Raw genomic sequence first — 43,576 nt, 5'->3', positions numbered from 1 at the left:
ATCTTCCTGAGTTTTAATGCCTTTGGCGGCTTCGAGTGCAAAGGCTTCAAGGTCTTTCTTGTTCATAACTGCTTATCCTGATGGTTAGGGGATGATAAGCAGTTACACAGTTTTATCTACAGTCTCGCAAAAGCCGGTTCTTTATGTCTGCACACGTTCGCTTAAGCTGCAATTAGATTACCAGCCCTCTCTTGAATTGCTTCAGCAATAGTCTGTAAACAGCTATCAGAAATATTCGACAACTTGACAGCCTCACAAAGGGTTTCTGGAGTCAACTCTACAGACAAAATGCCGAACAATTCATCAGCAAACGAATCAGAAATACTATCTACTTCCGAACAATCAACCAAAATACAATTGCCAGCTTCTAGCATAGATACCCACTCACGACGAATGCTTGCGCCGTATGGCCTGCTAGACAAACAACTTTTCGCGAATTTATAGGTTTTGCATTTCATATCTATGCCCTCAGCTTATCCATAATGCTTTGAATATTTTCAGGTACTACTTCGACTCTATCTTCTGTTAGTTGGTTCACCGGAAGAGTGCAGGATATTGCTACCCCTTTCCATGTATCTGACAAGTTAATATAGCTTTCAGCGCCGCTATTATCTACAAGAAGCAAACAATTACCAGTAGCCAATTGTAAACTTCCACCAAAGTCTTTCACCAATTTGACGAAGTGATGGAGACCTAACCCTTGGTGGTGATTATCTTTGTTAGTTGTTTCAACACCGTCCCCGAAAGGGCTGTGTGTTGCATCAGCTGGCAAGCGCTGAACCCACTCACCGTCGACCTTTTTCGATGAATTTCCTTTTTGTATGCACCAAGCAATCGCCTCCTGATGTGTCGTAACTCCCTGGATTTTTTGCCTTTGAAGCTCCTCTAAAAGCCCAATACCTGCATCTACAACAGCAAAATTAACCTTAGCGGGATAATAGCTGTTTGCCTTATAGAATTGTGCCATTGAGAACCCTGACGCACTTCCATGCGAACTAACGTTGTCATGAAGCTCTCCTATAGCTTTGAGTAACGCTCTTTTACCAAGTGTTTCGTCAGGAAGTTTGCGTTTAATAACCGAAGCTAACATCTCATTCGCTGATTCCACATCACCATCACTAGAGTCAACACCATCTCCTCGAATGTGGGCTATGGCAGAGTAATTTTGCCCTTCATTGCAACGAATATATGGATATGTATCTTCTCCGCCCAATGCCTCAGGAAACTTAACGGCTTGAGCATACGAAAGAAGGCTTTTTGGAATATCAAAATAATCAAAAGGATAGTTCTGGCTATGACCGTAGGCTACAAATACACACCAATAACCAGGAAAGATGAAAGCATCGGGGACTGTCACGCACCGCGCCTCCCTGACAAAACATTCTTTTATGTCATTTACTGCACATTGAACATCTTTGCCCACATCATCTCCTTATAATCACATACATATCAGCGATCGCGAATACTAGCCCAGGGTGCCTAAATTTATCAATGTAATAAAAAACCCGCGCTGTTTGCACAGAGCGGGTTTTCTTTGTCTGTACTCCAGAGAGCCAGACATTCGTGATAAACGTGGGTAACTTAGTGCTTGCCCAGTTTCTCGCGAATTTGCTGGATAGTACGCAGTTGTGCTGCGGCCTCGGCCAGCTGAGTAAGCGCACGGGAGTAATCAAAGTCTGCACCCTGATTTTCCATCGCTTTGAGTGCGTGTTCTTTCGCTTGCAACGCCGCTGCTTCGTCGATGTCGCCAGCGCGAACCGCAGTGTCAGCCAGAACAGAAACACAATTGGGCTGTACTTCCAGATAACCGCCAGAGACGTAAACAACCTCTTCTTCGCCGCCTTGTTTCACAATGCGGACCGGACCAGGTTTCAGCGGAGTCAGCAGTGCTGTGTGGCCAGGTTCAATACCCAGGTCACCCAGTTCACCGTGAGCTACTACGCGTTCTACCAGGCCAGAGAACAGGTTCTCTTCGGCGCTGACGATATCGCAGTGGACGGTAATCGCCATAGTCGTATCCTCAGTTAGAGAGGCGACCTGCTGTGGTTACAGCAGGCCGCCAGCCCAATTACATGTTTTTCGCTTTCTCAATAGCTTCGTCGATGGTACCTACCATGTAGAACGCTTGTTCTGGCAGTTCATCGAATTCACCATTCAGGATGCCCTGGAAGCCACGGATGGTTTCTTTCAGGGACACGTATTTACCAGGCGCTCCGGTGAAGATCTCGGCCACGTGGAATGGCTGAGACAGGAAACGCTCGATCTTACGTGCACGGGCAACCAGCTGCTTATCTTCGTCGGACAGTTCGTCCATACCCAGAATCGCGATGATGTCTTTCAGCTCTTTGTAGCGCTGCAGTACACCCTGAACGCCACGAGCGCAGTCGTAGTGTTCGTTACCGATAACCAGTGGATCCAGCTGACGAGAAGTAGACGCCAGTGGGTCGATCGCTGGGTAAATACCTTTAGAAGCGATGTCACGAGACAGAGATACGGTTGAGTCCAAGTGGGCGAAGGTCGTCGCCGGGCTTGGGTCAGTCATGTCATCCGCTGGTACGTATACCGCCTGGATCGAGGTGATCGAGCCAGTCTTAGTAGAAGTAATACGTTCCTGCAGAACACCCATCTCTTCTGCCAGCGTTGGCTGGTAACCTACCGCTGAAGGCATACGGCCTAACAGTGCAGATACCTCGGTTCCCGCCAGGGTGTAACGGTAGATGTTGTCCACGAACAACAGTACGTCTTTACCTTCGTCACGGAACTTCTCAGCCATGGTCAGGCCAGTCAGAGCAACACGCAGACGGTTACCTGGAGGCTCATTCATCTGACCGTAAACCATTGCTACTTTAGAGTTTGGCTTGTTTTCCAGGTCTACAACACCGGATTCAGCCATCTCGTAGTAGAAGTCGTTACCTTCACGAGTACGCTCACCAACACCTGCGAATACAGACAGACCGGAGTGTGCCTTCGCAATGTTGTTAATCAGCTCCATCATGTTTACGGTTTTACCAACACCGGCACCACCGAACAGACCAACTTTACCACCCTTAGCGAATGGGCAAACCAGGTCAATTACCTTGATACCGGTTTCCAGCAGGTCAGTGGAGTTTGATTGCTCGTCGAACGTCGGCGCTGCACGGTGGATAGAAGCAACTTCTTTCTCACCGATAGGGCCACATTCGTCGATAGGACGGCCAAGCACGTCCATAATACGACCCAGAGTCTCTGTACCAACGGGTACACAGATAGGACCGTTAGTGTTTGTTACAGGAAGGTCACGTTTCAGACCTTCTGTTGAGCCCATTGCAATAGTACGAACTACGCCGTCACCCAGCTGCTGCTGAACTTCCAGAGTAGTTTCAGTACCATCAACGGTCAGGGCGTCGTAGACCTTAGGTACACTGTCGCGTGGGAATTCCACGTCGATAACGGCACCGATGATCTGTACGATAGATCCGCTCATTTTCGGTTCCTCTTAATCTTAAACCTTGAATCCCGGGCTTATACAGCCGCGGCACCGCTTACGATTTCTGAAATTTCCTGGGTAATTGCTGCCTGACGCGCCTTGTTGTAAAGCATGTTCAGGTCGTCAATCATGCTGCCCGCGTTATCGGTGGCGTTTTTCATCGCCAGCATACGTGCAGCCTGCTCACAGGCATTATTTTCAATTACACCCTGGTACACCTGGGACTCTACGTAGCGAATTAACAGGCCTTCAATAATTTCTTCCGGCGCAGGCTCGTAGATGTAGCCCCACTGATGTTTCAGTGAATCGTCTTGTTTCGCCTCAAGCGGCAGTAACTGCACTGCGTTTGGCGATTGCGTCATGGTGTTCACAAAACGGTTATAAACGATGAACAAACGATCGATCTTTCCTTCGTCGTATGCGTCCAGCATTACCTTAACCGATCCGATCAGGCTGGCTAACTCAGGAGCATCACCCAGATGGGCTTGTGCTGCTACTACGTTGCCGCCAAAACTGTTGAAAAACAGGCCGGCTTTAGCGCCGATGGCACAGAAATCAACTTCCACGCCTTTGTTTTTCCAGTCCTGTGCTTCTTTAGCGACGGTCTTGAACAGGTTGTTGTTCAGGCCACCACATAAGCCACGGTCGGAAGACACCACGATATAACCAACACGCTTGATTTCGCGGTCTTGCATATAACGGTGACGGTATTCAGGTGCCGCATTAGCCAGGTTACCAATCACATCACGGATTTTATCCGCGTATGGACGGCTCGCCTGCATGCGCATCTGAGCGCGACGCATTTTACTTACCGCAACTTTTTCCATTGCTGAAGTAATTTTCTGCGTGCTTTGAACACTCGATATCTGCTCTTTAATCTCTTTTCCGACTGCCATAAGACTGTCCTACGTTTTTTAGTGAATCCAGCTGACGCTGGTCTCTCTAACGAAAGACCGCGTCAGCACCGGACTTACCAGGTCTGAGTGCTTTTGAATTTCTCAATCAGCTCTTTCAGACCGGCAGCGATTTCATCGTTGAAGTCACCTTTAACATTGATCTTCGCCATCAGCTCAGAATATTCGCTGTTTGCGTAGCTCAACAGGGCAGCTTCGAACGCCTGAATCTTGTTCACTTCAACGTCTTCCAGGTAGCCTTCAGTGGCAGCATAGATAGACAGACCCATTTCAGCAGTCTTCATCGGTGCGTACTGACCTTGCTTCATCAGCTCGGTTACTGCACGGCCGTGTTCCAGCTGCTTACGGGTTGCTTCATCAAGGTCAGAAGCGAACTGAGCGAATGCTGCCAGTTCACGGTACTGAGCCAGAGCCAGACGAATACCACCGCCCAGTTTCTTGATGATCTTAGTCTGAGCTGCACCACCTACACGAGATACCGAAATACCGGCGTTCATTGCAGGACGGATACCGGAGTTGAACAGGTTGGTCTCCAGGAAGATCTGACCGTCAGTAATCGAGATCACGTTGGTAGGTACGAATGCAGATACGTCACCACCTTGAGTCTCAATGATTGGCAGAGCAGTCAGGGAACCGGTTTTACCTTCAACACCACTTACGCTCTTCACGTAGTCAGCGTTCACGCGACAAGCACGCTCCAGCAGACGGGAGTGCAGGTAGAACACGTCACCAGGATACGCTTCACGGCCAGGAGGACGCTTCAGCAACAGGGAAATCTGACGATATGCCCAGGCTTGCTTAGTCAGATCGTCATAAACGATCAGCGCATCTTCACCACGATCCAGGAAGTATTCACCCATCGCACAGCCAGCGTATGGTGCCAGGAACTGCATAGCAGCAGGATCGGCAGCGCCAGCAGCAACGATGATGGTGTGATCCATCGCGCCGTGTTCTTCTAATTTACGTACTACGTTAGCGATAGTTGACTGCTTCTGGCCAACAGCAACGTAGATACACTTAACACCCGTACCTTTCTGGTTGATGATCGCATCGATGGCCATCGCAGACTTACCAGTCTGACGGTCACCAATGATCAGCTCACGCTGACCACGGCCGATTGGCACCATGGAGTCAACGGCTTTGTAACCAGTTTCCAGCGGCTGGTCTACGCCTTGACGTGCAATTACGCCAGGTGCAACACGCTCAACCGGAGCAGTGGTAGTGGTTTCGATCGGACCTTTACCGTCGATTGGGTTACCCAGCGTGTCGACAACGCGACCCAGCAGAGCTTCGCCAGTCGGTACTTCTAAGATACGACCAGTACACTTAGCGGTCTGACCTTCGGCCAGAGTTTTGTATTCACCCAGAACAACAGCACCTACGGAGTCACGCTCCAGGTTCATTGCCAGGCCATATACACCGCCTTCAAATTCAATCATTTCACCGTACATGGCGTCAGCCAGACCGTGAATACGAACGATACCGTCAGATACAGATACGACGGTGCCCTCGTTCTGGGCTTGTGAAGTCACATCGAGATTTTCGATGCGTTTTTTGATGACTTCACTGATCTCAGATGGATTCAGTTGCTGCATGCATCGTCCCTCAAACTAGGAGTTCATCGCTTCGGCTAACTTGGACAGCTTTCCAGTTAGCGAGCCGTCAATTACCAGGTCACCGGCACGGATGATCGCACCACCGATGAGAGACTCATCGATTTCGCTGCTCATACGTACATCGCACTTGAGCTTGGCTTTTAAAGACTCAGCCAGCTTGTTTTGTTGTGCGTCGGTCATTTCAAACGCGGTCGTTACTACAACATCGACCGTGTTCTGCAGTTGTGCCTTCAGCTCTTCAAACAGAACTGATACTTCTGGCAGCAAGCTTAAACGCTTGTTTTCGGCCAGAACGGCTACCAGGTTTTTGGCTGCGTCATTCAGCTTGTCGCCACATACGTCTAACAGCGCTGCCGCTTGCTGCTCAGCAGTCAGAGACGGATGCACCAGAATTTTTGCCAGATCAGCGTCAGCCGCAAAGGCCGCCAACACGCTCAGGTCGTCAGACCAGGCTTCCAGTGCATTTTTCTCTTGTGCTTCAGCAAACGCAGCTTTTGCGTATGGCCGAGCGAGAGTTGTTAATTCAGCCATGCCAAACCTCGCTTACAGTTCGTTAGCCAGTTGATTCAGCAGCTCTTCATGAGCGCTTGCGTCAACAGACTTAGCAAGGATTTTGGCTGCACCGGCTACTGCCAGCTCAGATACCTGAGCGCGCAGTGCTTCTTTCGCGCGGTTTGCTTCCTGCTCCACTTCAGCGCGGGCAGCAGCAACCAGACGCTCACCTTCGGTGCGAGCCTGTTCTTTGGCTTCGTCAACGATTTGGTTAGCACGCTTGTTAGCCTGTTCGATGATTTCAGCAGCTTTTTCTTTGCTGTCACGCAGCTGGTCGGCAGCTTTTGCTTGTGCCAGTTCCAGATCACGTGCAGCGCGGTTAGCTGCATCTAAACCATCAGCGATTTTCTTTTCACGTTCCGCCATAGCGCTGGTCAGTGGTGGCCAGACAAACTTCATGCAGAACCAGACAAAAATCGCGAAGGCAATCAATTGACCGACAATGGTCAGATTTAAAGTCACGGCGATTTACCTCGTTAAAATTCGTTGTTTAAAAACAAAGCGCGACCCGAAGATCGCACTCGTCTTATGCTGCCGTTGGGGCTACAACGAAGATCAGGTACATCGCGATACCAACACCGATCATAGGCACGGCATCTAACAGACCAGCCATCAGGAAGGTTTTGGTTTGCAGCTGTGGACCCAGCTCTGGCTGACGTGCAGTACCTTCCAGCAGCTTACCGCCCAGCAGAGCGAAGCCGATACCAGTACCCAGTGCACCCAGGCCAATCATGATTGCAGCAGCAATGTATACGAGTTCCATATGAGACTCCTAAAGGTTTAGTTAAGTAAGTTAATTTAAAGGGTTAAAATCGTCTGTTAATTTCGCTGTTAGTGGTCTTCGTGAGCCTGACTCAGATATACAATCGTCAGAACCATGAAGATGAACGCCTGCAGCGGAATCACCAGAATATGGAAGATTGCCCACGGCACGTTCAGAACCCACTGAAGGTAGAACGGCAGTAACGCAATCAGAATAAACACAACCTCACCAGCGTACATGTTACCGAACAAACGCAGTGCCAGAGACAGTGGCTTGGTCAGCAGACCCAGCACTTCCAGGAACAGGTTAAACGGAATAGCAATCGGGTGATTGAACGGTGTCAGAGACAGCTCTTTGGCGAAGCCACCCACACCTTTAACTTTGATGCTGTAGAAGATAATCAGCAGGAATACGCCTAACGACAGGCCCAGAGTACCGTTTGGATCGGCAGTCGGAACAATCTTGAAGAACGGCAGGCCCGCTGCGTGGGCAATACCCGGGATAATATCAACCGGAATCCACTTCAGCGAGTTCATCAGGAATACCCAAACGAAGATAGTCAGGGCTAACGGTGCAACCAGCGGGTTACGACCGTGGAAGGTTTCTTTAACGGTGTTATCAACAAACTCAACCACCGTTTCCACCACGTTCTGCAGCTTGCCCGGCACACCGGAAGTCGCTGATTTAGCCGCCTTACGGAACAGCCATGCGAACAACAGACCCATCAGCAGAGACCAGCCGATAGAGTCGACGTGGAACGCCATAAAACCCATGTCCTGAGCTTCTTGGGAATTTCGAGCCAAAGTCCAAGTATCTCCATTCAGCTCTTCTAACTGAGGAGAACCGTCTTCGTTAAATACCTGAACACCATCCTTATAAACTTTTCTGTAGTACGGTTCACTACCATCAATAGTCAACTTCCCATAAGTTAAGTTGGTTAAGTGATGAGCAATATACTCTTGTGAGTTACCAGCCATTGTTCACTCTCAATTCTAAAGGTTCATAAATTGGCGATTCTTGCTGAGGCTAAGTGCCCCAGCTGCACTGTCATAAAAGCTATAAACAATGCAGGAACATTCAGTGGCTCTACCCGCACAAAAATCACTGCAAAACACAGTGCGGTGAGCAAAAATTTCCAGGCTTCTCCCTGGTAGATCGACTGCACAACTTTGTCAGCCGAACGTGCGCCTGAATAGCGGAATGCTCGCCAGAGAAAATAGGCATTGGGAACTGCACACGTCAGTCCACCCAACAACGCCGATCCGGCGGCTACATCGCTGTGTAACCAGGCAATCAAAGCTGCTGCTGCAGTCAGTGCCAGCTGAACCAGCATGACCCGATAGACCGCCCGGCGAGGAAAAATCGATGACACAAACACCTCGCACTGATCTAAATACTGCAACAGCCTGTTTTAAGGCGCCGTGATTATATTGGCTCGACCTTTGAGCATCAACCGAAACCATGTGTAAAGGCTCGTTAATTGGTAGTATTTCGGGAATGTGTGTCATTCACAGCGTGAATGCGGCCCAAAAGTCACAGATATAATGATTTCACAGCAGCTTTGTGCCGCCAGAGCATACACAGTTTTCTGTCAGTAGCCACTTACCATTGATTCTCAACCGCATAAACTGGCGTTTTCAGGCAGGAATTCACCATGAAGCACGGATTGGTCAGCTTATTTGTTCTTTTGTTAAGCGCTTGCGGTGGCGACTCAGGCAATGCACATTCTCCCGGCCTGCCAGACACTCCTGATACACCAGAAAATCCCGTCACCCGAGTACCGGTTGTGGCAGCAACGATATGTTTATGAACTATATGGCACTGGCGCGTGATGAAAGCCTGCTGATGTTCAGCCGGGGGCAAAAAGAGGCGGTGTGGAAGGTTTTAGAGCAGGGCGGGGAGCGGCATTCTTTAATGCAGAGTCGATAATTAACTCAAATGTCATTAGAATCCGCACCGATAAGGACATCTGAGGAATAATAATGAAACGACTCACCCTACTGTTCACCACTGCTTTGCTCGGCGCCTGCAGCGATCAGTCATCCGGCCTTTTGCAGGAAGTGGTGCCGATTGGTACCACCAGCAACAATACACCGTCTTTTTACCTGAAAAGCCGTGCTTCCGGAACACTCAGCTTTAACGGCGACTGCAGCAGTGATAAGCAATACGTTCCGAGCGGCGTCAATAAGGTTCAGCTGCGGCGGTTAAAGCAGGGGGTTTACAGCAATTGTTCGGTGCAGCTGATATTAAACGACGGTAGCAGCAGTGAGGTGTTATACCTCTCAACCTTTGAAATCGACACCGCGTTACGTACTGTCATTGATATAGAAAGCACGGCCTTCGGCGAGATAACAACAGCTCAGGCGACGATATCACGCGATGAATGGGGCTACCTTACAGAAGCGACAATCACACCAGAAGACACTGATGCAATTTCATATTTTGAATTGTTGGCCAACTCAGACGGCAGCCTTACCGGAATTGCTTTTCCCAGCAGTTTTCAGCGCACTCTGAATGCTCAGGGACAGGTGCTTTCGGAAACCGGACCGGACAGCGCCAGCCGTTATCAATACGACAGCAGCGGCCGGCTCAGTGAAGAAACCCAACTGAATCCCGACACCCTGGCTGTGATCAGCACCACCCACTACTTACGGACAGAACAGCCCGACGGCGCTTATGTTGAAATCATTGAGCAGCGTGATGATAACGGCCAGCTGACGCAGTCGAGCAAAACCATCAGCCACCCGGACTATTCTGAACGATTCACCGATCAGAATGGTGATGGCGACTTCGAAGATCATTATCGTACCGAAATACGCTCAGATTCCGCTTCACTGACCCGAACTCGTTTCCACAATGGTGAACTGACGTCCCGCGAGCAGTGCCAGCGGGGTCATCAGCGCCAGGAGTGTACTGAAACAGAGCAGGGCAGCCTGACGCCAGATTCAGAAATCATCACCGAATATCATGATAACGGCGTAATAGCGAGCTGGAGTCACAAAAGTTTTAATCCGGCTGCTCTAATAGACGTCCGGACGACTTATAACTCCGAAGGGCTCGAAAAAACGCACCGTGGTAACAACAACCTGTATTCATCGTTCGTCAGCTTTCAGTACGACGACAAAAAAAACCGCTCCTCCGCTACCAAGCGTATAGAGGGTGAGCTTTCAATAAACGAGACCTATACCTTTCACCACGAATATTAACGCCCGGCATGATCTCTGCTGATGGGGCTCCCCCCAAGAAACGGAGCCTGTCGTATTTTCATCTCTCCAACGATTAAAATAAAAAGGAGCCATCAGGCTCCTTTTTATTTGGTCTGTCAGTAACCCCTGCTACTGAATATGACGCAATATTCCGTCCAGTTCATCCAGATTGGTGTAGTTGATCACCAGCTGACCTTTGCCTTTCGCACTGTGTTTGATCGCCACCTTGGCACCCAGCCGGTCACCTAACAACCGCTCAAGACGCTGAATATCCGGGTTGGCTTTGGCCTGTTCCGGACTTTTATCGCCGCCACTTTGCAGGTTACGCACCAGCGCTTCGGTTTGGCGGACGGTTAATGCCCGGGCGACAACCTGAGCAGCCGCTTCGGATTGCTGGCCACCCTGTAAGCCAAGCAGAGCACGGGCATGGCCCATCTCGATATCGCCGTGTTCCAGCAGACGTTTTACGTCGTCGTTCAGGTTCATCAGGCGCAACAGATTGGCGACGGTAGCGCGGTTTTTACCAACGGCTTCCGCAACTTCCATCTGGGTCAGTTCAAACTCGTGTTGTAAACGATGTAATGCCATCGCTTCTTCCATCGGGTTGAGGTTTTCGCGCTGGATGTTCTCGATCAGCGCCATGGCGATGGCCGCTTCATCCGGCACATCACGGATTAACGCCGGCAGCGATTCCATTTGCGCCAGCTGGCAGGCCCGCCAGCGCCGTTCACCGGCAATAATTTCGTAACGCGGCGCGGCAGCACTGCCAGCCGCAATCGGGCGCACCACTATCGGCTGCATCAGCCCCTGGGCCTTAATGGAGGCTGCCAGTTCTTCTAACGCTTCCGGCTGAATATCTTTACGCGGCTGATACTGGCCCGGCTGAATCCATTCCAGCGGCAGATGGCGCAGTTCCCCATCACGGATCGGCTGATCGGCAGCAGGCTGAGGCTGTTCGCCAGCCGGCTGAGTTTCCAGCGCGACTTCCGCTTCCGGTTCAACAGCAACCGCTGCCGCCTTGGAACCGGCAATCAGGGCATCCAGCCCACGTCCTAATCCGCGTTTTTTCTTCGACATGTTGGTTTCTTAATCAATCTGTTCAGGTTATTTGTTGCGACGGTTCATTTCGCCCGCCAGCGCCAGATACGCGACCGCTCCGCGCGACGACTTATCGTAGATCAGCGCAGGCAAACCGTGGCTTGGCGCTTCCGCCAGACGTACATTGCGTGGGATCACTGTGCCGTACACCTTATCGCCAAAATATTCTTTTAACTGCTCAGAAACATCCTGAGTCAGGCTATTACGCGGATCATACATAGTGCGCAACAGGCCTTCGATTTCCAGTTTCGGATTGAGGCTCTCTTTCAGCGACTCAATCGTCTGCATCAGCGCACTCAGACCTTCCAGCGCATAATATTCACACTGCATCGGAATCAGTACACCCTGGGCAGCGACCAGTGCATTTAACGTCAGCATATTCAGCGACGGCGGGCAGTCGATCAGGATATAGTCGTAATCCGGCCGCACCTCACCCAGTGCATCACGCAGGCGGCTTTCCTTGCGCGACAACTCCATCAGCTCGACTTCGGCAGCAACCAGGTCACCGTTACCCGGTAATACGTCATACCCAGCGGGTTGCGCTTTTTGTATCGCGCTGGCGGTGCGGCTGTCTCCGGTCAACACGTCGTACAGAGACAACTCCAGGTCGTGTTTATCAATCCCGGATCCCATGGTGGCATTGCCCTGCGGGTCGAGGTCCACCAGCAGCACCCGGCGTTTGGTAGCGACCAGAGATGCCGCCAGGTTCACCGCCGTTGTGGTTTTACCAACACCACCTTTCTGATTGGCAATCGCCAGAATTTTACTCACAGGGATATTCCTTCAATGCAGCGCACGTTATTTCGGTAATATTTTTAACAGATGGCGCTCACCATCAATATCCGGCACGTTCAGCCTGACGCTGTCGGCGACCACAAAATCCGCTGCAATGGCTGCGATTTCGTCGTCCGGGTATTGACCTTTCATGGCCATAAAACAGCCACCTTCAGCACGCAGGTGCTGGCACCAGTGTGTCATATCGGCCAGCGAGGCAAAGGCGCGGCTGACAATCATATCGAAAGGTTCCGGCGGATGATATGCCTCCACCCGATCGTTCACTATGGTCACATTGTCCAGCCCCAGAGCGGTTTTCGCCATAAACAGAAACCGTGTTTTTTTGCCGTTGCTGTCGAGCAGCATAAATTGTTTATCCGGATTCATAATCGCCAGCACAATGCCCGGCAGGCCCGGGCCAGTGCCGATATCGGCAATACGGCTGGCTTGCTGGACATACGGGTTAATCACCAGGCTGTCGAGCAGATGCAGCGGCACCATCTGTTGTGGCTCGCGGATTGCCGTCAGGTTGTAAGCTTTATTCCATTTGATAAACAGCGCCAGGTAATCACTGAGCTTGTTCAGTTGTTCATCACTCAGCGTTATCTGCATCGCCTGGGCTCCGGCGGCGATCTGGCGGGTCAGTTGTTGCTGAACCTCTGGTGAAGTCGGCACTGTCATCGCTATTCTCACAATGGCTAAAACGGGATGGAAAAGCCGCGCATAATAGCACATTTCCCCGCCCGCCATTTATCTGGCGAATAGTGAAGTTAACCTAGGTCGCATTGGTGGCTGGCAGAACAAGCCTTTACTATGAAACCCTGTTAACTAAAGGGTCAGTATTATGCATTCCGCCCGTCAGCCGTCGTCCTGTTGGTGGCCCATTATTGCTGCCGCCGTCACCCTGGTGGTGGTGCATGGTTTTGGCCGCTTTGTATATACCCCGTTGCTGCCGCTGCTGGTTGATGATGGCCTGATCACACTGAGCCAGTCGGCTTCCCTGGCCACCTGGAACTACACTGGCTATCTGGCCGGTGCCATGCTGGCACTGGTGTTGTTTCAGAAAAATCTCGGCCGAGCGGGACTGTTAATCGCGGTGATAACCAATGCACTGCTGACCCTGGCTCAGGTGTGGGTGGAACAATATCCGTTATTGGCGGCGCTGCGCCTGCTGAACGGGATCACCAATGGCGTGGTATTTGTGCTGGCGCCGGCACAGGTACTGGAATGGCTGGTAAAAGAAAATAAAGCACAACACAGTGGCCTGATGTACCTCGGCGTTGGTGTCGGGTTATTGGTCAGCAATGCGTTGGTGGATCTGACCGGCTTCCTCAGCGGCGCAGAGCGCTGGTTACCCGCCGCACTGGCTGCCATTCCACTGGCGATCTGGAGTGGCTGGTACCTGTACCAGTTGCCACAGGGCATACATGTCAACAATAACGACGACCACTCCCCCTTGTGGGATCGCGCCAGTACCCCCTTATTTCTGTCGTACGCCGGCGCCGGGCTGGGGTATATCCTGCCGATGACCTTTTTACCCGCTGTCGCCCGTGACTGGCAGGTTGATATGCAGCCCAGCGCCTGGCTGATTGTGGCACTGGCGTCATTACCTTCCACCTGGTTATGGAATACGCTCGGCGCCCGGCTGGGCGATAAACAGGCACTGGTCTGGAACTATGCGTTACAGGCCGCAGGGGTGGCGGCGCTACTGATCTGGCCGGGTCAGGCGTTAGGTCTGTGGTTATGTGCTTTATTGGTCGGCGGCACCTTTATTGGCACCGTCTTCCTGACCCAGCGACTGGCACGTTCATTACACCCTCACCAGGGGCCACGCCTCAGTGCTGCACTGATTGCACTATACGGTTTCACTCAGCTACTCGGCCCCTGGCTGGCCAAGCTGGGCATTGAAAACGGTGCAGCATTATCTGCCACCTTTATCTGGGGTTTTGCTGCGCTGGTCTGGGGCCTGTTGCTGATGTTGCCGGTACCTAAACAGCGTTGACCGCTGAATATTCGACAAAACATAAGCGCGGATGATTTAAAACGCCGGGGCCATTTGAGCGACACAGCATTGCAGCAAGCTCGAAAAGAATCAGAGTTTAAATCCCGGCTCATGGTGCAGAACACCCTGGATCTGCGCCGCACTCTCAAGCGCCTGTTCCAGCGTCTGGCTTTGCGCCTCACGGAATAGACGTTTGGTTTCACGTAAACAGCGGCCATCGTTGGTTGCCATCTGACGCGCCAGGCCCAAAGCATTCCCCAGCAGCTGATCGTGTTCGACAACGCGCGAGACCAATCCCATCGCTAAGGCTTCATCGGCAGAAAATGCACGGCCGGTTAATGCCATTTCCATCGCTTTTTGCATACCAACTCGGCGTGGTAATAACCAGGCGCCGCCATCACCCGGGATAATCCCTAGCTTGATAAAACTCTCGGAGAAGGTCGCTTTGTTGCTGGCGATGGCGATATCACACATACACACCATATCGTTACCAGCACCCACCGCCGGGCCGTTTACCGCAGCAATGACCGGAACCTGCAAACGGGCAAAGGCCAGCGGAATACGCTGAATAAACTGCTGATAGTTTTTCTGCAGTTGCTCAACATCGCCTGCAAACATACCGGTGCGGTTTTTCATCGCTTTGATATTGCCACCACCGGAGAAGATATCTCCCTCTCCAGTACTCTTTCCTGTTAAAACCGCAACTTTTACGCTGCCATCGACATTAAGCTGATCAACCATGGCATCAAAGGCGTCGATCACATCGGCATCGGAAATCGCGTTTTTAATCTCCGGACGGTTCAGGGTAATCAGAGCGATGCTGTTATTGCCGGCATCATCCTGAACTCGTTCAATCACTAAAGGATCAGTCTGGTTGTTAGTCTGGTTATCAATCACGGCCTAACTCCTCAATATCTTTAAAGTGTGGTAATTCCGGTACCGCAATCACCTTGGCCGGAACATGGCGTGGGATGCAGTTAGCGCGAATCTGCTGACGGATTTTCTGACGCAATTCATCAGTTATCCCATTGTTGTGCAAACCAGATGCCAGCGCTTCTTTGGATAACACTACAAACAGCACAATCCGAACATCGTCCTGCCATTGCTGGCCGATGATTCCAGAAACCTACCGGCATCGACGGGAAGGTCTGGGCACATACCAGGTACCAGTAAGTTCTCGGCAAAGTTCAGTTTTGCACCTTCAAACCAGCGCGCACCGGGCATTTTATCGCCATTGGTTAATACGCTGTCATAAGGCGTCTGGGCTTCTATCTGAGCGTGCCGGCGTGTATTACCTGTAGGAGGGGACCTTGTCCCCGAGCCGTTTGCCACAATTAAATTCGCGGACAGGGTCCGCTCCTTCAATCTGCTTCTGTGCCGGCGTGTACTACCTGTAGGAGGGGACCTTGTCCCCGAGTCATTTGCCACAATTAAAATCGCGGACAGGGTCCGCTCCTACAATCTGCTTCTGTGTCGGCGTGTATTACCTGTAGGAGGGGACCTTGTCCCCGAGCCGTTTGCCACAATTAAAATCGCGGACAGGGTCCGCTCCTACAATCTGCTTCTGTGCCGGCGTGTATCACCTGTAGGAGGGGACCTTGTCCCCGAGCCATTTGCCACAATTAAAATCGCGGACAGGGTCCGCTCCTACAATCTGCCTCTGTGCCTGCGTGTATCATCTGTAGAAGGGGACCTTGCCCCCGAGCCGTTTGCCACAATTAAATTCGCGGACAGGGTCCGCTCCTACAATCTGCTTCTGTGCCTGCGTGTATCACCTGTAGGAGGGGACCTTGTCCCCGAATCATTTGCCACAATTAAAATCGCGGACAGGGTCCGCTCCTACAATCTGCCTCTGTGCCTGCGTGTATTACCTGTAAGAGGGGACCTTGTCCCCGAGCCATTTGCCACAATTAAATTCGCGGACAGGGTCCGCTCCTACAACCTACTTCTGTGCCGGCGTGTATTACCTGTAGGAGGGGACCTTGTCCCCGAGCCGTTTGCCACAATTAAAATCGCGGACAGGGTCCGCTCCTACAATCTGCTTCTGTGCCTGCGTGTATCATCTGTAGAAGGGGACCTTGTCCCCGAGCCGTTTGCCACAATTAAAATCGCGGACAGGGTCCGCTCCTACAATCTGCTTCTGTGTCGGCGTATATCACCTGTAGGAGGGGACCTTGTCCCCGAGCCATTTGCCACAATTAAATTCGCGGACAGGGTCCGCTCCTACAATCTGCTTCTGTGCCGGCGTGTACTACCTGTAGGAGGGGACCTTGTCCCCGAGCCGTTTGCCACAATTAAAATCGCGGACAGGGTCCGCTCCTACAATCTGCTTCTGTGCCGGCGTGTATCACCTGTAGGAGGGGACCTTGTCCCCGAGCCATTTGCCACAATTAAAATCGCGGACAGGGTCTTGCTCGGCATCCAGCTCATGACGATCAATAAAGTCGGTGGATAAATCGGCGTTGATAAAATCTGGCTCTGCCATCAGGCGTGCCAGGAAGTCGCGGTTGTTTTTAACACCGTCGATTTCTAATTCGCTCAGCGCCTGCTGCATACGAATAATGGCAGCGTTACGATCGGCACCCCAGACAATCAGCTTGGCGATCACCGGGTCGTAATAGGGCGATACGGTATCGCCTTCGATCACGCCGCTATCGACACGAACCGAAGCCGTGTTCTTAAGTTTGGTTTAAGCCAACATCCGTATGCTGAGGTTATTCACTCAGAGGAGATGTCCTATGACTGCGATCGAAACCTCAACCCATCACCAGAACGACAACAACCCCGGCACCGCAACAGCAGAAAAGCGGGTCAGAGTCTGGGATCCGTTAGTACGGATTTTTCACTGGTCGTTAGTCGTTGCCTTCAGCACGGCTTACATCAGCTCGGAGTTTTCTGACGAGTTACATGTGATCGCCGGCTATACCGTCACCGGTCTGATTGTGTTCCGCCTGGTGTGGGGCCTTATCGGCACACCTTACGCACGTTTCAGTCAGTTTGTGCGCTCACCCAAAGCGGTGTGGCATTATCTGGTGGCGTTACCGGCAGGCAAAGCGCGGCGTTATCTGGGCCACAACCCGGCCGGCGGCGCGATGATTATTGCCTTGTTAATTGCGTTGAGCGGCACCGTGATATTGGGTATGGCGACCTTAGCCGCCGACCATCAGGCCGGACCTCTGGCCGGTAGCTGGATCGCCACCATTGACGAACACACGCTGGAAGAGGTGCACGAGTTCTTCGCCAACAGCACGCTGCTGCTGGTGTTGTTACATCTGGCCGGCGTACTGTTCAGCAGCCTGGCACACAAAGAAAATCTGGTACGGTCAATGTTTACCGGCCACAAACCATCACGCGATGATGATCTGTAACGAAACTCTTTAACAGCAACCTTATTATTTTTGTTACACCGGAGAACACCATGAAAACATTTCTGCTGACAACCCTCACCCTGGGATTATCAGGCCTGGCAGGCTTCAGCCTGGCCGATGACGATTACAGCCGCGAACAGGCCCGCCAGATGGTGGAGCAGGGCACCATCAAACCGCTGGATGAACTGCTGCAGATCAGGCCTATCGACGGCAAGTTGCTGGATACTGAACTGGAACGTGAAGATGGCGTACTGGTGTACGAGCTGAAATGGCTCGACGCTGATGGCCACCGCCACGAAACCTATATCGACGCCAACAGCGGCGAATGGCTGGAAGATGAAATTGACGATTAAAGGTTAAACGCCGTGAAACTGTTGCTGATTGAAGATGACCCACAACTGCAAAACGCCTTGTTGCCGCTGCTGCGCAAGGCCGGTTATGCGGTGGAATCTGCCACGAATGGCATCGACGGTGAATTCCTCGGTGACGAGCTACAGCCGGATCTGATTATTCTCGACCTCGGTCTGCCGGGCCGCCCCGGGCTTGAAGTGTTAGCCAACTGGCGTACGCGTGGTAATGACACTCCGGTGCTGGTGCTGACCGCCCGTGATGCCTGGCATGAACGGGTCGACGGCTTAAAGGCCGGCGCCGATGATTACCTTGGCAAGCCGTTTCACAGCGCTGAATTATTGGCCCGGCTGGAAGCCATCAGCCGCCGCCACACCGGCCAGCTCAGCAACCAGTTAAGCTGGGGGGGAGTCAGCCTGGATTGCGAACGCCAGCAAGCCCGCGATCAGCAGGGCCAGCTGATTGAACTGACCGCCATTGAGTTCCGGCTGTTACGTTATCTGTTACAACATCCGTCAGAGGTGCATTCCAAAACCCGCCTCAGCGATCATGTGTACGAAGAAGCGCAACAGCGCGACAGCAACGTGATGGAAGTGTATATCAACCGTCTGCGCCAGTACTTCGGTAAGGACTTTATCCACACCCGCCGTGGCCAGGGTTATCAGCTGGCACCGCAGCCATGAAATCATTACGCCATTATTTACAGCGCCGCTGGCTGGCCTCACTGCTGCTGATTATGTTGCCGTTACTGGTGCTGGCAGACCTGGGAGTGCGTCAGCTCACGGCTCACTCGGTATTAAGCCGTTTACAACACGACACCGAAGGTTTAATCGCTGCGCTGCAGTTCCGGGCCAACGGCGACTGGCAGATTGATGAAGCGCAGCTCAGTGGTGTGTTCCGGCGGGTGTACTCCGGCCATTATTTTGCCGTTTACGATCAGCACGGCAAGGTCGTCCGCAGCCGCTCATTATGGGATCGGGATGCCGCGCAGATTCCGCCATTGCAGCAGGGCTCCCGCCACTGGACAGCCAGCTACCAGGGCGGCGAACAACAAGCGGAGTTATGGCTCAATCTGGCGATCACAACCGAAGTCAACGAGCAGCCTTTTATGATCTGGGTGGCCGAAGATGTCGCACCACTACGCCAGTTGCTGAACCAGTATCGTATGCTGGCGATTACGTTGGTCGCCGCTGCATTGTTGTTATTGATGCTGATTCAGCGACTGCAGCTGCGCCGCGCTTTTGCTCAGCTACAGCCGTTACAGCAGGCGTTGCAACAGCTGCGCAACGGCGAACGACAGCAACTGAACCAGGCCAATCAGGCAGCGTATCCGGATGAGGTACAACCGCTGGCAGATGAAATCGACCGGTTATTACAACAGCTGCAACAACGCGTCAGCCGTTCGCGCAACGCGTTAGGCAATCTGGCCCATGAAATGAAACGGCCGGTGCAGCAACTGCGTCTGCTGGCTGAACAACTGGACCCACAGCAGCAGCAACAACTGCAGCAAACCCTGCAACAGCTGCAACAACTGACCGAACGGGAATTAAAGCGCGCACGTATTGTTGGTATGTCGTCTCCCGGGCGTCAGCTGCAGCTGAGCCAGGAACTGCCGCCGTTACTCCAGGTGCTCGGCCAGCTGTATCCCAACAGCCGGATTGATGCCCGGTTTGACCAGTCAGCGGTGCTGCCACACGACCGTGACGACCTGCTGGAGCTGCTCGGCAATCTGCTGGATAACGCCTGCAAATACGCCCCCGGCCAGATAACACTCAGCATCCACCAGGACAAGTCCCAACCGTGGTTAAATTCACAACCGTGGTTAATTGAAGTCTGTGATCAAGGGCCGGGCATTGCGGCTGAACAGCAGCAACGGCTGTTACAACGAGGCACCCGGCTGGATGAATCCGGCGCCACCGGCAGTGGCCTGGGGCTGGCTATCGTGGCCGATATCGTCGCCAGTTATCACGGCCAGCTGACTTTCCACCACAACCCGGAAGCAGGCTTCTGTGTCACTGTCTGTTTACCAGCGAATATCAACGCGCCACGACTCAGTTCAGATACTGATCAATAATTGCCTGATAACGGCCATCGGCCCGCACTTTTGTTAACGCCTGATCCAGCTGCTCAACAAATGCTGCTGACATGGTTTGTCGGCTGAGTAAAAAATACACCTCATTAGCGTGCACCGTCATCTGCACCCGAACCTGATCGGTTAACCCTTCTTCACGTAACCGCGCGGCGGCGGCAAACGGATCGGCCAGCACACCATCGACCCGGCCAGCGGCCAGTTTTTTCAGATTCATGCGGTCTTCTTTCGACGGCTGTAACAATGCCCGGAAAGCGGGCTGCTGATTCAGCCGGTCAAAATCGTCGCCGTAATAATAGCCACGGGTGATGGCCAGCCGGAACTGCTGCGCCACCACATCATCCAGACTTAATGGCGTCACGGTGGCAGTGCGGCGCACCAGTAACACCGCAGATTCGGTACGATAGGAGTGGGAAAATAAACCGTATTGCTGACGTTCAGCGGTTTTCGACGCGCCGCTGGCGAGATCCAGCTTACCCTGTTCAACTTCTAATAACAGACGCTTCCACGGACGTTCGATAAAACGGTACGAACAACCCATTTCATCCAGCAACAGGCGGATCATATCCAGATCCAGACCGGTCAGCCGGCCATCCCGCATCATGGCGTACGGCGGCCAGGGCTCCCAGCCTACCCGGATTTCTTTATCCGGACATTGCGCCATCGCAGACAACGGCAAACACACAAACAGCCAGACAAAAAACAGGCGTCGCGCTGGATTCATAAATAAGGGCCCTGACAGTTCTTTCTCTTCAGTGTAGAGACAAATGGCCGCTCAGGGGAAATACAGCGGATCGGATTAACCGATCATCACCAGCTGACCTTTCATAGTGACCATTTTGGCGTCAGCACTGATCATCTGCGACTCCACTTTCAGCATCTTGCTTTTAACCGTGCTCATCGAAGACTGCTGCTGCATCATATCGGCTTTGACCACCGCCGATGTCGCTTTCAGCTCCAGAGTGTCGGTTTGAATATTCAGCGCGCCGGTCTGTTTGACACTGGTCGGTGCCTGTAATGTCAGATTGGTCGGGCTGGCGACTTTTGCGTCCAGCTTGCCACTGATCTGAGTGGTCACATTGCCCTGAGTTTTACTGCTGATATCGCCGCTGGTTTCCAGCGTGGCATTACCTTTATGAGTAATACTGCGGTCACCGGTTAAGGTGTGCGACACATCACCTTGTTCTTCGATGGTTTGTTTACCTTTGCGCTGCAGCGTCAGGTCACCTTCGGTTTTTGTCGTTTCATTACCTTTAAAGGTATGTTGCCGGTCACCCTGCTGCTCGGTGATAATTTTTCCTTCAGTGGCAGAAACATGATCCCCCTGCTGCCAGAAAAAGGTATTTCCCCGGGTTTTATCAATCAGCGAATTATCATCCGGCTGAACAGCAAACCCTTTGAAGTTATCGATACGGTCATCGCCAAACGACACCAGACGTTCACGATAACGACCACCATAATGGAACTCTTTATGAATACCCTGCATATCCGGCCCCTGAGCCCAGACCGTACTGGTACCCGCCATATAATGGTACTTATGACCAAATTCTTTGGTTACCAGACCGTGGTTCTTAGCGCTGTCGGCGGTTTTCCGGTCACTGACCGGCTGATCAGCGCTGTATAACATATCATCGTGAATATCAAAGCGGTTATTTGCCTCTCCTACCGCCTGCCAATTGGCATGGTACTCAGTGTAATGCTGGCCAAAGTGGAATGAACATTCGCGGCCGTAATAGTAGTTATTACTATCAATAAAGGAGTACAGATCGCCGTAACGACGATAAATATGCTGATCACCCTTGATTTCATCGACCTGATTGCCGGCAGTTTTACCGTCAAAATCCAGCTCGTCAAACGGCTGTTGCTGAACTTTATCGTATTCAAACTGAGAAGAAATATGCAGGGATTTACGCGCTTTGGCGGTTTCGGTATACAACATGCCATCAGTGATCAGCGTCGCATGATGCGGGTTTTCGTTGGTGACCGGATAACGCAACGACTGCGAATTTTCCAGCGCGCCAATTATATACGGCCGGTCCGGGTTCCCAGAGGTAAAGCCAATTTTTACTTCAGTGCCCGGCACCAGTGGCATATCAGAATGATTCGACAGCGCCGCGCTCTGGGCCATCCGGATCCAGTGTGACACATGATTTTTTTCCTGGCTGGAAGACTTTCCGGCTTCCCGCGGCAGAAAATCAAACACCACCTGATAACGCCCCCGTTCATCACGCTGAGCGATATTCTTTTTATTATCGGCAGAATAAACCCGCGCCGTAGTAGATACCGCCGTCGGAATTTCGGTTTCCCGCCGCGGCCGGAACTGTACCGAACGCGGAATAGCAGTAAAGGAACATTCATAAAACGGCGCCGCTCCGGTATCACTGTTGCGTGCTGTGTTATCCAGCCCGGAGCCCGAATGAGATACTTCCAGCACCAGCAACTCAGTGGTTTTACTGTCGCCACTTTCAACCTTCAGAATAAAGCCCGGTGCCAGATTGGGAATACCGGATGTGCCCAGATAGGTAACACCACGACACTGCAATTCTTCCAGCCGGATGGTGGCAATCTGATTAGCCTCATCTTTATTATCCACACCCTGGCTCACCAGATGGACACAACCTTTTTTACCGTCTGTTTTTCCAGCAATACCTTCAATATGAGTGCTGGCCAGTTCCGGATTTACATCAGAAATCACCACACCATCCACAGTACTGTTAACGATTTTTCGTAACGTACGAATGCTGTCGAAGCTGATAGTTGGCCGGGTAAGCTCATCCAGCTTTACTTTCCGGGTAATAATCTCGTCGTAGTTGGTATCATCGGCAAACACCAGCTGGGTGTTGGCGTCGTGGTTAAAATAATAATAAATCCCCCAGTGTTCACTCAGCCGTGAAACAAAGGAAAAGTTTGATTCGGCATACTGGCAAAAAAAATCTTTTTTCGGATAAGAAGAGGTGGTCGCTAACAGATAATCCAGCTGAATATCTTCCCGCAATTCCTCTTCCAGCACTTTATCGGCCGTCATATGGGTATAAATATCATACGACAGGCTGTGCTTCTGGCGTGCCAGCGCTGGCACCATTTCAACCCGGTAAAACCGATGTGTGGCAGATGTGCTTAATACTTCTTCGGCGGATTCAATCACACCACTGATGCTGTAATCTGCAGGCCGGCCGCTGTCTTTATCAGCCAATACCGTGAGTTTTGCTTCAGAATCAGATAACACTTCCAGGTCGACGCGTGCGTCCAGTGGCACCTTCAGTTCCAGCGAGAACCAGAACAACGATGAGATCGCCTCTTCACCGGAAAAACTGATCAGTTCAAATTCAGAACGGTAATCTGGCGTAGTAAAACGAAATTCTGGGTAGGGCATCCTGCTCTCCTGCGATCGTGGGTACAGCGAATCCTTTGCCTGGCTGCTGCAATCAGAGGGCGAAACTATAAAAACTCATCCTGCCAATGTCTATTGATAAATGGGGCTGTTATGCCAGATAATCCCGCCCCGAAGGACAACCACGGACTGGATCAGGATATCGCCGCCACATGGACTATCAGGTAAAACATCGTACCGAAATCAGCTGGTACGAGCTCGACCGCATTGAACTTCCCAGCGCCGCAGAAGCATTAATCAACCGCCCAATTCAGCTCAGTTACCGCGTGCGCCAGCAGCTTGGCAGCCTGCGCGAAAGTAATGCTCTTAACAGCGCCGAAAATGCCTCGCGCCAAAAAAAACTGCTGCAGCATCTGCGTCGTGGCGAATTTTTTTTACTGGCGCCCGTCGGCCGGGTAAAACAACCGGCACTGCTTCGCCAGGCGGAAGTTAATGCCGATAGCGCCAGCATTGAACTGGATTGCCAGATAAGTCTAGTAATAATTTCTGAGCAGCTGCGCAGTGCTCTGATGCACTTATTGCGTACCGTCGAACGGCCGAAGATGGTGGCCAGCGTTAGCAGGGCAGATAACCGTAATAACAGCAGCGATCAGTCACAGGGAAATAGTAATAATCCTCGCTACTGGTTTGAACTGGAATGTACCTTCGAAAACGATCCGAACGCATCCGTAGACGGACTGCCTTATGAAATCACCTTCTCAGACGGCAGTAAAAAACAAGGTAAGTTGTGGGGCAGCCTGTTGCGCCTGAGCAACGTCCCGGCAGGCTCTATCAGCGTTCAGCTGGGGTATCCGGAGTCTGAAAAATTATTGCAAGCAGCCCGCAAAGAACTGCAACAAGCACTCGATGACATCATTAACGCGCTGAAACAGCGAGCCTCACGCCTCGACGAGGCGCTGGCGAATGAGTCAATAGCAATGCAGGGCCTGATTCTTACTGGTGCTTTTTTTGACGGCCTGTTTGGCGCTCTTGGTGATTCCGCAGAGGGAATCGCACAGCTGGCAGAAGACCTGGTCGCCGATGCCCGGGTTAAGATGGATGAATGGGAAGGTATAGCCGAGGATGTTAAACAACAAACCATTGAGTACGTCAGCAATAAAAAAGCCGTTTATCTGGAATTCCTCGCCGAAGTCGATGAAAAACGTGCGAATGCCGAACAAGCACTGCAAAAAAGTATGGATCAGTTTAAAAAAGACCTGGAAGAACTGGCCAGCTATGGTGCCAAGCGGCTTGATAATGCTTATGCCTATGGCGTAGAGAGTCTGCAGGAACTGCAGGAAGTCTATAACCACTACCGCTTGCTGTTCGAAGACAGTGAGACAGGGCAAATGCTGAAAGAATTCCCCGACCGTTATTATGAAGCCATGCCCAAAGTTGAGGCCGCTCAGTCGGGAGGTGGCTTAGGCTTTAACGTCTTAACTGCGGCCCTGACCGGAGGCGCCGGTGCCGGGGTGGTCGTAGCAGGTTTCATTGCTAAAAATATTGGTTTATTCAGAAAAGTTAAAAAGATTATCGACCGGGTGCTGGATTTATTATCGAAGAAGAAACTGACACCGGAGAAAGAAGTAAAATCTCAGCATAATCAGACCGCACAGGCGAAGGTGGAAAAGGATAAGGAAGAAGCGGTTGAGGAAAAAGAGAAGAAGACGTGTCAGTTTAACTTTGATAAACGCACAAAAAATATTTGCGGAAAACCTTATAATAATAAATGTCCTTTATGTAATTCACATGCCCAGAAAAGAGCAACGACCCGAAAGGGTGGCCCCAATAAAGGGATCAGTTCTATCCTGAGTGACCGGATAATGTCAAATCTTCAAAGTAACAATAAAGCAAAAGAAAATAACGAAGTGTTAGATAGTTCAGGAAACTTGCTCTATAAAAAAGACTCCACTAAAAAGAAAAATCATAAGAGCTATCATCCGTGGTTCCAGGGAGATGACACCCTCGCAGCGCATCACATTATTGCCAGTGAAGCGGTTAAAGGAAAACAATGGCAGGACTATTTCAATATGTGTGGGTACGATATCAACTGTAAGGAAAATGGCATCATGCTTCCCAGCCGACCGGAAATAGCTTGTCAGTTGGGGGTGCCGTTACATTATGGTAACCACGATGAAGGCGAGGCTGTTATTAAAGACCAGGAAACAAGAAGGGAAACAATAACAAACTACACCAAAGGTGTAAAAATATTAATAGAAGAAGTTGAAATTGCTATAAAAAAGAATAAATATTGCTCAACTCCAGAAAGGATTAAAAATGCCTTTAATGAAAAGAGTAACGAAATACTGGAATATTTGGAAAAATTTTACTGGACATTAACTTCTGACGGAAGAGATTACAAATTAGCTAAAGGAAGTTTTGGCTGTGGCAACCATTCAAGAAAAGAATTGGGATCCAATAAAGATTGTGCTTGCTCATTAAACAGAAAGCACAACTACGTATTTAGTCAAAAAAATACATCGTTAAAAGCAGGGGAATAAAAATGACCAATTATAGTAACTATGATGAAGAATATTATCTTCTTTATAGTGATGAAAATTCCATCATGGTGGATTTAGACGAAGATTTATTACCGGACGACATAACTGGCGGGATATTCTCCAATCCAGGGGAAATAATTCAGGATGGATATGTTTATCCACTGATACTGGATAAACCCTATAAAAATGATGAAATCGCTGATTTTCATGAACTACCACGTACCTTTTCATACCGTGTTATTAAGGATGTCGCTCTGCGACATACCATGCCGGGCGTTCAGTGGATGCCTGCTTACATACATTACAAGGGGAAACGTTACAACGATCATGTCATCATGCATTTGTTTAATGAAATTAGCTGCATGGATGAAGAAAAATCAGTATTTAAAAGAGTTTCTGAGTTTACGACTATTATTGATAAAATTGTTTTATCAAAAGAAAAGCTAGATAACATTCCTTTAGAAGACAGATTAATATTCAGACTGGAAGAAAAGGTATCTCTTATATTTATGCACCAGATTATTGTTGATGAAATAATGCAACATAACCCCGTCGGTGTTCGCTTTATAAAATCGAAAGACTGGGGAGTTAGTGAAGCCTTTGGGTAAATAGAAAATTTAAGGATACTGATTAACCAAGTTCTTTAACAATCAGGGACGACAGATTCTTTCCAGCCGAGCAACAGGCTGGAAAGAAAATTCATAGTTAAAAAGTAATTTTAATACAGGACCAACAGGGTAATTATGACAACATATGAAGATCAGTATTATTTAGTTAATAAAAAGTATGATGAAAATACACTTTATTTAACGCCTTTTGAAAAGACAATGCAAAGAAGATTTCATTTAAAAAAAATACCATATGGTGAAGAACCATTATTTTTTGAAAATGCTTTTAAAGAAAAAGATAAACAGCATGGAATCAGCCGGCCTTTAAGAAAGGCGATGATGTGGACTACCTTTCTTATTGTGGATGAAAACATAAAAGAAGATCTGGAGCAGTATGATATTAATGGCTTTCAACTATATCCGGCTGTAGTCGTTGATGATAATGGCAATTACCATGAAGATTATTGGTTTTTTAATATATACCAACATCTTGATGCTCTGGATACCGATCTGAGCATCATTGACAATTACAATCCGAATAGCAATGGTCATGATGTGGAAAAATTTAAGTTAAAAACTGATGTTCTTGACCAGATAAAAGAAGAAAACAGACTTATATTTATCATGCCAAATACCGAAATACTGACAATCATAGCTCATCAAAAGATCGTCGATATTTTCAATAAACATGATGTTGATAGCGTTGTATTTCATAAGATGTCTGAGTGGTATTCCGGAAAGCAGTTCAGAAAATAATATGATTATTGATTGTTTTCATCAGTAGCTATTTTCTTCTTAGAAATCAGGGACGACAGATTCTTTCCAGCCGAGCAACAGGCTGGAAAGAAAATTCATAGTTAAAAAGTAATTTTAATACAGGACCAACAGGGTAATTATGACAACATATGAAGATCAGTATTATTTAGTTAATAAAAAGTATGATGAAAATACACTGTATTTGAAGCCTTTAAAAAAAACAATGCAAAGGAGAATTTGTTTAGAAAAATTACCATACGGTGAAGAGCCATTATTTTTTGAAAATGCCTACAAAGAAAAAGACAAAAAAAATGGCATCAGCCGGCCTTTAAGAAAGGCGATGATGTGGAGTACGTTCCTTATTATTAATGAAAGCATCAAGAAAGATTTAGAGCAATATGATATTAATGGCTTTCAACTATATCCAGCTGTAGTCGTTGATGATAATGGAAATTACCATGAAGATTATTGGTTTTTTAATATATACCAACATCTTGATGCTCTGGATACCGATCTGAGCGTCATTGATGATTACAATCCAAATAGCGATGACCATGATGTAGAAAAATTTAAGTTAAAAACTGATTTTCTTGATCAGATCAAAGAAGAAAACAGGCTTATATTTATCATGCCTAATACCGAAACACTGACAATCATAGCTCATCAGAAGATCGTCGATATTTTTAATAAACATGATGTTGATAGCGTTGTATTTCATAAAATGTCTGAGTGGTATTCCGGAAGGCAGTTCAGAAAATAATATGATTATTTATTGTTTTCATCAGTAGCTATTTTCTGGTTACAAATCAGGGACGACAGATTCTGACCAGCTGAGTAACAGACTGGGCAACCGGAAAATTAATTTTTAAATACAGGGAACAAAAATGATCCATTACAGTAACTATGACGACGAATATTATCTTCTTTATAGTGATGAAAATTCCATCATGGTGGATTTAGACGAAGATATTTTACCTGACAATAAATTTGGTGGGACATTTGCAATCCTCGGGGAGTTAATTCAGGACGGATATGTCTATCCGCTGTTACTGGACAAACCCTATAAAAATGATGCAATAGCTGATTTTCATGATTTACCTTATACCTTCTCATACCGTGTTATTAAGGATGTCGCTCAGCGCCATACCCTGCCAGGGGTTCAGTGGATGCCTGCTTACATACATTACAAGGGTAAACGTTACAACGATCATGTCATCATGCACCTATTTAATAAAATAAGCTGTCTGGATGAAGATAATTCGATATTTAAAAGGGTTTCTGAGTTTACGACCATTATTGATAAAATTGTTTTATCAAAAGAAAAGCTCGACAACATCCCATTAGAAGACAGATTAATATTTATAATGGAAGAAAAGAAATCTCTTATATTTATGCACCAAATTATTGTTGATGAAATAATGCAACATAACCCTATTGGTATTCGCTTTATAAAATCGAAAGACTGGGGAGTTAGTGAAGCCTTTGGGTAAATAGAAAAATTAAGGATACTGATTAACCAAGTTCTTTAACAATCAGGGACGATACATTCTGACAAGCCGATCAAAAGGAAAATTATGACAATATATGAAGACCAGTATTATTTAGTTAAGAAGAAGTATGATGAAAATACACTGTATTTAACGCCTTTTGAAAAGACAATGCAAAGGAGAATTTGTTTAGAAAAATTACCATACGGTGAAGAACCATTATTTTTTGAAAATGCTTTTAAAGAAAAGGACAAGAAAAATGGCATCAGCCGGCCTTTAAGAAAGGCGATGATGTGGAGTACGTTCCTTATTGTTAATGAAAGCATCAAGAAAGATTTAGAACAGTATGATATTAATGACTTTCAACTATATCCGGCTGTAGTAATCGATGACAATGGCAATTACCACGAAGATTATTGGTTTTTTAATATATACCAACATCTTGATGCTCTGGATACCGATCTGAGCATCATTGACAATTACAATCCAAATAGCAATGGTCATGATGTGGAAAAATTTAAGTTAAAAACCGATGTACTTGATCAGATAAAAGAAGAAAACAGGCTTATATTTATCATGCCAAATACCGAAATACTGACAATCATAGCTCATCAAAAGATCGTCGATATTTTTAATAAACATGATGTTGATAGCGTTGTATTTCATAAGATGTCTGAGTGGTATTCCGGAAGGCAGTTCAGAAAATAATATGATTATTGATTGTTTTCAGCAGTAGCTATTTTCTGGTTACAAATCAGGGACGACAGATTCTGCCCAGCTGAGTAACAGGCTGGAAAGAACATTCATAGTTAAAAAAGTAATTTTAATACAGGACCAACAGGGTAATTATGACAACATATGAAGATCAGTATTATTTAGTTAATAAAAAATATGATGAAAATACATTGTATTTAAAGCCCACTAAAAATACGGCTAAAAGGGATTTTCATTTGAAAAAGATCCCACATGGTGAAGAACCGTTATTCTTTGAAAATGCCTACAAAGAAAACGACAAAAAAAATGGCATCAGCCGGCCTTTAAGAAAGGCGATGATGTGGAGTACAGATCTACTTGTTGACGGAAAAATAAAAGAGGATTTAGAGCAATATGACATCAATGGTCTTCAACTATATCCGGCTGTAGTAATCGATGATAATGGCGATTACCATGAAGATTATTGGTTTTTTAATATATATAAAGAACTTGATGCTCTGGATATTAATCAGAGTGAAATAGACGATTATAGCCCGAGCAACAAATATCATGATGTGGAAAAATTTAAGTTAAAAGCTGATATTCTTGATCAGATCAAAGAAGAAAACAGGCTTATATTTATCATGCCAAATACCGATTTAATGACAATCATAGCTCATCAGAAGATCGTCGATATTTTCAATAAACATGATGTTGATAGCGTTGTATTTCATAAGATGTCTGAGTGGTATGCCGGAAAGCAGTTCAGAAAATAATATGATTATTTATTGTTTTCATCAGTAGGTATTTTCTGGTTACAAATCAGGGACGACAGATTCTGCCCAGCCGAGCAACAGGCTGGGCAATAGGAAAATTAATTCTTAAATACAGGGAATAAAATGACCAATTACAGTAACTATGACGACGAATATTATCTTCTTTATAGTGATGAAAATTCCATCATGGTGGATTTAGACGAAGATATTTTATCGAATAATAAAGATGGCGGGACTTTTGCAATCCCCGGCGAGTTAATTCAGGACGGATATGTTTATCCACTGATACTGGATAAACCCTATAAAAATGATGCAATAGCTGATTTTCATGACTTACCCTATACCTTCTCATACCGTATTATTAAGGATGTCGCTCAGCGCCATACCCTGCCAGGAGTTCAGTGGATGCCTGCTTACATCCATTACAAGGGTAAACGTTACAACGATCATGTCATCATGCATCTGTTTAATGAAATAAACTGCCTGGATGAAGATAATTCGATATTTAAAAGGGTTTCTGAATTTACGACTATTATTGATAAAATTGTTTTATCAAAAGAAAAGCTCGACAACATCCCATTAGAAGACAGATTAATATTTATAATGGAAGAAAAGACATCTCTTATATTTATGCACCAGATTATTGTTGATGAAATAATGCAACATAACCCCGTCGGTATTCGCTTTATAAAATCGAAAGACTGGGGAGTTAGTGAAGCCTTTGGATAAATAGAAAATCAGGAGTGATAAAATGGATTTAAACCAACAGTATTATGTTTTATTTGAGGATACAAGCCTGAAAATGGTTGGAATTGATGGTTACATCCAACCAAGGTTTCCAAAAAATATGCCCGCTCCTATCAATCATACGATAGAAGTTTATATAACCAGGGGCAAGAAGAAAAAACCCAGATTTTATGATATTCACTTTTCTGCCGGCTGTCTTCCTATCGTTACGGAGCCAGTATACAAGGAATTGGAAAAGCTTAACCTTTACAAAGTTCAGTTACTTAAAGGCACCCATGGTGAAATCATCGAAGAATTTGATTTAATGATGTATAAAATCTGGTGCTATAACCGCATTCAATGCCTAGATATGGAAAAGTCTAAGTATGGATCAAAGGAAAGCGATAACTCCAGAGTATATGACTTAGAAAGGATTTTCCTGGACAACGAACGTTTAGCTCAGGTGCCCGAAGAGGAACGGCAAATATTTTATATCGCCGAACGACCGACGTGCCTGATCGTTCACCAGAATGTGGTTGATGCGTTAGAGTCCCATAAATTCCAGGGTGCCAGCTTTACTCCGGTAAATAAGTGGAGCCTGGATTCTATTTTTGATGATTAAACAGCATACCCTGTTAACACAGGGTTGATTCATTCAGTGGCATCGGACAACAGCCTGGAAAGAACATTCATAGTTAAAAAAGTAATTTTAATACAGGACCAACAGGGTAATTATGACAATATATGAAGATCAGTATTATTTAGTTAATAAAAAGTATGATGAAAATACACTGTATTTGAAGCCTTTTAATAAAAAGGCCAGAATGGGAGCTCGTTTTGAAGAAATCCCATATGGTGGAGAGCCGTTATTCTTTGAAAATGCCTACAAAGAAAAGGACAAACAACATGGCATCAACCGGCCTTTAAGAAAGGCGATGATGTGGACTACCTTTCTTATTGTGGATGAAAACATAAAAGAAGATCTGGAGCAGTATGATATTAATGGTTTTCAACTATATCCGGCTGTAGTAATCGATGACAATGGCAATTACCATGAAGATTATTGGTTTTTTAATATATACCAACCTCTTGATGCTCTGGATACCGATCTGAGCATCATTGACAATTACAATCCAAATAGCAATGGTCATGATGTGGAAAAATTTAAGTTAAAAACCGATGTACTTGATCAGATAAAAGAAGAAAACAGGCTTATATTTATCATGCCAAATACGGAAACAATGACAATCATAGCTCATCAAAAGATCGTCGATATTTTCAATAAACATGATGTTGATAGCGTTGTATTTCATAAGATGTCTGAGTGGTATGCCGGAAAGCAGTTCAGAAAATAATATGATTCTTGATTGTTTTCATCAGTAGGTATTTTCTGGTTACAAATCAGGGACGAAAGATTCTGCCCAGCTGAGTAACAGACTGGGCAATAGGAAAATTAATTCTTAAATACAGGGAATAAAATGACCAATTACAGTAACTATGATGACGAATATTATCTTCTTTATAGTGATGAACATTCCAACATGATTGATCTTGACGAAGATATTTTATCGAATAATAAAGATGGCGGGACTTTTGCAATCCCCGGCGAGTTAATTCAGGACGGATATGTTTATCCACTGATACTGGATAAACCCTATAAAAATGATGAAATAGCTGATTTTCATGAACTGCCACGTACCTTTTCATACCGTGTTATTAAGGATGTCGCTCTGCGACATACCATGCCGGGGGTTCAGTGGATGCCTGCTTACATACATTACAAGGGTAAACGTTACAACGATCACGTTGTTATGCACCTGTTTAATAAAATAAGCTGCATGGATGAAGAAAAATCAGTATTTAAAAGAGTTTCTGAGTTTACGACTATTATTTATAAAATTGTTTTATCAAAAGAAAAGCTAGATAACATTCCTTTAGAAGACAGATTAATATTCAGACTGGAAGAAAAAAAATCTCTTATCTTTATGCACCAGATTATTGTTGATGAAATAATGCAACATAACCCCGTCGGTATTCGTTTTGTGAAAGTAAAAGACTGGGGAATTAGTGAGGCTTTTGGCTAACCGACAAAAACAAAGAAGATAAGATAAACCTGAGTGATCAATATCAGGTTTATCTGAAGATCCCCGGCCGAAACAGCCATCACCGATTAACAGCCGCGGGTTACCACAAACTCATCCTGATCCAGGTTATTCAGGTGGTACTGCACCTGATGCAGGATATCCGCCGTTTTACGGCGCCGGGCCAGGCGACTGAGCAATTCGGTTAACAATAGGTCTTCGGCATACGCCAGGTTCAGTGACTGGCTGGTATCGTCATCCAGCGCTGCTAACAGTTCTTTGACCCGCTGCAGTTCTCCACTCATCATCTACCTCCATCACATACAAAAACATCAGTATGCACGCCATAAAAAACCCGGTTTTGACCAATATCATCAAAACCGGGTATCTGTCGGAGTACGGTTTTTTATTGGTCGTTAATGGCCCGGATACTTACTGGTTAAGGCGATCTTTAAACCAAATATGCCAAACAGCTGGTTAATGGTGTTCAGTGTCGGGTTGGCTTTATCTGCTTCGATGGCAGCCAGAGTACGACGCGAAATACCACACAGCTCAGCAAATTCCTCCTGCTTCAGGCCAGCAATGTATTTGCGTAGCGTTTGCAGGCTTTGCCCCAGGGTCAGGTCACCGTTGATAAACTCCCGCTGAACCTGATCGAGCAGCTCTCGCCGACTCAGCTCCGTCATATAAGTGGCGGGTGCTTCTTTAATTAACATCAGTGCAGATCCCAACCTTTCAGTTTTTTATCCAGCTCGGCAAAACGCAGCTTATTGTGGTTAAACAGTTCATCAGGGAAGTCGTAATCCCTGGCCAGATCCGGAATTGCCAATAGCCCTGTGGCTGCATCCCGCAGTGCTTGCCACAAGAAGTCTGCATCAACCAACTCTTCTGTTTCTGCGGCTTCGGTGCAGATATTTCGCCAGTTAAAACGGCCACCCAATTCATTTTCCTGCGACCAGCGGCTGGTTCGGACAATGCCCTCAGAGTCAAAAAACATCGGTGCCAGATCGTAGATGGGTGCAAGCTCAAGCTGGTTATCTTTTTTCAGGATAGCTGTATTGCGGCCATGGTTGTCAGTATTCCCCAACACCACATTTAATAAATCACGGGCCAGATATTCAGCGAACAATGGTGGGATTTGTTGTTCCTGACCTGCTTCTCTCCAACACCCGGCTAAGCGCTGCAAATAATCAGTATGCTTCCTGGTTGCACCAGGCTCGGTTACCCCAGTTAACGAATACAGAGATTCCATTGCGAATCTCCGTTGAATAAAACCGTTATCTGTCGCAATCACTTCCCGATCAAAGCGCGGCAACCAGAGAGAGGCCTTCTGAATTCCTTTTTCGTTATCCTGCGGAAAAAAGCGTAGCCCTGATACATCAACTGTGTTGAACCCCAGCTTACTGGCTAGCTTGTAATAAACAGCCTCAGCTTCAAGCAAGGTATGATCATCCTTAGCGGCATTATTCCGCGGAAACTTCACCAGATAATGAGCGCAAATCTTCTCATCATCCAAAGTGGCTTCAGGAAAATAATAACCTTGCTGGTTTTCAGATATCAGAAACTTAGGAGCCTCTCCGCCTGCACCAGTAGCGCCGCCAATTCCGGCGCCAACTTCACTGGCATAATCGAGGAAGTCGCTGTCCCGTTTCAGAATATCGTCCAGTTCAAAGCTTTGTGCCGTGGGAGGATCATCACGATAAAAAGACTCCTTGACTCGAATGTTGCCAACAGGCGCTGCGCAGCACTCTTTCAATAACAGGAAGTCATACTCAAATGTATCAGTAACAGGAAATGCTTTGCGCTTTAACCAGAAGCGCCGAGCAGCACCCATTGGCATAATATCGTGCAAAAAAGCAGGCCACCGATCACATCGGTGAGGAAAGTAATCTAGCGGAAACTCCAGACTAACTTGTGCTTCAATACGATTACCAAAGCTGGCGACATAAGCCGATTTATAAGTCAGTTCAAGTGGAGCAACACGGCCTCGTTGTGGTTCAGGAAAGGCCAGTTCACAAGCATCACGCCACTTGTTGTCCAGATAAATCTGTAAGGTGAGAGTTTCCATAACAGAGCACCAAGTGCATTTTATTGCACTTAGTTAAGCATTTCTAACCAAAATATGCAATATAGTGCATAAATACACAGGCTAGATTCTACTTTGAGCATTATACTGCACAAAAAAACGGCCGGGCTAACCGGCCGTTTCTAGTTAACGGAAGTATTCAGCAGCTTACGCCGTCATCTGGTTAGCCAGCTTACGCTTTTTCAGGTGAATCAGAATCTGACTGATGGCCGCCGGGGTGACGCCGGAAATGCGCGATGCCACGCCCAGTGTTTCAGGCTGCAGGGTTTGCAGTTTCTGTTTCACCTCGTTGGATAACCCACCAATCGCTTCGTAATCCAGATCGGTCGGCAGTTTGGTGTTTTCGTAACGCCGCAGCTGCTCAATTTCTTCCAGCTGACGGGCGATATAACCATCGTATTTGGCCTGAATTTCAACCTGCTCAGCGATCTGGGCATCAGCCACCGCTTCACCTTTCAGGTTAGCGACTTGTGTATAGTTCAGCCCCGGGCGTTTCAGCAGATCGTGCAGGTTATATTCGCGGGCAATGGCGGCTTCACCCATTTCCTCCAGCTTTTTCGCTTCGTCAGTACCGGCCTGAACCCAGGTGGTTTTCAGCCGTTCGGCTTCGCGCTCGATGCCTTCTTTTTTCGCCGAGAAAGCGGCCCAGCGTTCATCGTCCACCAGCCCTAACTCACGACCCACTTCCGTCAGGCGTAAATCGGCGTTGTCTTCGCGCAGCACCAGGCGGTATTCCGCGCGGCTGGTGAACATACGGTACGGTTCTTTGGTGCCCATGGTGATCAGGTCGTCGACCAGTACCCCGATGTACGACTGATCCCGGCGTGGTACCCAGGCGTCTTTTTCCAGCGCCCGTAATGCCGCGTTGGTACCGGCCAGCAGACCTTGGGCACCGGCTTCTTCGTAACCTGTGGTGCCGTTGATCTGACCGGCAAAGAACAGGTTGTTCACAAATCGGGTTTCCAGGCTGTGCTTCAGATCCTGCGGATTAAAATAATCGTATTCGATGGCATAGCCCGGACGGGTGATATGGGCGTTTTCGAAACCTTTCATGCTGTGGATTAAATCCAGCTGCACATCAAACGGCAGCGAGGTGGAAATACCGTTCGGGTATAACTCGTTGCTGTTCAGGCCTTCCGGCTCAACAAAAATCTGGTGGCTGTCTTTATCAGCAAAACGCATCACCTTATCTTCAATCGACGGGCAATAACGTGGACCAACGCCTTCGATCACACCGGCATACATCGGTGAACGATCGAGGTTGTTGCGGATGATGTCGTGGGTCTGCTCGTTGGTGTGAGTGATATAGCAGCTCACTTGCTCAGGGTGCTCGTCCACCGAGCCCATAAAGGACATCACGGGTAGCGGTGTATCACCCGGCTGCTCCTGCATCACGGAGAAATCAACACTGCGACGATCAATCCGCGCCGGGGTACCGGTTTTTAAACGACCGACGTTAAACGGCATTTCCCGCAGACGCTCAGACAGAGCAATCGACGGCGGATCACCGGCACGGCCACCTTTGTGGTTTTCCATACCGATGTGGATAAGTCCGCCAAGGAAAGTACCCGCCGTCAGCACCACAGTGGTGGCGTGAATACGCATATTGGTATTGGTCACCACACCACAGGCAGTCGAGCCGACACCGTCACCCTGGACAATGAGGTCATCACAGGCCGCCTGGAAGATATCCAGATTAGGCTGATTTTCAACGATGTTACGAATCGCACTACGGTACAAAGCCCGGTCAGCCTGGGCGCGGGTGGCACGTACCGCCGGGCCTTTACGGCTGTTGAGGGTACGGAACTGGATGCCGGCGAGGTCGGTGGCACGCGCCATGGCACCGCCCAGGGCATCAATTTCTTTCACCAGGTGACTTTTGCCGATACCACCAATGGCCGGGTTACAGGACATCACCCCCACTGTATCGGTGTTGTGAGTCAGCAACAGCGTTTTACAACCGGTACGTGCCGCCGCCAGGGCTGCCTCTGTACCGGCGTGCCCGCCGCCAACCACAATCACATCGTACCGAACCGGATAATCCACAACACACCTCAGCTATTCGTTTACCTGTCCGGCATCAGCGCCCGGACAAAAAGGGCGCGCATTATATCAGGCATTGTGGCGATAGGGCATAGCATTGCACATTTTTTAACCATTAAAGTTATCCACTTTATCCACAGTTGTTTTATCGCTGTGGTGTTTTTTCCTAACAGACTGTTCTTATTTTATATTTTCACAGTAAAAACAATCAGTTAGGCTGTACATAAGTCTGTACATTATTGTAGATAAGTAGTTATCTACAAGCTGAGTGGTCATTCTATGCATAAAAAAACCCAGGCTATGCCCGGGTTTTATGCTTACAAATCACAGGGTTTTCCACAAAGCGGCGGGGGAATTATTCAGCCGTTGCTTCACCATCTCCTTCCGCCGGGGTTTCCGTTTCACCGTCACCCGCATCGCCGCTACTGTCACCACCGCTCTGGCCCGCCGGTGGTGCAAACGTCATAAATAACAGCGCATTGTTTGCGCGCAGATAAAACTCCAGCTCACCTTCGCTGTTAAAACCGGCATAACCCGTGGCGCTGTTATTAAATGCCGGGCAATCTTCACGGCTGCTGAGCACCGCCCGATACAGGTTGTAGTTGCTGTCGATGGTTTCCAGCCGGCCACGGAAATTGCAACCGCTGTTGCCTGTGGCGGTGGAAACTCCGGTAAAGGTCACCCCGCTGCCAGCGCGGGTCATCACCAGTTCATGGTTACTGGCGCTCCAGCTGCCAACCACAGTTAACGCCGACAACGGACTGTTATTACTCCAGGTACCGTCACGGGTCAGTTTGATATTGCCACTGCTGGTACCGTCAATACTGTAAGAGCCGAATAGTGAGTCATTACTAACAAACAGACTGCTAAGCTGGGTATCCAACACATAAGCGGCGTCGTTGCCGTCTGCAATCAGTTGTTCTGCCGTGCTGTCAGAAGCGCTGTTTAAGGCATACGCCGTGGCGTTAATCAGCGCTGTCTGGTCACCACTGTTCAGCGACACAGTGCCGTAATAACCATTGTTGCCATCCAGTGCATAGACGTTACCGTTATAAATCAGCATGCGGATATCCGTGCTCTGATTAAACTGGCCGTCCCAGAAGCCACTGAGTGATAAGGTCTGATCCGACACGCTATCGCCCTGATCGTTGATAATGTCCTGCGGATCATCTTCCGCAATACAGCCCCCCAGTGTCAGGCAGGCCGTCAAAATTAGGATACGCACATCGTACTCCGCTGCATGGTTACCCAGTTAAGGATAGCAATCGGCCGTTGTTCCGCTGGCTTTAATGACAACAGCGGTGTCATAGCGACAAGTTATCCACAATTGCGGCAGAACAACTGTCATTAACCAACCTGTGCCATCGAACATTTCACCGCCATCATGGCGCACGATGTATTGTCCAATCCAGTCGCTACCGAAGGCATGGATGAGCGCTTCCGCGACCTGCTGGCCAAATGGAGCAGCGAAGGCCACGGCTACAAAACCGTCTGACCTGGCTGCGTTTGCTTGACCTTACCAGGATGGTAAGGTTTATCGTTAATCCGTATCAAAGCGGATACGTATTAACGAGGTGAACGATGGACACTCCAGCCAACCCCACAACCCTGATCAGCCTGCCGATTGAAGGCATGAGCTGTGCGTCCTGTGTCGGCCGGGTTGAAGCGGCACTGAAAAAGGTCGATGGCGTCGAACAGGTGGTGGTTAACCTGGCCACCGAACGGGCCGATATCCACAGCCGCAACCCGGATGCCAGCGCCCTGATTCAGGCGATTGAAAACGCCGGTTACCAGGTCAGCAGCCAGACCCGCGAACTGAATATCGAAGGCATGAGTTGCGCTTCCTGCGTCGGCCGGGTGGAACGTGCTTTACAGGCCGTGACCGGGGTTACCCGGGTCAGTGTTAATCTGGCCACCGAACGCGCTACCGTAGAGGGCAGTGCCGATAGCCAGACATTAATCGATGCCATTAACCAGGCCGGTTACCAGGCCTCCGTCAATCAGCCGGCAGGCGGCCAGGATGATCAGCAGACTGCCCGCAAAGATGCTGAACGACTGGGGTTACAGCGAGACCTGAGCTTCGCTGCGTTATTCACGCTGCCCTTGTTTATCATCGAAATGGGCGGCCATTTTATCCCCGCCATCCACCATTGGCTGGCCAATACCATAGGTACTCAAACCAGCTGGCTGATTCAGTTTGTGCTCGCCAGCCTGGTGTTATTCGGCCCCGGATTACGTTTCTTCCGCCACGGTATTCCGGCGTTATTACGCGCGGCACCGGATATGAACTCTCTGGTGGTACTGGGCACCTCCGCCGCCTGGGGCTATTCCGTTATCGCTACGTTTTTTTCCGGGTTGTTACCCACAGGCACCGCCAACGTTTATTTTGAAGCGGCGGCCGTGATCGTCACCCTGATTCTGCTCGGCCGGTTACTTGAAGCGCGGGCCAAAGGCCGGACTTCACAGGCGATTCAGCGCCTGGTGGGGCTGCAGCCGAAAACAGCCCGGGTACAGCGCGACGGCCAGATCGTCGAACTGCCGATCAGCGCCGTGGTGGATGGCGACTTGCTAGAAGTACGTCCGGGAGAACGTCTGCCGGTGGACGGTGAGGTGCTGGATGGCAGCAGTTATGTCGATGAGTCGATGATCAGCGGTGAGCCGGTGCCGGTTGCCAAGCAGGCAGGGGATTCTCTGGTCGGCGGCACCATCAATCAGCAGGGTACACTCACACTGCGTGCCACCGCGGTTGGCGGTGACACTGTGTTATCACAGATTATCCGTATGGTGGAACAGGCGCAGGGCTCCAAACTGCCGATTCAGACCCTGGTGGATAAAGTCACGCTCTGGTTTGTACCGGCAGTGATGGCCGCAGCCGCGCTGACCTTTATGGTCTGGCTGATTGCCGGCCCCACTCCGGCACTCAGCTTTGCTCTGGTCAATGCCGTGGCAGTGCTGATTATTGCCTGCCCGTGTGCCATGGGCCTGGCCACTCCCACCTCGATTATGGTGGGCACCGGACGAGGTGCGGAAATGGGTATCCTGTTCCGCAAAGGCGAAGCGCTGCAATCCTTAAAAGACGCCGCCGTGGTGGCGCTCGATAAAACCGGTACCTTAACCGCAGGACAGCCAACCCTGACCGATCTGGAAGTCAGCAACGGCTTTCAGGAAGATGAGGTGCTGGCACTGGTTGCCGCAGCCGAATCACGCTCAGAACACCCACTGGCCCGCGCGATTGTGGCTGCGGCCAGCCAGCGGCAACTGACAATACCGGCGGTCAGCCAGTTTGAGTCGGTGACCGGCTTTGGTATTGCAGCACACGTTAATGGCCAGCCTGTCCATATCGGTGCCGATCGCTATATGCTGCAGCTGGGCATTGATATCAGCAGCTTTGCCGGCAGCGCCACACGGCTCGGCGACGAAGGTAAATCACCGTTATACGCCGCCATTGATGGGCGTCTGGCCGCCATCATCGCCGTGGCAGACCCAATCAAAGCCGATACTCCGGCGGCGATTCAGGCACTGCATCAGCTGGGGCTGAAAGTGGCGATGATTACCGGTGATAACCAGCGTACCGCCGATGTGATTGCCCGCCAGCTGGGGATCGATGAAGTTGTCGCGGAAGTACTGCCACAGGGCAAAGTCGATGCGGTTACTCAGCTGAAACAGCGTTACGGCCAGCTGGCCTTTGTTGGTGATGGTATTAATGATGCACCGGCTCTGGCCCATGCAGACATTGGTATCGCCATCGGCAGTGGTACCGATATCGCCATTGAAGCGGCCGATGTGGTGCTGATGTCCGGCAGCCTGCAAGGAGTACCAAACGCCATCGCGTTATCACAAAGCACCCTGCGTAATATCAAACAGAACCTGTTCTGGGCCTTCGCTTACAACTCAGCGCTGATTCCGCTGGCCGCCGGGGCCCTGTATCCGGCCTTTGGCCTGCTGTTATCACCGGTATTTGCGGCAGCCGCCATGGCGTTGTCGTCGGTGTTTGTACTGGCCAACGCGTTGCGCTTACGCCGCTTTTCCGCACCGGCAACAATCACGGGAGCCTGAAGGATGAACATAGGTAAAGCGGCCGCAGCCTCCGGGGTATCGGCCAAAATGATCCGTTATTACGAAGCCACCGGGCTGATTGAGGCGGTTGAACGTACGGCTGCCGGCTACCGTAATTATTCACAGCGGGATGTCGAAACCCTGAGTTTTATCCGTCGCGCACGTAACCTGGGCTTCTCGGTGGAGCAGATGCACGAACTGCTGGCGTTATGGCGAGATCAGGGACGCGCCAGTGCCGATGTCAAACGTCTTGCTCTGCAACACGTGGCAGAACTGCAACGGAAAGCGGAAGAATTACAACAAATGAGCCAGGTGTTAACCCACCTGGCAGACAACTGTCAGGGCGATTCGCGCCCGGACTGCCCGATTATTTCGGGGCTGGCACAACCGGATTAATAACCCAGCGTCATCAGGAGATGACGCTGTTGTCATAACCGGCGTTAACAATGGCTGAGCTGAACGGTTTATTTGCCGATACAAAAACTGCCAAAAATCTCACCGAGCAGGTCATCAGCGGTGAATTCACCGGTGATTTCATTCAGCGCGTGTTGCGCCATGCGCAGGTCTTCGGCCAGCAACTCACCGGCGGCCATACCTTCCAGCTGCTGACGGCCAAAATCCAGCGCCTGCTGAGCGCGATTCAATGCATCGATATGGCGGCGGCGGGCAAGGAAGCCGCCTTCAGAAGCCGCTTCAAATCCCATCACGTCTTTCAGGTGCTGACGCAGGTCATCAACGCCCTGATTATGTTTCGCAGACAGGGTAATCGTGGGGAAATCTCCGGTTGTGGATAACCCCATGCTTTCTTCTGAAATATCCGCCTTATTACGGATCACTGTCAGACGGCCAGAGGCCAGTAACGATTCGGTTTCTGAGGCCAGTCCCTGCTCGTCATATAAGGCGTGTAACAGCGCCTTGGGATCGGTTTCTGTGGTGGTGGAATCAATCATTAATAACACCCGGTCGGCCTGTTCAATTTCGGCCCAGGCGCGTTGAATTCCAATGCGTTCCACTTCGTCCGGTGCATCGCGCAAACCCGCGGTATCTATGATGTGCAGCGGCATACCGTCGATATGAATATGTTCTTTCAACACGTCACGAGTGGTGCCGGCGATATCGGTGACAATGGCGCGCTCCTGGCCCGCCAGAGCGTTCAGTAGTGAGGACTTACCCGCGTTTGGCCGCCCGGCAATGACCACGTTCATTCCTTCACGCAATAACGCCCCCTGATTAGCCTCCTGCAGCACCGATTTTAATTCACCGTCAACTGTGGATAACATAGTGGAAACTTTGCCATCGGAGAGGAAATCAATCTCTTCTTCCGGGAAGTCGATGGCCGCCTCAACGTACATCCGCAAATGAATCAGCTGGTCCAGCAAGCTGTGGACTTTATTGGAGAACTCGCCCTGCATCGAACGCAGCGCACAGCGGGCAGCCTGCTCGGAGGCAGAATCAATCAGGTCGGCAATGGCCTCCGCCTGAGCCAGATCCATTTTGTCGTTCAGGAAGGCGCGTTCTGAGAATTCACCGGGGCGGGCCAGGCGGCAACCGAGCGCCACCACTTCTTTTAACAACAGATCGAGCACCACCGGACCACCGTGGCCCTGCAGCTCAAGTACGTCTTCACCGGTAAACGAATGTGGATTAGGAAAATACAGCGCGATACCTTCGTCCAGTACCGTGCCATCAGCGGCGGTGAAAGGGCCATAGTGGGCATAACGTGGCTTTGGCTGAAAACCCAGGATGTTCTTCGCCACCGTGAGTGCCAACTCACCGGATACCCGAATAATACCAACGCCTCCACGTCCGGGGGCGGTGGCAACGGCGGTGATGGTGTCCTGGTGAATGGCCTGGTCTGACATAAAAATTCGCTTGAGTGTCTTGTGTTGGTTTTGTCTGAGTGACCGTCTATCGCAGGGATGCGATAGTCGAGTGTACAGGGATGTATTTACCACGTGTCACGTGACAAATCGAACACGAGACACTTTCCCGATAAAAGAAAACCCCGATCCGGTATTTCAGCACGCGACACGCAGCAAGTACATCCGTGTATGCTCTTCGATGGCATCCATGCCATCGGAGGTCGCTTTGCTAAAACACCCAACCGGGGTTTCAGAAACAGCTTACAATCAGCTGTTTTCAATCTGCTTGGTGATTACATACTGCTGAGCAATCGACAGAATGTTATTCACAACCC

Annotated in this window: 47 protein-coding genes and 1 pseudogene (1 of these 48 only partly in view); 20 read left to right on the top strand and 28 right to left on the bottom strand. The window is 49.1% G+C overall.

Features of this window, described 5'->3' with window-relative positions; translation table 11 throughout:
* Positions 1-161: 161 nt before the first annotated feature.
* The 11 genes from ACFOMG_RS04625 to ACFOMG_RS04575 form a co-directional block, all read right to left on the bottom strand.
* On the bottom strand, positions 162-458 hold the full coding sequence (locus ACFOMG_RS04625) for an STAS-like domain-containing protein (RefSeq protein ID WP_376865076.1): 297 nt from the start codon (positions 456-458) through the stop codon (positions 162-164).
* 2 nt (positions 459-460) lie between these two features.
* Positions 461-1,423, bottom strand: a complete 963-nt coding sequence (locus ACFOMG_RS04620) for a hypothetical protein (RefSeq protein ID WP_376865074.1) — start codon at positions 1,421-1,423, stop codon at positions 461-463.
* Positions 1,424-1,581: 158 nt separating this feature from the next.
* Positions 1,582-2,010, bottom strand: a complete 429-nt coding sequence (locus tag ACFOMG_RS04615; protein ID WP_376865072.1) for a F0F1 ATP synthase subunit epsilon — start codon at positions 2,008-2,010, stop codon at positions 1,582-1,584.
* 58 nt (positions 2,011-2,068) lie between these two features.
* The gene (atpD, locus tag ACFOMG_RS04610; RefSeq protein ID WP_376865071.1) at positions 2,069-3,463 is read right to left on the bottom strand and encodes a F0F1 ATP synthase subunit beta; all 1,395 of its coding nucleotides are present in this window, start codon (positions 3,461-3,463) and stop codon (positions 2,069-2,071) included.
* Between the two features lie 38 nt (positions 3,464-3,501).
* Entirely contained in the window at positions 3,502-4,362 is an 861-nt protein-coding gene (atpG, locus tag ACFOMG_RS04605; protein ID WP_376865069.1) for a F0F1 ATP synthase subunit gamma, read from the bottom strand.
* 74 nt (positions 4,363-4,436) lie between these two features.
* Positions 4,437-5,975 (bottom strand): F0F1 ATP synthase subunit alpha, encoded by a 1,539-nt coding sequence (gene atpA, locus ACFOMG_RS04600; protein ID WP_376865068.1) that lies wholly within the window; start codon positions 5,973-5,975, stop codon positions 4,437-4,439.
* Between the two features lie 15 nt (positions 5,976-5,990).
* Positions 5,991-6,527 (bottom strand): F0F1 ATP synthase subunit delta, encoded by a 537-nt coding sequence (locus tag ACFOMG_RS04595; protein ID WP_376865067.1) that lies wholly within the window; start codon positions 6,525-6,527, stop codon positions 5,991-5,993.
* Between the two features lie 12 nt (positions 6,528-6,539).
* The gene (locus ACFOMG_RS04590) at positions 6,540-7,010 is read right to left on the bottom strand and encodes a F0F1 ATP synthase subunit B (RefSeq protein WP_376865065.1); all 471 of its coding nucleotides are present in this window, start codon (positions 7,008-7,010) and stop codon (positions 6,540-6,542) included.
* A 64-nt stretch (positions 7,011-7,074) separates the two neighbouring features.
* A complete protein-coding gene (gene atpE, locus ACFOMG_RS04585; protein ID WP_376865064.1) occupies positions 7,075-7,311 on the bottom strand; it encodes a F0F1 ATP synthase subunit C in 237 nt (78 codons plus the stop codon).
* A 68-nt stretch (positions 7,312-7,379) separates the two neighbouring features.
* Positions 7,380-8,288 (bottom strand): F0F1 ATP synthase subunit A, encoded by a 909-nt coding sequence (gene atpB / locus ACFOMG_RS04580; protein WP_376865063.1) that lies wholly within the window; start codon positions 8,286-8,288, stop codon positions 7,380-7,382.
* Between the two features lie 23 nt (positions 8,289-8,311).
* A complete protein-coding gene (locus ACFOMG_RS04575) occupies positions 8,312-8,683 on the bottom strand; it encodes an ATP synthase subunit I (protein WP_376865062.1) in 372 nt (123 codons plus the stop codon).
* Positions 8,684-9,117: 434 nt separating this feature from the next.
* Between ACFOMG_RS04575 and ACFOMG_RS04570 the strand changes: the two genes are divergently transcribed.
* Both ACFOMG_RS04570 and ACFOMG_RS04565 read left to right on the top strand, forming a co-directional pair.
* The gene (locus tag ACFOMG_RS04570; RefSeq protein ID WP_376865061.1) at positions 9,118-9,240 is read left to right on the top strand and encodes a hypothetical protein; all 123 of its coding nucleotides are present in this window, start codon (positions 9,118-9,120) and stop codon (positions 9,238-9,240) included.
* A gap of 53 nt (positions 9,241-9,293) precedes the next feature.
* The gene (locus tag ACFOMG_RS04565) at positions 9,294-10,517 is read left to right on the top strand and encodes a hypothetical protein (protein ID WP_376865060.1); all 1,224 of its coding nucleotides are present in this window, start codon (positions 9,294-9,296) and stop codon (positions 10,515-10,517) included.
* Positions 10,518-10,646: 129 nt separating this feature from the next.
* On the opposite strand, the gene ACFOMG_RS04560 is transcribed toward ACFOMG_RS04565, so the two are convergent.
* The 3 genes from ACFOMG_RS04560 to rsmG are packed head-to-tail and all read right to left on the bottom strand — an operon-like array spanning position 10,647 to position 13,070.
* Positions 10,647-11,594 (bottom strand): ParB/RepB/Spo0J family partition protein, encoded by a 948-nt coding sequence (locus ACFOMG_RS04560; RefSeq protein WP_376865059.1) that lies wholly within the window; start codon positions 11,592-11,594, stop codon positions 10,647-10,649.
* A gap of 27 nt (positions 11,595-11,621) precedes the next feature.
* Entirely contained in the window at positions 11,622-12,386 is a 765-nt protein-coding gene (locus ACFOMG_RS04555; protein WP_376865058.1) for a ParA family protein, read from the bottom strand.
* A gap of 27 nt (positions 12,387-12,413) precedes the next feature.
* The gene (rsmG, locus tag ACFOMG_RS04550; protein WP_376865057.1) at positions 12,414-13,070 is read right to left on the bottom strand and encodes a 16S rRNA (guanine(527)-N(7))-methyltransferase RsmG; all 657 of its coding nucleotides are present in this window, start codon (positions 13,068-13,070) and stop codon (positions 12,414-12,416) included.
* 163 nt (positions 13,071-13,233) lie between these two features.
* Here rsmG and ACFOMG_RS04545 point away from each other — a divergent pair, with 163 nt between their 5' ends.
* Complete coding sequence (locus tag ACFOMG_RS04545; RefSeq protein WP_376865055.1) at positions 13,234-14,391, top strand: YbfB/YjiJ family MFS transporter; 1,158 nt, start codon at positions 13,234-13,236, stop codon at positions 14,389-14,391.
* A gap of 90 nt (positions 14,392-14,481) precedes the next feature.
* Here the strand turns inward: ACFOMG_RS04545 and ACFOMG_RS04540 are convergent, their stop codons facing one another.
* From ACFOMG_RS04540 to ACFOMG_RS04525, 4 genes and pseudogenes are all read right to left on the bottom strand, one after another.
* A complete protein-coding gene (locus ACFOMG_RS04540) occupies positions 14,482-15,288 on the bottom strand; it encodes an enoyl-CoA hydratase-related protein (RefSeq protein WP_376865053.1) in 807 nt (268 codons plus the stop codon).
* Positions 15,281-15,472, bottom strand: coding sequence for a hypothetical protein (locus ACFOMG_RS04535; RefSeq protein WP_376865051.1), 192 nt, complete (start codon positions 15,470-15,472; stop codon positions 15,281-15,283). Before ACFOMG_RS04535 ends, ACFOMG_RS04540 begins: the two co-directional genes overlap by 8 nt.
* Positions 15,460-15,723: an acetyl-coenzyme A synthetase N-terminal domain-containing protein gene (locus ACFOMG_RS04530; protein ID WP_376865083.1), complete on the bottom strand. Its 264-nt coding sequence runs from the start codon at positions 15,721-15,723 to the stop codon at positions 15,460-15,462. The genes ACFOMG_RS04535 and ACFOMG_RS04530 overlap by 13 nt, the downstream gene beginning before the upstream one ends.
* 1,015 nt (positions 15,724-16,738) lie before the next feature.
* Positions 16,739-17,059 (bottom strand): annotated as a pseudogene (locus ACFOMG_RS04525) (hypothetical protein); the annotation flags it as partial.
* Between the two features lie 70 nt (positions 17,060-17,129).
* On the opposite strand from ACFOMG_RS04525, the gene ACFOMG_RS04520 reads away from it, so the two are divergent.
* From ACFOMG_RS04520 to ACFOMG_RS04505, 4 genes are read left to right on the top strand one after another with little or no spacing between them, the layout of a single operon-like run.
* Positions 17,130-17,759 (top strand): cytochrome b/b6 domain-containing protein, encoded by a 630-nt coding sequence (locus ACFOMG_RS04520; protein WP_376865049.1) that lies wholly within the window; start codon positions 17,130-17,132, stop codon positions 17,757-17,759.
* 50 nt (positions 17,760-17,809) lie between these two features.
* Positions 17,810-18,112, top strand: a complete 303-nt coding sequence (locus ACFOMG_RS04515; RefSeq protein ID WP_376865048.1) for a PepSY domain-containing protein — start codon at positions 17,810-17,812, stop codon at positions 18,110-18,112.
* 12 nt (positions 18,113-18,124) lie between these two features.
* Entirely contained in the window at positions 18,125-18,790 is a 666-nt protein-coding gene (locus ACFOMG_RS04510; RefSeq protein WP_376865047.1) for a response regulator transcription factor, read from the top strand.
* Complete coding sequence (locus tag ACFOMG_RS04505) at positions 18,787-20,181, top strand: sensor histidine kinase (RefSeq protein ID WP_376865045.1); 1,395 nt, start codon at positions 18,787-18,789, stop codon at positions 20,179-20,181. The genes ACFOMG_RS04510 and ACFOMG_RS04505 overlap by 4 nt, the downstream gene beginning before the upstream one ends.
* Here ACFOMG_RS04505 and ACFOMG_RS04500 read toward each other — a convergent pair.
* Both ACFOMG_RS04500 and tssI read right to left on the bottom strand, forming a co-directional pair.
* Positions 20,159-20,920: a substrate-binding periplasmic protein gene (locus ACFOMG_RS04500; protein ID WP_376865043.1), complete on the bottom strand. Its 762-nt coding sequence runs from the start codon at positions 20,918-20,920 to the stop codon at positions 20,159-20,161. The genes ACFOMG_RS04505 and ACFOMG_RS04500 overlap by 23 nt on opposite strands.
* A gap of 75 nt (positions 20,921-20,995) precedes the next feature.
* Positions 20,996-23,569 (bottom strand): type VI secretion system tip protein TssI/VgrG, encoded by a 2,574-nt coding sequence (gene tssI / locus ACFOMG_RS04495; protein WP_376865041.1) that lies wholly within the window; start codon positions 23,567-23,569, stop codon positions 20,996-20,998.
* 170 nt (positions 23,570-23,739) lie between these two features.
* Between tssI and ACFOMG_RS04490 the strand changes: the two genes are divergently transcribed.
* The 11 genes from ACFOMG_RS04490 to ACFOMG_RS04440 all read left to right on the top strand — a co-directional run bounded on the left by ACFOMG_RS04490 (position 23,740) and on the right by ACFOMG_RS04440 (position 33,197).
* Positions 23,740-26,067 (top strand): AHH domain-containing protein, encoded by a 2,328-nt coding sequence (locus ACFOMG_RS04490; protein WP_376865039.1) that lies wholly within the window; start codon positions 23,740-23,742, stop codon positions 26,065-26,067.
* A gap of 2 nt (positions 26,068-26,069) precedes the next feature.
* Positions 26,070-26,675, top strand: coding sequence for an imm11 family protein (locus ACFOMG_RS04485; RefSeq protein WP_376865037.1), 606 nt, complete (start codon positions 26,070-26,072; stop codon positions 26,673-26,675).
* Positions 26,676-26,810: 135 nt separating this feature from the next.
* A complete protein-coding gene (locus tag ACFOMG_RS04480) occupies positions 26,811-27,431 on the top strand; it encodes an imm11 family protein (RefSeq protein ID WP_376865035.1) in 621 nt (206 codons plus the stop codon).
* A gap of 139 nt (positions 27,432-27,570) precedes the next feature.
* Positions 27,571-28,191, top strand: a complete 621-nt coding sequence (locus tag ACFOMG_RS04475) for an imm11 family protein (protein ID WP_376865034.1) — start codon at positions 27,571-27,573, stop codon at positions 28,189-28,191.
* 124 nt (positions 28,192-28,315) lie between these two features.
* Positions 28,316-28,921 carry an imm11 family protein gene (locus ACFOMG_RS04470; protein WP_376865032.1) on the top strand — a complete coding sequence of 202 codons (606 nt, stop codon included), beginning with the start codon at positions 28,316-28,318 and terminating at the stop codon, positions 28,919-28,921.
* 84 nt (positions 28,922-29,005) lie between these two features.
* Positions 29,006-29,626 carry an imm11 family protein gene (locus ACFOMG_RS04465; protein ID WP_376865030.1) on the top strand — a complete coding sequence of 207 codons (621 nt, stop codon included), beginning with the start codon at positions 29,006-29,008 and terminating at the stop codon, positions 29,624-29,626.
* A gap of 140 nt (positions 29,627-29,766) precedes the next feature.
* Positions 29,767-30,387, top strand: coding sequence for an imm11 family protein (locus ACFOMG_RS04460; protein ID WP_376865028.1), 621 nt, complete (start codon positions 29,767-29,769; stop codon positions 30,385-30,387).
* A gap of 123 nt (positions 30,388-30,510) precedes the next feature.
* Positions 30,511-31,116 (top strand): imm11 family protein, encoded by a 606-nt coding sequence (locus ACFOMG_RS04455; protein ID WP_376865026.1) that lies wholly within the window; start codon positions 30,511-30,513, stop codon positions 31,114-31,116.
* Positions 31,117-31,138: 22 nt separating this feature from the next.
* A complete protein-coding gene (locus ACFOMG_RS04450) occupies positions 31,139-31,735 on the top strand; it encodes an imm11 family protein (RefSeq protein WP_376865024.1) in 597 nt (198 codons plus the stop codon).
* A 112-nt stretch (positions 31,736-31,847) separates the two neighbouring features.
* Positions 31,848-32,468: an imm11 family protein gene (locus ACFOMG_RS04445; RefSeq protein ID WP_376865022.1), complete on the top strand. Its 621-nt coding sequence runs from the start codon at positions 31,848-31,850 to the stop codon at positions 32,466-32,468.
* Between the two features lie 123 nt (positions 32,469-32,591).
* Complete coding sequence (locus tag ACFOMG_RS04440; RefSeq protein ID WP_376865020.1) at positions 32,592-33,197, top strand: imm11 family protein; 606 nt, start codon at positions 32,592-32,594, stop codon at positions 33,195-33,197.
* Positions 33,198-33,283: 86 nt separating this feature from the next.
* Here ACFOMG_RS04440 and ACFOMG_RS04435 read toward each other — a convergent pair whose 3' ends face one another.
* The 6 genes from ACFOMG_RS04435 to ACFOMG_RS04410 form a co-directional block, all read right to left on the bottom strand.
* Positions 33,284-33,502 carry a hypothetical protein gene (locus ACFOMG_RS04435; protein ID WP_376865018.1) on the bottom strand — a complete coding sequence of 73 codons (219 nt, stop codon included), beginning with the start codon at positions 33,500-33,502 and terminating at the stop codon, positions 33,284-33,286.
* 108 nt (positions 33,503-33,610) lie between these two features.
* Positions 33,611-33,910 (bottom strand): helix-turn-helix transcriptional regulator, encoded by a 300-nt coding sequence (locus ACFOMG_RS04430; RefSeq protein ID WP_376865016.1) that lies wholly within the window; start codon positions 33,908-33,910, stop codon positions 33,611-33,613.
* Positions 33,910-35,262, bottom strand: coding sequence for a type II toxin-antitoxin system HipA family toxin (locus tag ACFOMG_RS04425; protein ID WP_376865014.1), 1,353 nt, complete (start codon positions 35,260-35,262; stop codon positions 33,910-33,912). The genes ACFOMG_RS04430 and ACFOMG_RS04425 overlap by 1 nt, the downstream gene beginning before the upstream one ends.
* A 165-nt stretch (positions 35,263-35,427) precedes the next feature.
* The gene (mnmG, locus tag ACFOMG_RS04420; protein WP_376865013.1) at positions 35,428-37,326 is read right to left on the bottom strand and encodes a tRNA uridine-5-carboxymethylaminomethyl(34) synthesis enzyme MnmG; all 1,899 of its coding nucleotides are present in this window, start codon (positions 37,324-37,326) and stop codon (positions 35,428-35,430) included.
* Positions 37,327-37,678: 352 nt separating this feature from the next.
* Positions 37,679-38,548, bottom strand: coding sequence for a hypothetical protein (locus ACFOMG_RS04415; protein WP_376865012.1), 870 nt, complete (start codon positions 38,546-38,548; stop codon positions 37,679-37,681).
* Positions 38,549-38,575: 27 nt separating this feature from the next.
* Positions 38,576-38,800 (bottom strand): hypothetical protein, encoded by a 225-nt coding sequence (locus ACFOMG_RS04410; RefSeq protein WP_376865011.1) that lies wholly within the window; start codon positions 38,798-38,800, stop codon positions 38,576-38,578.
* Positions 38,801-38,904: 104 nt separating this feature from the next.
* On the opposite strand from ACFOMG_RS04410, the gene ACFOMG_RS04405 reads away from it, so the two are divergent.
* Together ACFOMG_RS04405 and cueR are read left to right on the top strand one after the other, a co-directional pair.
* On the top strand, positions 38,905-41,379 hold the full coding sequence (locus ACFOMG_RS04405; RefSeq protein ID WP_376865010.1) for a heavy metal translocating P-type ATPase: 2,475 nt from the start codon (positions 38,905-38,907) through the stop codon (positions 41,377-41,379).
* Between the two features lie 3 nt (positions 41,380-41,382).
* Positions 41,383-41,775 (top strand): Cu(I)-responsive transcriptional regulator, encoded by a 393-nt coding sequence (gene cueR, locus ACFOMG_RS04400; RefSeq protein ID WP_376865009.1) that lies wholly within the window; start codon positions 41,383-41,385, stop codon positions 41,773-41,775.
* Between the two features lie 68 nt (positions 41,776-41,843).
* Here the strand turns inward: cueR and mnmE are convergent, their stop codons facing one another.
* A complete protein-coding gene (gene mnmE, locus ACFOMG_RS04395; protein ID WP_376865007.1) occupies positions 41,844-43,241 on the bottom strand; it encodes a tRNA uridine-5-carboxymethylaminomethyl(34) synthesis GTPase MnmE in 1,398 nt (465 codons plus the stop codon).
* Between the two features lie 267 nt (positions 43,242-43,508).
* Positions 43,509-43,576, bottom strand: the end of a protein-coding gene (yidC, locus tag ACFOMG_RS04390; protein WP_376865005.1) for a membrane protein insertase YidC. Its footprint extends 1,603 nt past the window's final position; 68 of the gene's 1,671 nt are visible here — the last part of the coding sequence; the start codon falls outside the window, past its right edge — the gene reads right to left on this strand; it ends in the stop codon at positions 43,509-43,511.

The sequence above is a fragment of the Bacterioplanoides pacificum genome, assembly GCF_042648445.1.
In the GTDB taxonomy this organism is placed as follows: domain Bacteria; phylum Pseudomonadota; class Gammaproteobacteria; order Pseudomonadales; family Oceanobacteraceae; genus Bacterioplanoides; species Bacterioplanoides pacificum.
The sequence above is the reverse complement of the archived record's forward strand: the minus strand, read 5'-3'. Positions and strand labels throughout refer to the sequence as shown.

Bases quoted from the DNA above. Each gene is read 5' to 3' on its own strand.
- ACFOMG_RS04625 (WP_376865076.1), bottom strand. From the start codon at position 458: ATGAAATGCAAAACCTATAAATTCGCGAAAAGTTGTTTGTCTAGCAGG.
- ACFOMG_RS04615 (WP_376865072.1), bottom strand. From the start codon at position 2,010: ATGGCGATTACCGTCCACTGCGATATCGTCAGCGCCGAAGAGAACCTG.
- atpD (WP_376865071.1), bottom strand. From the start codon at position 3,463: ATGAGCGGATCTATCGTACAGATCATCGGTGCCGTTATCGACGTGGAA.
- atpG (WP_376865069.1), bottom strand. From the start codon at position 4,362: ATGGCAGTCGGAAAAGAGATTAAAGAGCAGATATCGAGTGTTCAAAGC.
- atpA (WP_376865068.1), bottom strand. From the start codon at position 5,975: ATGCAGCAACTGAATCCATCTGAGATCAGTGAAGTCATCAAAAAACGC.
- ACFOMG_RS04595 (WP_376865067.1), bottom strand. From the start codon at position 6,527: ATGGCTGAATTAACAACTCTCGCTCGGCCATACGCAAAAGCTGCGTTT.
- atpE (WP_376865064.1), bottom strand. From the start codon at position 7,311: ATGGAACTCGTATACATTGCTGCTGCAATCATGATTGGCCTGGGTGCA.
- atpB (WP_376865063.1), bottom strand. From the start codon at position 8,288: ATGGCTGGTAACTCACAAGAGTATATTGCTCATCACTTAACCAACTTA.
- ACFOMG_RS04570 (WP_376865061.1), top strand. From the start codon at position 9,118: ATGAACTATATGGCACTGGCGCGTGATGAAAGCCTGCTGATGTTCAGC.
- ACFOMG_RS04565 (WP_376865060.1), top strand. From the start codon at position 9,294: ATGAAACGACTCACCCTACTGTTCACCACTGCTTTGCTCGGCGCCTGC.
- ACFOMG_RS04560 (WP_376865059.1), bottom strand. From the start codon at position 11,594: ATGTCGAAGAAAAAACGCGGATTAGGACGTGGGCTGGATGCCCTGATT.
- rsmG (WP_376865057.1), bottom strand. From the start codon at position 13,070: ATGACAGTGCCGACTTCACCAGAGGTTCAGCAACAACTGACCCGCCAG.
- ACFOMG_RS04545 (WP_376865055.1), top strand. From the start codon at position 13,234: ATGCATTCCGCCCGTCAGCCGTCGTCCTGTTGGTGGCCCATTATTGCT.
- ACFOMG_RS04520 (WP_376865049.1), top strand. From the start codon at position 17,130: ATGACTGCGATCGAAACCTCAACCCATCACCAGAACGACAACAACCCC.
- ACFOMG_RS04515 (WP_376865048.1), top strand. From the start codon at position 17,810: ATGAAAACATTTCTGCTGACAACCCTCACCCTGGGATTATCAGGCCTG.
- ACFOMG_RS04505 (WP_376865045.1), top strand. From the start codon at position 18,787: ATGAAATCATTACGCCATTATTTACAGCGCCGCTGGCTGGCCTCACTG.
- ACFOMG_RS04500 (WP_376865043.1), bottom strand. From the start codon at position 20,920: ATGAATCCAGCGCGACGCCTGTTTTTTGTCTGGCTGTTTGTGTGTTTG.
- tssI (WP_376865041.1), bottom strand. From the start codon at position 23,569: ATGCCCTACCCAGAATTTCGTTTTACTACGCCAGATTACCGTTCTGAA.
- ACFOMG_RS04490 (WP_376865039.1), top strand. From the start codon at position 23,740: ATGGACTATCAGGTAAAACATCGTACCGAAATCAGCTGGTACGAGCTC.
- ACFOMG_RS04485 (WP_376865037.1), top strand. From the start codon at position 26,070: ATGACCAATTATAGTAACTATGATGAAGAATATTATCTTCTTTATAGT.
- ACFOMG_RS04480 (WP_376865035.1), top strand. From the start codon at position 26,811: ATGACAACATATGAAGATCAGTATTATTTAGTTAATAAAAAGTATGAT.
- ACFOMG_RS04475 (WP_376865034.1), top strand. From the start codon at position 27,571: ATGACAACATATGAAGATCAGTATTATTTAGTTAATAAAAAGTATGAT.
- ACFOMG_RS04470 (WP_376865032.1), top strand. From the start codon at position 28,316: ATGATCCATTACAGTAACTATGACGACGAATATTATCTTCTTTATAGT.
- ACFOMG_RS04465 (WP_376865030.1), top strand. From the start codon at position 29,006: ATGACAATATATGAAGACCAGTATTATTTAGTTAAGAAGAAGTATGAT.
- ACFOMG_RS04460 (WP_376865028.1), top strand. From the start codon at position 29,767: ATGACAACATATGAAGATCAGTATTATTTAGTTAATAAAAAATATGAT.
- ACFOMG_RS04455 (WP_376865026.1), top strand. From the start codon at position 30,511: ATGACCAATTACAGTAACTATGACGACGAATATTATCTTCTTTATAGT.
- ACFOMG_RS04450 (WP_376865024.1), top strand. From the start codon at position 31,139: ATGGATTTAAACCAACAGTATTATGTTTTATTTGAGGATACAAGCCTG.
- ACFOMG_RS04445 (WP_376865022.1), top strand. From the start codon at position 31,848: ATGACAATATATGAAGATCAGTATTATTTAGTTAATAAAAAGTATGAT.
- ACFOMG_RS04440 (WP_376865020.1), top strand. From the start codon at position 32,592: ATGACCAATTACAGTAACTATGATGACGAATATTATCTTCTTTATAGT.
- ACFOMG_RS04435 (WP_376865018.1), bottom strand. From the start codon at position 33,502: ATGATGAGTGGAGAACTGCAGCGGGTCAAAGAACTGTTAGCAGCGCTG.
- ACFOMG_RS04430 (WP_376865016.1), bottom strand. From the start codon at position 33,910: ATGTTAATTAAAGAAGCACCCGCCACTTATATGACGGAGCTGAGTCGG.
- ACFOMG_RS04425 (WP_376865014.1), bottom strand. From the start codon at position 35,262: ATGGAAACTCTCACCTTACAGATTTATCTGGACAACAAGTGGCGTGAT.
- ACFOMG_RS04405 (WP_376865010.1), top strand. From the start codon at position 38,905: ATGGACACTCCAGCCAACCCCACAACCCTGATCAGCCTGCCGATTGAA.
- cueR (WP_376865009.1), top strand. From the start codon at position 41,383: ATGAACATAGGTAAAGCGGCCGCAGCCTCCGGGGTATCGGCCAAAATG.
- mnmE (WP_376865007.1), bottom strand. From the start codon at position 43,241: ATGTCAGACCAGGCCATTCACCAGGACACCATCACCGCCGTTGCCACC.